The sequence below is a fragment of the Lentibacillus salinarum genome (genome assembly GCF_042679865.1).
GTDB lineage: Bacteria > Bacillota > Bacilli > Bacillales > Amphibacillaceae > Lentibacillus > Lentibacillus salinarum.
This window is the reverse complement of record NZ_JBHTNH010000021.1, coordinates 1-50,868: the sequence shown is the minus strand read 5'-3', so window position 1 is coordinate 50,868 and position 50,868 is coordinate 1. Positions and strand designations below refer to the sequence as shown.

Annotated in this window: 56 protein-coding genes and 1 pseudogene; 18 read left to right on the top strand and 39 right to left on the bottom strand. The window is 44.5% G+C overall.

What is annotated here, in order from left to right:
• Positions 1–175 precede the first annotated feature (175 nt).
• The 11 genes and pseudogenes from ACFQ4A_RS10045 to acpS all read right to left on the bottom strand — a co-directional run bounded on the left by ACFQ4A_RS10045 (position 176) and on the right by acpS (position 8,317).
• Positions 176–1,180 (bottom strand): PP2C family protein-serine/threonine phosphatase, encoded by a 1,005-nt coding sequence (locus tag ACFQ4A_RS10045; protein WP_382400134.1) that lies wholly within the window; start codon positions 1,178–1,180, stop codon positions 176–178.
• 79 nt (positions 1,181–1,259) lie between these two features.
• The gene (locus ACFQ4A_RS10040) at positions 1,260–1,661 is read right to left on the bottom strand and encodes an anti-sigma regulatory factor (RefSeq protein ID WP_382400132.1); all 402 of its coding nucleotides are present in this window, start codon (positions 1,659–1,661) and stop codon (positions 1,260–1,262) included.
• A 2-nt stretch (positions 1,662–1,663) separates the two neighbouring features.
• Positions 1,664–2,020: an STAS domain-containing protein gene (locus ACFQ4A_RS10035; RefSeq protein ID WP_382400130.1), complete on the bottom strand. Its 357-nt coding sequence runs from the start codon at positions 2,018–2,020 to the stop codon at positions 1,664–1,666.
• A gap of 4 nt (positions 2,021–2,024) precedes the next feature.
• Positions 2,025–2,894, bottom strand: a complete 870-nt coding sequence (locus ACFQ4A_RS10030) for an RsbT co-antagonist protein RsbRA (protein ID WP_382400128.1) — start codon at positions 2,892–2,894, stop codon at positions 2,025–2,027.
• Positions 2,895–3,110: 216 nt separating this feature from the next.
• Complete coding sequence (locus ACFQ4A_RS10025; protein ID WP_382400126.1) at positions 3,111–3,470, bottom strand: type II toxin-antitoxin system PemK/MazF family toxin; 360 nt, start codon at positions 3,468–3,470, stop codon at positions 3,111–3,113.
• A gap of 5 nt (positions 3,471–3,475) precedes the next feature.
• Positions 3,476–3,763, bottom strand: coding sequence for a CopG family ribbon-helix-helix protein (locus tag ACFQ4A_RS10020; RefSeq protein ID WP_382400124.1), 288 nt, complete (start codon positions 3,761–3,763; stop codon positions 3,476–3,478).
• A gap of 266 nt (positions 3,764–4,029) precedes the next feature.
• Positions 4,030–5,160: an alanine racemase gene (gene alr / locus ACFQ4A_RS10015; protein WP_382400122.1), complete on the bottom strand. Its 1,131-nt coding sequence runs from the start codon at positions 5,158–5,160 to the stop codon at positions 4,030–4,032.
• Positions 5,161–5,263: 103 nt separating this feature from the next.
• Entirely contained in the window at positions 5,264–6,289 is a 1,026-nt protein-coding gene (locus ACFQ4A_RS10010) for a LolA family protein (RefSeq protein WP_382400120.1), read from the bottom strand.
• A gap of 68 nt (positions 6,290–6,357) precedes the next feature.
• On the bottom strand, positions 6,358–7,188 hold the full coding sequence (locus tag ACFQ4A_RS10005; RefSeq protein WP_382400144.1) for an NAD(P)H-hydrate dehydratase: 831 nt from the start codon (positions 7,186–7,188) through the stop codon (positions 6,358–6,360).
• Between the two features lie 192 nt (positions 7,189–7,380).
• Positions 7,381–7,781: pseudogene (locus tag ACFQ4A_RS10000) on the bottom strand (NAD(P)H-hydrate epimerase); the annotation flags it as partial.
• A gap of 173 nt (positions 7,782–7,954) precedes the next feature.
• Complete coding sequence (gene acpS / locus ACFQ4A_RS09995; protein WP_382400118.1) at positions 7,955–8,317, bottom strand: holo-ACP synthase; 363 nt, start codon at positions 8,315–8,317, stop codon at positions 7,955–7,957.
• 202 nt (positions 8,318–8,519) lie between these two features.
• Between acpS and ACFQ4A_RS09990 the strand changes: the two genes are divergently transcribed.
• Positions 8,520–9,278: a rhomboid family intramembrane serine protease gene (locus ACFQ4A_RS09990; protein ID WP_382400116.1), complete on the top strand. Its 759-nt coding sequence runs from the start codon at positions 8,520–8,522 to the stop codon at positions 9,276–9,278.
• Positions 9,279–9,372: 94 nt separating this feature from the next.
• Here the strand turns inward: ACFQ4A_RS09990 and ACFQ4A_RS09985 are convergent, their stop codons facing one another.
• The 3 genes from ACFQ4A_RS09985 to ACFQ4A_RS09975 form a co-directional block, all read right to left on the bottom strand.
• Positions 9,373–10,809 (bottom strand): PH domain-containing protein, encoded by a 1,437-nt coding sequence (locus ACFQ4A_RS09985; RefSeq protein ID WP_382400114.1) that lies wholly within the window; start codon positions 10,807–10,809, stop codon positions 9,373–9,375.
• Positions 10,802–11,281 carry a PH domain-containing protein gene (locus ACFQ4A_RS09980; protein WP_382400112.1) on the bottom strand — a complete coding sequence of 160 codons (480 nt, stop codon included), beginning with the start codon at positions 11,279–11,281 and terminating at the stop codon, positions 10,802–10,804. Before ACFQ4A_RS09980 ends, ACFQ4A_RS09985 begins: the two co-directional genes overlap by 8 nt.
• A 216-nt stretch (positions 11,282–11,497) precedes the next feature.
• Positions 11,498–12,985 (bottom strand): DEAD/DEAH box helicase, encoded by a 1,488-nt coding sequence (locus ACFQ4A_RS09975; protein ID WP_382400110.1) that lies wholly within the window; start codon positions 12,983–12,985, stop codon positions 11,498–11,500.
• Positions 12,986–13,311: 326 nt separating this feature from the next.
• Between ACFQ4A_RS09975 and ACFQ4A_RS09970 the strand changes: the two genes are divergently transcribed.
• Positions 13,312–14,217, top strand: coding sequence for a DMT family transporter (locus ACFQ4A_RS09970; protein ID WP_382400108.1), 906 nt, complete (start codon positions 13,312–13,314; stop codon positions 14,215–14,217).
• Positions 14,218–14,341: 124 nt separating this feature from the next.
• Positions 14,342–15,196: a DegV family protein gene (locus ACFQ4A_RS09965; protein ID WP_382400142.1), complete on the top strand. Its 855-nt coding sequence runs from the start codon at positions 14,342–14,344 to the stop codon at positions 15,194–15,196.
• A gap of 44 nt (positions 15,197–15,240) precedes the next feature.
• On the opposite strand, the gene ACFQ4A_RS09960 is transcribed toward ACFQ4A_RS09965, so the two are convergent.
• The 6 genes from ACFQ4A_RS09960 to ACFQ4A_RS09935 all read right to left on the bottom strand — a co-directional run bounded on the left by ACFQ4A_RS09960 (position 15,241) and on the right by ACFQ4A_RS09935 (position 19,767).
• A complete protein-coding gene (locus tag ACFQ4A_RS09960; RefSeq protein WP_382400106.1) occupies positions 15,241–15,927 on the bottom strand; it encodes an alpha/beta hydrolase in 687 nt (228 codons plus the stop codon).
• Positions 15,928–16,017: 90 nt separating this feature from the next.
• Positions 16,018–16,368 (bottom strand): YppG family protein, encoded by a 351-nt coding sequence (locus tag ACFQ4A_RS09955; protein ID WP_382400104.1) that lies wholly within the window; start codon positions 16,366–16,368, stop codon positions 16,018–16,020.
• A 98-nt stretch (positions 16,369–16,466) separates the two neighbouring features.
• The gene (locus ACFQ4A_RS09950; protein ID WP_382400102.1) at positions 16,467–16,751 is read right to left on the bottom strand and encodes a glutaredoxin family protein; all 285 of its coding nucleotides are present in this window, start codon (positions 16,749–16,751) and stop codon (positions 16,467–16,469) included.
• A gap of 211 nt (positions 16,752–16,962) precedes the next feature.
• Positions 16,963–17,640, bottom strand: a complete 678-nt coding sequence (locus tag ACFQ4A_RS09945; protein ID WP_382400100.1) for a PepSY domain-containing protein — start codon at positions 17,638–17,640, stop codon at positions 16,963–16,965.
• Positions 17,641–17,731: 91 nt separating this feature from the next.
• On the bottom strand, positions 17,732–19,078 hold the full coding sequence (locus ACFQ4A_RS09940; protein ID WP_382400098.1) for an ATP-binding protein: 1,347 nt from the start codon (positions 19,076–19,078) through the stop codon (positions 17,732–17,734).
• The gene (locus ACFQ4A_RS09935) at positions 19,078–19,767 is read right to left on the bottom strand and encodes a response regulator transcription factor (protein WP_382400096.1); all 690 of its coding nucleotides are present in this window, start codon (positions 19,765–19,767) and stop codon (positions 19,078–19,080) included. Before ACFQ4A_RS09935 ends, ACFQ4A_RS09940 begins: the two co-directional genes overlap by 1 nt.
• 305 nt (positions 19,768–20,072) lie before the next feature.
• Here ACFQ4A_RS09935 and ACFQ4A_RS09930 point away from each other — a divergent pair, with 305 nt between their 5' ends.
• The 3 genes from ACFQ4A_RS09930 to ACFQ4A_RS09920 all read left to right on the top strand — a co-directional run bounded on the left by ACFQ4A_RS09930 (position 20,073) and on the right by ACFQ4A_RS09920 (position 23,338).
• Positions 20,073–20,699, top strand: coding sequence for a VOC family protein (locus ACFQ4A_RS09930; protein WP_382400094.1), 627 nt, complete (start codon positions 20,073–20,075; stop codon positions 20,697–20,699).
• Between the two features lie 214 nt (positions 20,700–20,913).
• Entirely contained in the window at positions 20,914–21,279 is a 366-nt protein-coding gene (locus ACFQ4A_RS09925) for an ArsR/SmtB family transcription factor (RefSeq protein WP_382400092.1), read from the top strand.
• Positions 21,269–23,338 carry a heavy metal translocating P-type ATPase gene (locus ACFQ4A_RS09920; RefSeq protein ID WP_382400090.1) on the top strand — a complete coding sequence of 690 codons (2,070 nt, stop codon included), beginning with the start codon at positions 21,269–21,271 and terminating at the stop codon, positions 23,336–23,338. Before ACFQ4A_RS09925 ends, ACFQ4A_RS09920 begins: the two co-directional genes overlap by 11 nt.
• 194 nt (positions 23,339–23,532) lie before the next feature.
• On the opposite strand, the gene ACFQ4A_RS09915 is transcribed toward ACFQ4A_RS09920, so the two are convergent.
• The 3 genes from ACFQ4A_RS09915 to ACFQ4A_RS09905 all read right to left on the bottom strand — a co-directional run bounded on the left by ACFQ4A_RS09915 (position 23,533) and on the right by ACFQ4A_RS09905 (position 25,291).
• Entirely contained in the window at positions 23,533–23,613 is an 81-nt protein-coding gene (locus ACFQ4A_RS09915) for a putative holin-like toxin (RefSeq protein WP_382400140.1), read from the bottom strand.
• Between the two features lie 469 nt (positions 23,614–24,082).
• Positions 24,083–24,403 (bottom strand): thioredoxin family protein, encoded by a 321-nt coding sequence (locus tag ACFQ4A_RS09910; RefSeq protein ID WP_382400088.1) that lies wholly within the window; start codon positions 24,401–24,403, stop codon positions 24,083–24,085.
• 72 nt (positions 24,404–24,475) lie between these two features.
• Positions 24,476–25,291, bottom strand: coding sequence for a DUF368 domain-containing protein (locus tag ACFQ4A_RS09905; protein ID WP_382400086.1), 816 nt, complete (start codon positions 25,289–25,291; stop codon positions 24,476–24,478).
• A 167-nt stretch (positions 25,292–25,458) separates the two neighbouring features.
• On the opposite strand from ACFQ4A_RS09905, the gene ACFQ4A_RS09900 reads away from it, so the two are divergent.
• The gene (locus ACFQ4A_RS09900) at positions 25,459–25,794 is read left to right on the top strand and encodes a PadR family transcriptional regulator (protein ID WP_382400084.1); all 336 of its coding nucleotides are present in this window, start codon (positions 25,459–25,461) and stop codon (positions 25,792–25,794) included.
• The gene (locus ACFQ4A_RS09895) at positions 25,791–26,483 is read left to right on the top strand and encodes a DUF1129 family protein (RefSeq protein WP_382400082.1); all 693 of its coding nucleotides are present in this window, start codon (positions 25,791–25,793) and stop codon (positions 26,481–26,483) included. Before ACFQ4A_RS09900 ends, ACFQ4A_RS09895 begins: the two co-directional genes overlap by 4 nt.
• A 77-nt stretch (positions 26,484–26,560) precedes the next feature.
• On the opposite strand, the gene ACFQ4A_RS09890 is transcribed toward ACFQ4A_RS09895, so the two are convergent.
• Together ACFQ4A_RS09890 and ACFQ4A_RS09885 are read right to left on the bottom strand one after the other, a co-directional pair.
• Complete coding sequence (locus ACFQ4A_RS09890; protein ID WP_382400080.1) at positions 26,561–27,733, bottom strand: CapA family protein; 1,173 nt, start codon at positions 27,731–27,733, stop codon at positions 26,561–26,563.
• A 110-nt stretch (positions 27,734–27,843) separates the two neighbouring features.
• Positions 27,844–28,992: a thiolase family protein gene (locus ACFQ4A_RS09885; RefSeq protein ID WP_382400078.1), complete on the bottom strand. Its 1,149-nt coding sequence runs from the start codon at positions 28,990–28,992 to the stop codon at positions 27,844–27,846.
• 261 nt (positions 28,993–29,253) lie between these two features.
• Here ACFQ4A_RS09885 and ACFQ4A_RS09880 point away from each other — a divergent pair, with 261 nt between their 5' ends.
• The 6 genes from ACFQ4A_RS09880 to ACFQ4A_RS09855 all read left to right on the top strand — a co-directional run bounded on the left by ACFQ4A_RS09880 (position 29,254) and on the right by ACFQ4A_RS09855 (position 32,890).
• Entirely contained in the window at positions 29,254–29,412 is a 159-nt protein-coding gene (locus tag ACFQ4A_RS09880; RefSeq protein WP_382400076.1) for a YfhE family protein, read from the top strand.
• Between the two features lie 426 nt (positions 29,413–29,838).
• Positions 29,839–30,411, top strand: coding sequence for a hypothetical protein (locus ACFQ4A_RS09875; RefSeq protein WP_382400074.1), 573 nt, complete (start codon positions 29,839–29,841; stop codon positions 30,409–30,411).
• Between the two features lie 18 nt (positions 30,412–30,429).
• On the top strand, positions 30,430–30,651 hold the full coding sequence (locus tag ACFQ4A_RS09870) for a helix-turn-helix domain-containing protein (protein WP_382400072.1): 222 nt from the start codon (positions 30,430–30,432) through the stop codon (positions 30,649–30,651).
• A 76-nt stretch (positions 30,652–30,727) separates the two neighbouring features.
• The gene (locus ACFQ4A_RS09865; protein ID WP_382400070.1) at positions 30,728–31,645 is read left to right on the top strand and encodes an ABC transporter ATP-binding protein; all 918 of its coding nucleotides are present in this window, start codon (positions 30,728–30,730) and stop codon (positions 31,643–31,645) included.
• Positions 31,638–32,597 carry an ABC transporter permease gene (locus tag ACFQ4A_RS09860; RefSeq protein ID WP_382400068.1) on the top strand — a complete coding sequence of 320 codons (960 nt, stop codon included), beginning with the start codon at positions 31,638–31,640 and terminating at the stop codon, positions 32,595–32,597. The genes ACFQ4A_RS09865 and ACFQ4A_RS09860 overlap by 8 nt, the downstream gene beginning before the upstream one ends.
• 83 nt (positions 32,598–32,680) lie before the next feature.
• Positions 32,681–32,890, top strand: a complete 210-nt coding sequence (locus tag ACFQ4A_RS09855) for a hypothetical protein (protein WP_382400066.1) — start codon at positions 32,681–32,683, stop codon at positions 32,888–32,890.
• Between the two features lie 334 nt (positions 32,891–33,224).
• On the opposite strand, the gene ACFQ4A_RS09850 is transcribed toward ACFQ4A_RS09855, so the two are convergent.
• The 4 genes from ACFQ4A_RS09850 to ACFQ4A_RS09835 all read right to left on the bottom strand — a co-directional run bounded on the left by ACFQ4A_RS09850 (position 33,225) and on the right by ACFQ4A_RS09835 (position 38,155).
• Positions 33,225–33,500 (bottom strand): YkvA family protein, encoded by a 276-nt coding sequence (locus ACFQ4A_RS09850; protein WP_382400064.1) that lies wholly within the window; start codon positions 33,498–33,500, stop codon positions 33,225–33,227.
• Between the two features lie 756 nt (positions 33,501–34,256).
• Positions 34,257–36,086: a translational GTPase TypA gene (typA, locus tag ACFQ4A_RS09845; protein WP_382400062.1), complete on the bottom strand. Its 1,830-nt coding sequence runs from the start codon at positions 36,084–36,086 to the stop codon at positions 34,257–34,259.
• A 45-nt stretch (positions 36,087–36,131) separates the two neighbouring features.
• On the bottom strand, positions 36,132–37,466 hold the full coding sequence (locus ACFQ4A_RS09840) for a sensor histidine kinase (protein WP_382400060.1): 1,335 nt from the start codon (positions 37,464–37,466) through the stop codon (positions 36,132–36,134).
• Positions 37,463–38,155 carry a response regulator transcription factor gene (locus ACFQ4A_RS09835; RefSeq protein ID WP_382400058.1) on the bottom strand — a complete coding sequence of 231 codons (693 nt, stop codon included), beginning with the start codon at positions 38,153–38,155 and terminating at the stop codon, positions 37,463–37,465. The genes ACFQ4A_RS09840 and ACFQ4A_RS09835 overlap by 4 nt, the downstream gene beginning before the upstream one ends.
• Positions 38,156–38,327: 172 nt before the next feature.
• Between ACFQ4A_RS09835 and ACFQ4A_RS09830 the strand changes: the two genes are divergently transcribed.
• On the top strand, positions 38,328–39,629 hold the full coding sequence (locus tag ACFQ4A_RS09830; RefSeq protein ID WP_382400056.1) for a S1C family serine protease: 1,302 nt from the start codon (positions 38,328–38,330) through the stop codon (positions 39,627–39,629).
• A 237-nt stretch (positions 39,630–39,866) separates the two neighbouring features.
• Here the strand turns inward: ACFQ4A_RS09830 and ACFQ4A_RS09825 are convergent, their stop codons facing one another.
• From ACFQ4A_RS09825 to ACFQ4A_RS09810, 4 genes are all read right to left on the bottom strand, one after another.
• Positions 39,867–40,076 carry a zinc ribbon domain-containing protein gene (locus tag ACFQ4A_RS09825; protein ID WP_382400054.1) on the bottom strand — a complete coding sequence of 70 codons (210 nt, stop codon included), beginning with the start codon at positions 40,074–40,076 and terminating at the stop codon, positions 39,867–39,869.
• Positions 40,077–40,166: 90 nt separating this feature from the next.
• On the bottom strand, positions 40,167–40,832 hold the full coding sequence (locus ACFQ4A_RS09820) for a TraR/DksA C4-type zinc finger protein (protein ID WP_382400052.1): 666 nt from the start codon (positions 40,830–40,832) through the stop codon (positions 40,167–40,169).
• 257 nt (positions 40,833–41,089) lie between these two features.
• A complete protein-coding gene (locus ACFQ4A_RS09815) occupies positions 41,090–41,992 on the bottom strand; it encodes an endonuclease I family protein (protein WP_382400050.1) in 903 nt (300 codons plus the stop codon).
• A gap of 150 nt (positions 41,993–42,142) precedes the next feature.
• On the bottom strand, positions 42,143–43,420 hold the full coding sequence (locus tag ACFQ4A_RS09810; protein ID WP_382400048.1) for a S8 family peptidase: 1,278 nt from the start codon (positions 43,418–43,420) through the stop codon (positions 42,143–42,145).
• An 884-nt stretch (positions 43,421–44,304) separates the two neighbouring features.
• On the opposite strand from ACFQ4A_RS09810, the gene ACFQ4A_RS09805 reads away from it, so the two are divergent.
• Positions 44,305–45,591 (top strand): S8 family peptidase, encoded by a 1,287-nt coding sequence (locus tag ACFQ4A_RS09805; protein ID WP_382400046.1) that lies wholly within the window; start codon positions 44,305–44,307, stop codon positions 45,589–45,591.
• 241 nt (positions 45,592–45,832) lie between these two features.
• On the opposite strand, the gene ACFQ4A_RS09800 is transcribed toward ACFQ4A_RS09805, so the two are convergent.
• The 4 genes from ACFQ4A_RS09800 to ACFQ4A_RS09785 form a co-directional block, all read right to left on the bottom strand.
• Positions 45,833–46,282, bottom strand: coding sequence for a GNAT family N-acetyltransferase (locus ACFQ4A_RS09800; protein ID WP_382400044.1), 450 nt, complete (start codon positions 46,280–46,282; stop codon positions 45,833–45,835).
• Between the two features lie 121 nt (positions 46,283–46,403).
• The gene (locus ACFQ4A_RS09795; RefSeq protein WP_382400042.1) at positions 46,404–46,715 is read right to left on the bottom strand and encodes a hypothetical protein; all 312 of its coding nucleotides are present in this window, start codon (positions 46,713–46,715) and stop codon (positions 46,404–46,406) included.
• 1 nt (position 46,716) lies between these two features.
• The gene (locus tag ACFQ4A_RS09790; protein WP_382400040.1) at positions 46,717–47,406 is read right to left on the bottom strand and encodes a class I SAM-dependent methyltransferase; all 690 of its coding nucleotides are present in this window, start codon (positions 47,404–47,406) and stop codon (positions 46,717–46,719) included.
• Positions 47,407–47,502: 96 nt separating this feature from the next.
• Positions 47,503–47,700 (bottom strand): cold shock domain-containing protein, encoded by a 198-nt coding sequence (locus tag ACFQ4A_RS09785; protein WP_382400138.1) that lies wholly within the window; start codon positions 47,698–47,700, stop codon positions 47,503–47,505.
• A 395-nt stretch (positions 47,701–48,095) separates the two neighbouring features.
• Between ACFQ4A_RS09785 and trhO the strand changes: the two genes are divergently transcribed.
• Positions 48,096–49,079: an oxygen-dependent tRNA uridine(34) hydroxylase TrhO gene (gene trhO / locus ACFQ4A_RS09780; RefSeq protein WP_382400038.1), complete on the top strand. Its 984-nt coding sequence runs from the start codon at positions 48,096–48,098 to the stop codon at positions 49,077–49,079.
• A gap of 362 nt (positions 49,080–49,441) precedes the next feature.
• A complete protein-coding gene (locus tag ACFQ4A_RS09775; protein ID WP_382400136.1) occupies positions 49,442–49,921 on the top strand; it encodes a glutathione peroxidase in 480 nt (159 codons plus the stop codon).
• 172 nt (positions 49,922–50,093) lie between these two features.
• On the opposite strand, the gene ACFQ4A_RS09770 is transcribed toward ACFQ4A_RS09775, so the two are convergent.
• The gene (locus ACFQ4A_RS09770; protein ID WP_382400036.1) at positions 50,094–50,432 is read right to left on the bottom strand and encodes a hypothetical protein; all 339 of its coding nucleotides are present in this window, start codon (positions 50,430–50,432) and stop codon (positions 50,094–50,096) included.
• Positions 50,433–50,476: 44 nt separating this feature from the next.
• On the bottom strand, positions 50,477–50,767 hold the full coding sequence (locus ACFQ4A_RS09765) for a hypothetical protein (protein ID WP_382400034.1): 291 nt from the start codon (positions 50,765–50,767) through the stop codon (positions 50,477–50,479).
• Positions 50,768–50,868: the final 101 nt, after the last annotated feature.

Genomic DNA, 50,868 nt, shown 5'->3' with positions numbered 1-50,868 from the left:
CGCATGACCACTTTTTCGATATCCGTCCATACTTTCACCTCATAATTTAGTATGGACAAAAAAGATAGGGCTAAAAGCTGATACCGTCTAAAGACGGTGGAGTTAGACCACGCATTTGTAAGTTAAACACGTAGAAAGGTTATTCCCAAATCAGTGTGTTACGAAACCTATTTTCCTATCTCCGTAAGACGATCAGGGTAAAATCATCACGTAACTGGAAATCCTGCAGTCGTTCAAAATGCTTATACACTTTATGAACCATTTCTTGGACTGGTAAATCAATATATTGCTCGATAACCTCGAGGACTTCATCCACTTCAATAAAACGGTCACCCTGCCTGCATTCGGTAACACCATCTGTCAGCAGGATAACCATATCCCCTCTATCAATCGTTCGTTCATATTGCCGGTAATCGACGTCCGGCATGACCCCAAGTACAAGCCCTTTTGTTTCAATTTCTTCAAATGTTTTCGTTTTGGCATTATAATAAAAACCTGGTTCATGACCGGCGGATGAATAGCGGATTGTGCTTTCCTCGGGAAGGAATTGGGCGTAGAACATAGTGACAAACATGCTTGAATCAACATTTCGCTCCACGACACGATTTAAATTTTTCAAAATCGTCTGTGGGCTCATCGTTGCCTCGGGCAAACTGTCCATCGAATATTTAATCATCGACATGCATAGGGCTGCAGGGATTCCTTTACCGATCACATCGGCAACAGCGATTCCCAGAGAGCCATCCTTACCGGTCAGAAAATGATAGTAATCGCCGCTCATCTGTTGTGCCGGAACACTAATGACCCCAATATCCAGATCTTCGGTATCGGGTTTGGTAGTAGCCAACAGTGTATCCTGCATATTGGCGGCAACGGCGATTTCTGATTTAAGCTCTGATTGCACTTCTCGCAATGAATGATATTCCTGATGGGCAATTCCGTAAGCAATCATAATCTCTAGTAAAAAATTCATCGAATGCCGGAAAGAGTCGGGTAGATCGGGGTATAACTCTGACATGGCCCGAATATGAAGGTTAATGATCTCTTCAGGCGGAACATTGTTCTTAATGAATGCTTTACTGATTTGCTCGGCACCATAAAGGGATTGTTCATCCTGTATGTCAATGTAGTGTTTCAGTAAATGACGATAATTGCTGATATCCGTATCCAGGGTTGTCATTTTATTCGCTCCCCCTTATTATAAAACAGCAAAAGGGGGACCTTTACCAACACACGTTCCCCCCTTGCTGCTCTTCGTATTATCTTAGCCATTTCATAACTCTGATTTCAGTGCCCCTGCCCTCCTCAGATTGGATGTCGAATTGATCAACTAAACGCTTCACACCGGGAAGCCCGGCTCCGAGGCCACCGGATGTCGAATACCCATCCTCCATGGCTTCACTGATATTGGCAATCCCTGGGCCCATGTCCTGAGAAAGGATCGTGATGCCGATTTGATTCAATTCATCAGCGACTTCAAAACATATCTTCCCATTCTCTGCGTATAAGTAAATGTTGCGGGCAAGCTCGGATATCGCAGTAGCAATGCGTGCCTGGTCAACCGTACCAAACCCAATGTCGCGTGCTATGTCCCTGCCAAGCTGACGCGCTTTCACGATATCCCATTCCTTTTCGATTGTCACACAGGATTGGGTATCCATCCTCATTCCCCCAATTCCTGGTGCAGTTTAATCAGTCCTCGCTCTAAGTCTAGTGCGGTTGGTACGTTCTGTAAATGCACGCCTAAATCAATTAATGTGACAGCAACTGCTGGCTGTATTCCGGTTAAAACGACCTTCGCCCCCATCAGATCCGACATCGTCACAACCTCACCTAAAACCTTTGCAATAAATGAGTCAATAATCTCCACCGAGGTCAAATCAATCACAACGCCCGTGGCTCCGGTCGTATGGATTTTATCCAATAAATCTTCTTGAAATTGGATCGCCGTCTTATCATCGATTTCTGTCTGAATCGAAATCAATAAATAATCGTGCAGTTTTAAAATAGGAATCCGCATGTTATCACTCTCCACCAAGTGAATCAACCAGCTGTTCAACCGCATCGTCTTCATCCCCGACATTGACGACTTTCCGGTTGGTCAGTTCGAGTGCTTTAATAAACCCTTTGCGTAATGAGCTTTTGGTCGGGAATTTGCCCAAGTCAATTCCCAAATTGACAATCGTCTGGGCAATCTCCGGCCGTATGCCGACAAGGATACATGTCGCGCCCACCAGACGAACGGCTTCCGCTGCCTGGACAATATGGTGCGCAACCATCGTATCAACAACCGGGACTCCTGTTATATCAATTAACACGACCTCGGAATTATGCTGGATAACCCCGTTAAGCAGATTCTCCATAATCAGTTTCGCACGCTCTGTATCAATAGTGCCGACAAGCGGCATAACCGTGATATTATCCATAACCGGGATAAGCGGAGCAGACAACTCCTGCAAGGCCCTGCGCTGCAGCGATAAAATGTTTTCCCAGTTGCCCGAGTACTCATTAACCAGCTGTCTGATCACCGGTTCAACCCACTTATCAACACTTTGCAGCAACTCAGAAATATAACGCGTATCAATCTGATCGGATTGACTGAGAATAAAATCAATGGTCACCCGTCTGAAAACCTGCAAACCGTCTGTTATGTAGCTGACCTGCCAGCCAAGATTGATCAGTTTTTCGGCAAACGCCTTTATCTGCTGTGTCTCCCCTTCGTTTTTGATGCTGCTGAATATAATATTTACAAATTCCTGATTGGTGCTTTCCAATAATTCATCCGTAACGCTGGATGAATAGTTGGAGTTTTTCAGTGAATTAATCTCGTCCATCCACTTTTCGACAATTATATCACTGTTATCAAGTACAATTTTTTTAAACTTCCTATCCATTTTGTCCTCCCACTTTCACCCTATTATTTCATCCAACATTTACCAAAAAATTATAGCTTGCTACATTTAGTTACACCATATCATAAAATATGTTAATTTTCGATGAATAGCCATTAAAAAAAACAGGCTTCATCAGAGTTTAAGCCCGTTTTTTTCAATTTAAATTTATGAGATTATAAAAAATACCCCTATTTCTGAATCGAAAGGGGGCATCACTTATTGATCATACATTTCTTTCAGTCCCAGACTGATTTCTAAAGCTTTGTCAATCTTCTCCATCATATGATTATCCAGCTTTGTGATTTTATCGGTCAACCGCTGCTTATCCAACGTTCTGATTTGTTCCAGCAATATAACCGAGTTACGGTCAAATCCATACCGTTTCGCGTTAATCTCAACGTGCGTCGGGAGTTTAGCCTTCTGAATCTGAGCAGTTATAGCAGCAACAATAACCGTTGGACTGAACCGGTTTCCAATATCATTTTGCAGGATCAATACCGGGCGGATGCCTCCCTGTTCTGATCCCACGACCGGGGATAAATCGGCGAAATAAACTTCGCCTCGTTGAACGATCACGCGCGCTACACCCCGATCACTGTGCGCTGTAAGTTGTTTTTCTCAGCTTCTTCTTCAGCCTGAAAAGCTTCTGAAGCGATGGTCAAATTAATATTGGCCATTTCCATGTAGCCTTGCTGCATTGATTTGCGGAATTGCTGGATATGCTCTTCTTTTTTGTGTTCCAGATAGTTTCTCGTTGCCTGACAAATGAAATCACTCAGATCACTATTTTCATACTTCATAAGTCCATCCACCTCGTTTAACAGGTTCTTTGGTAAACGTACTGAGATTTCCTGTAAGCTCTCCGACAAAACCATGCACCTCCGACAACTTGTAAACGATCATCATCAAATTCTTGTTCAATAATATCATTGTATGACAGAGTTTGCAAAGGCTTATCGGAATATTTTTGGAAACCTGGTTCATTCCTCCTTTTCATGGTCGTTTCCAACAGGACAAACCGTTAACCTGTGATTCCGGCTATCCTGTTCGGAACGATCACGTGACTGGAAATGGGCTCCTGCTATTTATATTATGGCTAAACAGTCATTTTATGCCAAGGAAATTCATGAAAACGTTAGGTGTCACCCCGTTTATACTGCCTTGGGACACGTTCTGAGATCATACAGGGTATTTCGTAATTAATGGTGTCCAGTTTTGCTGCGATTTCATCGGCTTCAATACTTTCGCTGCCCTGTTGACCAATCAACGTTACTTTTGTCCCTGTCGCGTAATGTTGATCCAATTTAATCATCGTCTGATCCATTGTGATTCTTCCGACAATTGGCATCCTTTTACCATTAACCAGAACATCCATGCCTTGCAGTTTGCGGATCAAGCCATCAGCATAGCCAATCGGTATGGTACCGATATAGTCATCATCTGCCGCCGTATAAGTCGCCCCATAACTAATTGACTCACCCGGTTCAATCCGTTTTACATGAATGAGTCTGCTATGCAATGAAAAGGCCGGCTGCAAATCAATCGCCTGTTCCGCTTTCAAAACATCTGACGGGTAGAGGCCGTACATCGAGATCCCAAACCGCATGTAATCATACATCCGTTCAGGAAAACGAATCGCAGCGGCACTGTTCCCGATATGGATACTGACAGGCTTATCCCAAATGCTTTTAAACGTTTGCCACAACTGTTTAAACCGGTCCTGCTGCAGCTCAAAGTATTCCAAATCCGCCTCATCGGCTGTAGCAAAATGGGTATAAATTCCCGTTAGATTGATTGACTTACTTGCACGCAATGCTTCGGTGATGTCATTTAATTCTTCTTTTGTCCGAAGTCCAACGCGTCCCATTCCGGTATCCCATTTCATATGCACCTTTACCGGTGATGGAAGCGAAAGCTGGTTCACATCACGGATCCACTCGGTTTGAAAACACGTCAATGTCAAATCATGCCGGGCAGCAACCGGAACATCCTGTGGCGCGACGCTTCCAAATACGAGAATCGGTGCTACAATGCCAGCTCCACGTAATGTCAATGCTTCTTCCAATAAGGCGACCGCCAGCATATCAGCACCTGACTGCAATGCCGTTTCGGCCACTTCAACTGCCCCATGACCATAAGCATTGGCTTTGACCACCGCGATGACGTTACAGTGCCCGGGTAGCTTGCCTGCCATTTGGCTGATGTTGTGCGCGATCGCTGCAAGGTCTACTTCAGCCCATGTAGGCCGGTAAATCGTATTGTTCACAGACTTCCCCCCTTATGTGCCTTCCATTCATACATCTATTTTATCGAAAAAAATACAAAAATAAAAAGCAGACCCCCTCTCTGATGAGTCTGCTATATTGCATTTACTTCACTTCTTGACCCTGTACAGATTGTGCCACTTCAATTAATTCGTTTCTTGTTAATTCATCACTTGCCAGGACAAAGCTCATCCCGTTATGCGTCCACTCAATTGTGTTATCAGACAGTGCGCCGATCGAGTGACCTAAATTTACAATCTCACCCTCCACCATCTGTGGGGTGGACATGGTTGGCACGACCTCCTGCTGTTCCTCAACCAGCGTAAAGTCTTTTTCACCGGAAAATGTCATGATAACGCGTTCACCACTTTCGGTGTCAACCTGTGTTTCTTCCACGAGCTCCGACCCTGCCATGTGTTGTGGATAAAGGACGGAAAATGTTCCTGTTTCTGCTTCCTCTTCACCATCACCGGAAACAGAGGCATCAGCCGCTTCGTTTGTCATATTTTTATCCATCGTAAAGTCACCGTCTTCAAACGTGGGGTCTGTATTAAATTCAGAGAAATTCACTTGTACCAAAGCGTTACGATCTTTGTCCATCACTTTCACCATCACCGGCGTGTAAGACTTTTTATCGAACTGAACCTCTTGGTAAGGCAAATTATTGTTGCTTTGGTAATTGGTCTTCGTCTCAAAAGTATAACGGTCTTCACTCGCCTCGAATTCAGCTTCACTATCTTTCAGAATATCGTTGACAAGTGACTGGTAAAGATATGGCTGGCTGCCGTTTTGCGGCCATTCTTCCTGAAACTTAAAGCTTTTGTTCAGTTCAGGTGAGAGCACAAATACACCATCTTCATTTTTCAAAATAACCTGATTTCCCTCTTCACTCTGATCGTTGCTTAGTTCCACACGGTAAAAACCTTCTTTTTTATGCCAAATGTCTATATGATACTTCTGGTCCTCCTGCCCGGTGTTCATCGTCATCTCGGCTTTTGCTTTATACCCCTCCATCGACTCGAGGGTCGATTCCAGTTTTTCGGCAACATCCTCTTGGGATTGCTCACCACAAGCAGCAAGTATAAAGATGAAACCAAAGACGATGACAACCATACCAAACATTTTCTTCATGGACATGTCTCCCTTGTCGCGTTTCACACAATTTGCGAGCTGTCGTATTGACGAAGGGAAAAGCACTGTCACGGTTGTGTGGCAAATGTACGATAAACATCTGTAATGCCGGCGATGACATCCGACGCCATCAGGTCATAAACAGAATGCGTTTTTTCGACTAGCAGGTCGGCCGCTTTGCCATGGACAAAACAGGCATTACATAACGCGTCGGTAAGTGATTGCTGCTGCATGACCATGGCTAACGTGATGCCGGATAACACATCACCACTTCCGCCTTTAGCCAGACCTTGATTCCCGGCCGTGCTCACCAACTGCCTACCATCTGGCGTCGTGATAATCGTTACCATCCCTTTGAGGATGACGTATGCCTGGTAGCTTGCAGCGAACGTTTTTGTAAAGGAAAATGGCGATTGCAGCAATTCCCGGACGGAAATATCCAAAAGCATGGCCATTTCACCCGGATGTGGTGTCAGAATAACAGGATGTGTGCGGTCCTTAAGCTTGTTCAGCAATGGTTTTACATGGTATAAACCATCCGCATCCACAATCAGCGGACACGTCGTCTCATTCACCGCCCGCTCCACCAGCTTCCCGGTTTCCGGCCGGCGTCCCATGCCCATGCCAAGCACCACGGCATCATACTGATCAAATGGTATGGACGTTCGATCATTTAGAAATCCCTTGGTATCATCCAGTGTCACATACGTTGCTTCCATACAATGTGAAGCAATAACCGGGATGACGTCTTTTGTGGTGGCTGCGGTAACCAGGCCGGCACCCGTCCGTAAAGCAGCACTAGCGGTCATAGCGACGGAACCGGGCATTTCAGCATGCCCGCCGATAACCAATCCGCGTCCATGGTTGCCTTTATGAGCATGGCGTTTCCGTTCCGGCATACGCGCCTGAAAGTCTTCTGCCGTCCAGACACGCCGCTGTTCACAATCTGCCGTGACAGCTGTCGGGAGTCCAAACGTAACCGTCGTCCACTTTCCGTAATAAGCTGCTGTCGATTCCAGAAAAGCGCTCATTTTTGGGAACCCCGCGACAACGGTTTCATGAGCTTGTACCGTCTGAAAATCTTCCACCCCTTCATTTGCCGGGAGTCCTGAAGGAATATCAACGGAAATGACATACACATCTGCCTGATTGATTAGTATTACAATCTGATCGATCGGTTCGCGCAGCATTCCCTGTACGCCTGTCCCGAGCATGGCATCAACAATCACATCTGCTTCTTCGATTACCCAGTCGATTTCAATCATATCACTTGTTACCTGAACCGTCCCGCCGCATTCTGCAAAAATGCTTTTATGAACAAGCGCATCCCCGGAAATCTTCGCATTCGGAACCATTTGACAACAGATACATCGTAGCCGTTATCCAGCAGTGTCCTGGCAATCACGAATCCATCACCGCCATTATTCCCGCTCCCTGCAAAAACACGGATACAATCCGTTTTGCTCACCGTCGTTTCAATCCTACCTGACATGGCCCTTCCTGCATTCTCCATTAGCATTCTGCCATCAATACCTATGTCATGAATGGCTTCATGCTCCATACCGTACATTTCTTCCGCGGTGACAATATACACGCTTTTTCCTCCTGCCCGCACTAGAATATATGAGACAACCATATCGATTATGCCCAACCGCACGTCAAAGGTTATGCCTTCTCCTCTATCACAACCTGTGCCACGGCATAATCTCTGCTATGTGAAATTGAGATAAAAATACGTTCGTGTTCATAACCGGCAGCACTCATTTCCGGTGCGCCATATGTATCTGTGGTCACTTCCATATGTTTAAAGCTTAATTTTCCGATGCCGTGGCCGACAGCCTTTGAAAAGGCTTCTTTGGCGGCAAATCGGCCTGCCAGATATTCGGTCTTCCGTCGCTCGTTCGTCAGGGTGTCAAAAAACGTCCTTTCCTTATGTGTCAAAATTCGGTCAGCAAATCGCTCATGTTGCTGCATACTATAATGAATACGATCCAATTCGATGACATCAATTCCAATTCCTTTTATCATAATAATCGCTTTCCTCTCTACGGCAAATGGCGTATCATGAGACTGGTAACGTGATTCCAGTCAGATTATAATGGCTTATACGATAGCATATCATACGTTAATGATATGCCCCTGAAATCTCCGGACATTAAACCGGATCCGAGTATCAGCTTATGATACCCGCAATCTTCTATTACTTTCCATTAAGAAAGGAGGGGAATACATGTTCATCCGAAATGAGCGGAGCATTAAAGAATTCATGCAGCTCTATCCGGTTGTGGCCTGGCTGATCATTATTCAGCTTGCCGTCTGGTTCTTGACCAATTTTTTGCAGACCCCGATCGGGACACTGATTGAAAATTGGGGAACGGGCGTCAACTTCTATATCAGCCAGGGTGAATACTGGCGGCTGGTGACGGCCATTTTTCTTCATGCAGGTCTCATGCATGTCTTATTTAATTCGTTTGCGCTTGTCTTATTCGGCCCAGCGCTGGAGCAGATGCTAGGCAAACTGAAATTCCTAGTCACTTATCTCGGGACCGGATTGATTGGCAACCTGGCCACGTTTTTGCTTGGGCCTGCCCTTTATTCCCATGTTGGCGCATCCGGGGCCATTTACGGGCTATTTGGTATCTATGTTTTCATGGTGGCTTTTCGAAAACAGCTGATCGACCAATCAAGCTCCCAGATTATCACGGTTATTGCAGTGATCGGACTGCTCATGACCTTCATCCGGCCAGGCATCAATGTGTATGCCCATGTGTTTGGATTTATTGGCGGTTTTGCGATTGCCCCAATGATCCTGGCCAATGTGCGGCCATACAACCCGTGGGTGAGACGGCAGCATGTTGATGATGGATCCATCGGGTTCGACCCGAATCGCTGGCAAAAAAAGCAGCGCAACAAACAGCTTTTGAAAAAAGGTCTCTGGATCTTCCTGGGTATCCTCGTTGTGCTCGGATTATTCAGCAGGATATTTTAAGAAAAAACACTGACGCGTCTTTTCAGATGCCAGAGGTCAGAAGTCGGATTGGAGGAAATCGGTGAGCGTTCCGATTCCTTCTAATCCGACCTTTCTAGCGTCTGTATGAATACCAATCCGACAGCTCATCAGTCTGTGTGACGTCCAAGTCCTTAATTGTGAAATGTTTACCTGCGCCCATTGTTCCGACAATCGAAAAGCTAGTGGTTGCCAGATTCTGCAGCTTCTGCAGTTTGTGCTGTTTTTTCTCAAATGCCTGGATCCGTTTATGATACATGATAATCGTATTTCGGCTTAACATACGATACCGGATCGTCAAACGCATCCCTTCCAGTTGAAAGCCGCCATCTCTGTGACGCAGCCAGCCAAGTCCCAGTCCACCGGCGAGCAGCAATATTAGAGGGATCCAAGTAAATGATGGGATAAATATCCCGACAGCCACTAGGAGCAACAAAAACGGCGGTGTGGCACGCAAAACGTAAAATTTACGTGCCCGTTTCGGTAATGGCGTTAAGTCCTGCTGCAGCCCTGCATAATCCGGCAGAAATGTTGCCAGAAAGTCATCCACTTCATCCCGTTTCATAATCGGGAATAAAATGGAGGAAAAATCCTCGCCTTTATCCATTGATCCGCCGGCAATTTCCGCAAACACGGTAACATAGCCGAGCGGCTGCCGGATGATACTTTCCTGAATACCGACTGCCTGAATACGTTTTAACGGAATCGTCACTTGTTTTTGTTCCAGCAGGCCACGAGTAATAAACAATTCATGTTCATTTCGAGTAATCGTAAACTTCCCGTACTTGATGATCGTGCCGGCTATACCAAACAGCCATAACAGCAATAAAACCAATATCGTCATGACAGCGATAATGATAATACTGAGCCCGATGATCCATTGCATGGTACTTTCGTAGAACCGCTCGGGGATAAACTGCTCCACCTGTGAAAAGGCGGTCGCGGCCAGCGCCATAATGACACCAATACTGCCGGATGTTGTGCCGGCAATGAATAACCGTTTGAAACGGATGGTGCTGGATGGGGATCGCTGTTCTGCTGCGTCATCAGTTGAATCGTCATCCACTAACGGCTCCGCCCCGCGCGACTTCAATTCCTGCCGCAATGCTTCCCCTTCAGCCAGTTTGACTGCACTGAGCGACGCTTCCGCATCCGTACCGGTCCCTGCTGTTTCGATTTGCACCTTTGTCAGGTTTAACAACCGGTGAATAACCCCTGATGTCAAATCGATTGATTGAATACGGTTTTTGGAAATATACCGTTTTTTCCGGATGAAAACACCATATTCAATACGCAACTCATCATCCGCTATCCGGTATGTAAAACGATACCATATCACCACACTGATCACTGTGAATATGACGAGCAAACCGGCCAAAATCAGCACAAAATAGAAAAGTGATTCATTCCGGAATGTAATAAAACCAAGGATAATGGCAAATAAAAATTGACGCACCGTTGTTATCAAATTAAAAATAATCGCTGCCGGGTGTAATCGTTTTGCTTCAGACATCGTCTTCATCCACCCTTGCCAACGCCGAAATCCTGTCCCGCAGTTCCGAAGCATCTTCCTCAAGCAACGCCGGAATCTCATGGGTTGTGGCTGCCGTTGAAATTTCCACACTTGCCAGATCATACTTTTTCAAAATCGGTCCCTGCTTTGTATCAACGTGCTGTACCCGGATCATCGGTACAAGCGTCCGTGATACAATCAAAATGCCATGCTGGATATAGATCTCCTGATCAAACACTTCATAACGCCATCTTCGCCAGCGCAGTTTCGGCAGCAAAAACACGGTGAAAAAGGTGCTGACCCCGCTGATTAAAGCGGCCCCTGCCCCGTACCAATAGGTGAACTCAAATATAAAAGCCAATACAAAGAGGGCAATCGTGATTACCCAGAGCACGCCTTCAGCAATGGCCGCCGTAATTTTCCATGCTTTGACGGCATCCCGGGCAATCCGGTTAACCGGTGGCTGTCGCATAATCGTCACTTCCTTCTTGATTGGACTAAAAGACCTGTTATGATATACGCATTCATCCTACCAAAGTTTCGACAATTTTAATAGACACATAACCCATTAGAAACACGCCAGGCCATATTCAAGCTGCTCCGGCCCATGTTAGAAGGGCTCTGGCCTATGGCATGGAGAGTGGCACTTATGCAAATTAAAAAGCCCCTCATCCAAGGAGCTTTTTTCTCAGCTGTTTGGTTTGCTGTGGTTGCGGCGCTTTTGGTAGTTGCCTTGACGATTGCGTCCGCCCTGATTGCGGCCTCCATGGTTACGTCCGCTTTGCCCGCGTTTTCCGTAAAATTTCTTGTTTTGTGACCGGCCTTTTTTGTTTTTGCTTTGCTGGGCTTTTTTCACGCTGATCGGCTGAGTGGACGAAATGCTGACCGGGATATTGCGACGCTCTTTTGTCATCATCTTCAGTGCAGCCGCCACAACCGTTATCGAATCATGATCCTGCAGCAAGTCGCTGGCGGTCTCATAATAATCCTGCAGCTCCTGCTTTTCAATCTTTTTCCGCAGTTTATCGGCTGCCGCCTGCTGCTGACCGTGTTTGGCTTCCTGAAAGGTCGGTGGTGCCATTCGCTTCATTTTGCTTTTCGTCACTTTTTCAATTAAATTCAAATGGGCCATTTCCCTTGGTGTAATAAACGATATCGCTTCCCCGGTACGGCCTGCTCGTCCTGTACGTCCGATACGATGGACATAACCTTCCGGGTCCTGCGGGATATCAAAGTTGTAAACATGGGTTACACCGGAGATGTCGAGACCGCGAGCCGCGACATCTGTCGCCACCAACACGTCGACACGGCTGTTTTTAAATTTGTTTAACACAGACATCCGTTTTCCCTGTGTCAGATCACCGTGAATCCCCTCTGCACGGAATCCTCGTGTTTGCAGCCCGTCGGTAATCTCATCGACCCGTTTTTTGGTTCGGCTGAAGACGATGGCGAGTGCAGGGGCATAATAATCCAAATGATTGGTCAGCGTATCGAATTTTTGTTTTTCCGGAATTTCGATAAAATACTGATCAATATTTTCAACTGTCATTTCCTTTGCTTTCACTTTGACTTCTTTAGGGCTGTTCATCAGATTGGTGGCGATATCCCGGATTTCTTTTGGCATGGTTGCCGAAAATAGCAATGTCTGCCGATCTTCCGGAATATTTTTCAGGATATCGCGGATATCATCGATGAAGCCCATATTCAGCATTTCATCAGCTTCATCCAAAACGGTTGTCTTCACATCTGCTGTGCGGATTGTTTTGCGTCGCATGTGGTCCAGCAGCCTTCCCGGCGTGGCAACGACAATGCTTGGGCCATCTTTCAAAGCACGGATTTGCCGTTCCATATGCTGACCGCCATAGACGGACATCGACCGGACGCCTTTTGATTTTCCGAGACGATTCAGTTCCTCAGCTACCTGAACGGCCAATTCCCTTGTAGGTGCAACGACCAGCCCCTGGATTTTTCGCTGCTCAGGATCGATTTTTTCGATCATCGGGATGCCGAATGCGGCGGTTTTTCCTGTTCCTGTCTGTGCCTGTCCAATGACATCATTCTCCTCCATTGCGAGTGGAATGGTCTCTGCTTGAATCGGTGTTGCTTCTTCAAAGCCCATTTTTTGCAATGCTTTCATAATGGACTGTGATATATTTAGTTCATTAAATGTGGTCACCTTATAACTCTACTCCTTTTTGTTCAATGTTATGATCTGACGTTTGATGGCTGCTGGAAAAACGCGGCATTCGCCTCGCCTTATATCAAATGCCAATGTTTTTCTTATAAGGTCAACTATCATCAAAGATACTGACGTGTAAAAAAAGGCTTCTCCCCAGTCATGGAAAAAGGCCCCCTCAGTGAAATCTCATCCATAAAATAACAGTCATTTTATAATAACACAGCCGATCGGGAAATATCCACTACTTCCTATGTGATTTTTTACTTTTAGCATGGTAAAATATACAGGATTCTATAATAGAACAAGTCAAAAGGAGGCTGCTCATGCGAATCCCTCCGTTCAATCCATATATTGCGGTGGTCATTGGTGTGGTTTCCGTTTCAACATCTGCCGTGCTGGTCAAACTCGCCGATCAGGCACCTGCCGCCATTATTGCCAATTACCGTCTGCTTCTGGCTGTCATGATTATGGCACCATATGTTCTGATAAAAAACCGGAGCGAATTTCAGTTTATTCAAAAAAGGGACTGGCTTCTATCAGCTCTTGCCGGCATCTTCCTAGCGTTTCATTTTATTGTCTGGTTCGAGTCTTTAAACTATACATCTGTCGCCAGCTCTGTTGTCCTCGTGACACTACAACCAATATTTGCCTTTTTGGGCACTTATCTGTTTTTTCAGGAACGATTTTCCTACGGGGCCATCATTAGTATGGTCATCGCCCTGTTGGGCAGTTTAATCATCAGCTGGGGCGATTTTCAAATCAGCGGTATAGCCTTGTTTGGTGACATGCTCGCACTGCTTGGTGCCGTGTTGGTAACAGCTTATTTTCTGATGGGGCAGCGGGTCAGAAAGCGTCTTTCATTGATGACGTATACCTTTATCGTTTACGGCATCAGTTCGCTCACGCTTATTTTGTATAATTTGATTGGGGGAAACCCCTTTTTCGGGTACCCGGTCGATCACTGGCTCGTGTTCCTTGGCCTGGCTATCTTACCGACATTCTTTGGTCACACCTTGTTTAACTGGGCATTGAAATGGGTGAGCACGGCTTCAATTTCGATGGGGATTGTGTTTGAGCCCGTCGGTGCATCCATCCTGGCCTACTTCATATTAGGCGAAACGATTACATGGTCGCAGTGGCTTGGTGGTTCAATCGTTCTATTCGGGTTGTTCCTGTTCATCATGAGCACAACCAAAAAACGGAATGTTACGATATCCGAGCGCAACTGAATGACAGTATCGGTGGCATGAGAAGGCGAAACGTACTAAACGGCATACTGTTTCTGTTTTTCCCTTTTCGCCACCATAAAAACTGATATAATAAAGATACGTCAAAATGGAATTGGGTGAAATCATGCATATTCAATTAATGACCGATGGCGGAGCGGATATACCAAAGCGTCTCAGTGATGAAGCGGCCGTCCGGACAGTCCCGCTTTACTTGTATTTTGGAGATCAGGAATACAGAACCGGTACGACCATTGATCTGGAAACCTTCTACCGGAAAATGGCTTCATCTGACAAGCTGCCGCAATCATCCGCGCCAAACCCGCACGACTTTTATCAAGCCTATAAACACGTTGAACCGGAAACGCCGATTATTATGCTGAGCTTGTCAAACGGCTTAAGTGTTACGTATGAAAATGCCGTCCGTGGCAAACAGATGCTGCTTGAAGAGGAACCGGACAGACAAATCGAAGTCATCAATTCCAAAACCGCTTCATGCGGGCTGGCTCTATTACTGCATGAAGCAAAGACAAAAGTAAACGAACAGTATACGTATGAACAGCTGGTCCAACATCTGCGTGATCGCGTTGAACAAACCAGCACATTATTCGTGCTGAAAACGCTGGAAAATTTGATTCTGGGTGGGCGTCTTGATCGTGTAAAAGGAACCATCGCCAAAACACTCAACATTAAGCCTCTGATGCGTGGAAGTGATGAAGGAACCATTGAAGTAACCGAGAAAGTACGCGGTGACAAAAAGTCCATCAGACGTTTTATCGAACAGATTGGCGCGTATACGAAGGACTTTGAGGGTAAAGTGCTTGCCATGTCCCATTGCAATGCCGAAAGCCGGGCTAAAAAGGTGCTGGAAGAAATCAAACAACACTATCCGTTCAAAGATACCTATTTAACCGAGATGGGGCCCCTGATTGCCACGTATGCCGGTGAGGGCGGCTTAGTCATTTCATTTTTCAACGACTGAGATGATAAAGGCGACGAATGCCTGTATGATAGCATTCGCCGCCTTTACGTGGTCAAAAATTCATAGACCATCTTGTTTAGTGTGGCATTGTCATCACCCAGACAAATCAGATGTCTGGACTGCTCAAAAAAGACAACTTCCTTTTGCTCCGAGGTAATTGCCTTATCCAGATAATAGCCCGTTTTATAAGGAACCATCATGTCTTGCTGTCCATGTGCTATCAAGACAGGCGACGTTACTTTGTTTAAGTATTGGCGGGTGAACCTGACCAGCTTAAGAAATTCGATATTCGCTTTAAACGGGACTGTCCCCCACTTTCGTTTATAGTGCAGATAAAGATTATTTTGTCCGATCTTACCCTTCAGCCCGTCAGCCACCACCCCTTTGAAATCTTTCGCCATTTGCCGGAATGATAAATATTTTCCGGAAGGTGCCAGCAAAACCAATTTGTCAATATTATGCTTGGAAGCCAGGTAAGCCGCAATCATTCCGCCCATGGAAAACCCGATCAGATAGACGGTATCAGCCTTTTCCTTCAATTGCTTCAAGGCATCCTCAGCCGCCGTCAGCCAATTCTTATGTGTCACGTTTTCCAGTGCCAATTCACTACCGTGCCCCGGCAATGTCGGTACGTCCACATGCCAATCAGTATGTTCCCGTAAATAATCAGCCAAAGGCCCGACCTCGTACGGGCTCCCGGTATAACCATGTATGATTAAGCATCCGGTCATATTCATTCTTCTCCTTATTATACGATATACCTTTGTTTACCCTAGGATCCGCCCGGTCATTCGCAGAAAAAACAAATTGTCATTGGTAATTTATTTGAACTGTTTCATAAAATCGCCAACCTGTTTGACCATGGGCGAAATCTGTTGAACCGTGTTCGCCACTTGACCAGCCGTTGATAGCATTTTATCAATGTCCAGTCCACCGTTTTCATCTTGAAATTGATACAACAGGTTGTTAGGTTGCGGCGCCTGATAAGACTCACCAGCGGATTGGGGATAGGCTTGCCAGTTCATGGGCTGTTTCGGTTTCGAAAACACTTCAAATGGTGTCGGGTAATGGCCAGTCGTATAATAAGTGTTCGTGGGATATGCTGTATAGGGGTTGAAGTAGGGTGACTGGGTACCTTCGTATGGTGGATAAGGATAGGGTCTTCGTATCATTAACACACACCTCACTTTGCATTTTTACGATATCCTATGCAAAATGGGTGATTATGTGTCCTTTCCACAGGATGTCTTGAACAACCTTTCCTCAGACATCAATAACGCTCTTTTTTGTCAAAAAACCGGTATGACTGGTAACGATCTAACATACCTAATTTACTTTTGATTTTGTTAAGTTGATTCCCCAATATAGCCTGATCGTTCACAAATGTGGCTGGTGTTCCGAAAATACCCCATTCATGCAGCTGTTCCAGATATTCAGGATACTCGGTTACATTTTTCGTCTTATAATCAATATCTGATTCGTATAATTTATTGACTAGATTATGGCAATGTGAACTGTTTTCACTTATATAAACAATAACTTCTTGTTCACTCATCCTGTCGTCCCCCCTAGTTCGTTCGACTATACAGGTTTTTGTTTACCCGCCATGTAACAAATTAAACATTATCTTTACAAAAACGTTACAAGAAATTAAAAAAGAAGCAAGTCCTCGCTAAAAGATTTGCTTCTTTTCGTTATAAAGAAGCAGAGACATCCGCCTCTGTCCCAAGGATAACGCAGGAGACGCCATTTGGCTACGATAGCTTTCACATATCATCAATTTCCATGACCAAAATCTCACCGGTATAGGCATCAATTTCAATTTCAGCTTCTTTATTTTTGCCTTCTATTTCAATTTCATAATATAAACGATCGTCGTCTTCATCCAATTCCATTTCAACGATGTTTCCGGAAAATTCACTGAGTGCTATGTCTTCCACTTCTGCCATGCTGATAACAGCAGTATTGCTTTTTCCTTCACTGTTTCCGTTATAGCTTAATTCCACTCGATCTTTACCGTCCTTGTCGGAACTATTTTTATCACCGTTATCAGCATCATCGTCGCGTGCTTTTTTATCATCGTTATTTTGTCCACTATTTGTTTTGTCGGATTTGTCTTCACTGTTTTTCGAGCTGTTTTGTTCATGGTTATCTTTGGTAGCAAACTTTTTATCCAGTTCTAAAACGTTACCCGTATTCCCATCCAGTTTAATCTCATATTCTGTTCCATCATCCTGTATCTCGGCTTCATATACAGTCTGGTTACCCTTTTGTTCCATTTCCAGCTCAGTTATTTTTCCGGGATACTGTGATGTGATTAAATCTTTGATTTCCTGCTGATCCAATTTGGGTGATGCCTCAGACGCACTGGATTGCAACATGCCCAGACCGAGTGCGGAAAGACCCAGTATGACAGCTAACACAACACCTATTTTCTTTTTCATTTTAATGCCTCCCATTTGTTTTCTGACTACATCATATCCCCTGCAAATGAAAGAACACTGAGCAGCACATTAGAATTTGATGAGAAAGCCATTAACTTTCCTGAGAAACCGGAAGCTTTACCGTGAATGTTGACCCTTTTCCGGTTGTACTGGATACCGTCAGTTCGCCACCATGAGCTTCTATTATCGTGCTGGCGATGGATAACCCGAGCCCAGTGCCGCCTGTTTCCCTGCTGCGCGATTTATCAATCCGGTAAAAGCGGTCGAAAATCTTTTCCTGTTCCGCCCCAGGAATTCCCGGGCCATTATCCTGTACATCGACATCAACATGGTGGCCATTTTGCCGGACAGACAACTTGACGGTATCCTGACTATATTTGACGGCATTGTCCATCAAACTATAGACAACCTGCTGCAGTTGGTCGTAACTGCCTTTCACGTGGATGATTTCCGAGGCAGTTTCAAACAAAAATACGCGGTCATAAGCGCCCTTAAACGTCTCTATTGTTGACCGGCATAGTTCAACAATGTTAAATGATTCGTACACGTCCTTGTCCTTGTTTTTGGCAAGCAGCAGCATTTGTTCAACAAGTTTCTGCATCCGGTCTGCCTGCGATTCAATGGCTTCGGTTGACTCCTGCAGTAAATCCGGATTGTCAGCTCCGCGGCGTTTCATCAGTTGGGAATAGCTTTTGACAATGGATATCGGTGTTTTTAGTTCATGGGAAGCATCGGAAACAAACATTTGCTGTTTTTCAAAGTTTTCCTTCAAATAATCGATCATCCGATTAAACGTTATTTTCATTTCATACAGTTCATCTTTTGATTGATCCGACGCATTGATTGTTTTCCAGTTACCATAGGTGGTGTTTTCCCTCATGGCAGCGGTCAGCTCCTGGATAGGCCTTGTCATAAATCGGGCCAAAAAGAACCCGGCCACAACAGTTGGAATCAGCATGATCAATGAGGCGACAACCAGAACATAAAACAATGTCCCCATAGCTGATGCATGGCCTGTCAACTGTTTATAAACCTGTAATGTGACAACATCACCGTTTTCCCAAATGATTGGTTTGGTAACGGTCGCAAAATCGGGCTGGTTGCTCATGGAAATAACGGAACTGGTTTCCCCCGTCACATAATCTGCCGGAAGCCCGGTATAATCAGCCTTCATCACCTGAATAATATTGGCGCCATGTTCATCAATGACCCGGATCATGCCTTCAGTCGGCAAAAAGGCCTCAAGCATGTCACGTTTCGGAATATCAGGGTTACGATTCAGCGTTTCCACGATTTCATTCGTGTGGGCAGTTAGATCGTCAAGTTCCCTGTCGAGTGAGATCGTATGAAACAAATAATATATGGACGCGTTGACAAGCAGAATCACCACCAGCATAAACAAACTGGAAAACAGGCGTATTTTCACTGAAAGTTTCATCAGGCATGTTCCTTTATCGTATAACCGACACCGCGGACGGTCTGAATATAGGGATGCTCAAAAGGTTTATCGATTTTCTGCCGTAAATACCGGATATACACGTCGACAACATTGGTATCCCCAAAATAGTCAAACCCCCAGACATGTTCAATCAGCTGATCTCTAGTAAGCACGACGTTTTTATTTTGCAATAGATACACCAGCAAGTCGAATTCCCGCGGCGTCAGATCAATCGACTGGCCGGCACGATGGACTTCCCGGGCATTGACGTCAACGACCAAATCACCAACCCTCAGTTCTTCATGCTGAGCCGTGGCCCTACGCGGTTGCCGAAGATGAACCCGGATCCGTGCGAGTAGCTCTTCAATTTGAAAGGGCTTCGTTATATAGTCATTGGCCCCCTGATCCAGCCCGTTCACTTTGTCATAAACTTCATCCCGTGCTGTCAGCAGGATAATCGGTGTCACGTCATCAAACCGCCGTACCCTGCGCAGCACTTCCATTCCACTCAGTTCCGGCAACATAATATCCAGGAGCACCAGATCCCACGTCTGATCCGTCAAACGTTTCAGTGCTGTTTTGCCATTATCGGCCACTGTCGTCTGGTAATTTTCATAGTCTAGCTCAAGCTGCAGAACCCGGCTCAGTTTTTGCTCATCCTCGACTATCAGGATGTTCGGCTTCGTCATCTGCACTCACCCGCTTCCATAAGCTCTCTTGGCGTTACTATACCAAAGATTGCTGTAAAAGTGGATACCCCGGCGTTCTCCTCCTGAAAATGTGAACTTCGGGATTTACGTTGTGAACATCGGGGAATTGCGTGTGAACTTCGGGATTTTTGAGATGAACATCGGGTTATTCCAGATTAGCCGCACCCGAATTTGTAATAACTTGAGCCGATTTTGTGACACCTTCAGCCAATTCGCTGCCAAACAAGTGGAAATGCTTCCATAACAGCTGTTTTAGAAGTAAGATGACGGTAGGAGGGGATCATATGCTTGCTATTGACCATATTGTCATTGCTGCCAAAGATCCGGAACAGGCAGCAAAGGATTTTGGACAGAAACATGGTGCCACCGTTACTGAAGGTGGCCAGCACGCCAACTGGGGTACATACAACAACCTGGCCTATTTCCGCAATGACTGCTATATTGAGTGGCTCGGCATTTTTGACGAGGCAAACGCAGCCAGGTCGGATAATCCACTCATTCATCTGCTTTTCCGGAAACTTGCAGAAGGTCAGGAAGGTCCGATCCAATTGGCACTACGAACGGGGCAAATGGATGAGGTTGTTGCAAACCTGGATAAACGTTCTGCCCCATATACAGGCCCCATTCCCGGCAGCCGCGAACGCCCGGACGGAAGCCTTTTCCAATGGCGGATGCTTTTTCCACAAGCAAAAGGGGAAGTGCTGCCTTTTTTGATTGAATGGGGCGAGACAAAAAACACACCACACGATCCCAAACTGATCAATGACCAGGCCATCAACTCACTCTCAGCGCGTATCCAAGATCCTGACATGTTCTCATCAATCTATCAGGTGGACTTTTCAGGGCGAACTGCCCGGCTGGAAAATGCCGAATTGACGCTCGCCGATGAATTACGATTTTCGATTGAATAAGGTTAAGACCAACTCGTGCAAGGGTTGGTCAAACTTGTGCGAGAGCCACCCTAATTGTTGCGAGAACCACTCTGACTCGTGCGACACTGCACCCCATCCAATTTCCGGCATCCACCCTAGCAACAAATGAGGCGGATGTCGTATCTTATTGACATTCAAACGAATATTTGAATATAATATAATCAAATATTCGTTTGAATGAGGTGTATCCACGGTGAATGATATTTGTGATGTAACCTGTATTAACGAAGAAAAAGTCAATCATGTCAAACAGGCATTAAATAGCCAGCCAATTGACAAAGTCATCAGCTTATATAAACTTTTGGCCGACCGGAACAGGCTGCAGATAGCGCATGCCCTGTTAATCGAACAAGAACTTTGCGTCTGTGATCTTGCCAATATCATCGGGGCAACCACCGCCACAACCTCCCACCATTTGCGGAAACTGTACAAAGCCGGTATTGCCACGTTCCGCAAAGAGGGAAAGCTTGCCTACTATGCCTTGTCTGATGACCATATGAAACAGATCATCACACAAGGCTTCCTCCATGGAAAGGAGGAGACCGCCCATGTCGTCTGAACAGCACACATACCGGCTTAACGGGATCTCATGTGCCAACTGTGCCCAGACATTTGAAAACAATGTGAAAGAGATTGATGGTGTAAAAGATGCCAATGTCCATTTTGCCACAGCAAAAATTGATGTTGTCGGGGAAGCATCGATTGCCGACATTGAAAAAGCTGGATCTTTTGAAAAGATTAAAGTCATCCGGGAGAATATTGAGCCTGAAAAAAAGCCATTCTGGATGCGGCATGATACCGTTCTGCTCGCTGCATTACTAGTTATTTTTGGTTTCATCGCCCATGCTACTTTCGGCAGTTCCCATTACCTGCCGAATGTCCTTTACGGTTTGTCAGCACTGATTGGTGGCTTGTCCCTATTTAAGGCCGGACTGATCAACCTGACAAAACGCCACTTCGATATGAAAACATTGATGACGGTTGCCGTGATTGGCGCTGTCATCATCGGTGAATGGCGTGAGGCCGCTATCGTCGTTATTTTATTTGCGATCAGTGAAGCACTAGAATCCTATTCGATGGAAAAAGCACGTTCTTCTATCCGCTCATTGATCAACATAACACCGAACAAAGCGCGCATCAGACGTAACGGCACGGAGCAGACAATCGATATTGCTGATGTTGCGGTAGGTGATGTCATGCTTGTTAAGCCAGGAGAACGGATCGCGATGGATGGCAAAATTCTGGAGGGAGATTCTTCTATCAACCAATCGTCCATTACAGGGGAATCCATTCCAGCAGAGAAAACACAAGGTGATGAGGTTTTCGCCGGGACGATTAATCAGGATGGTTTTCTCGAAATCGAAGTCACCAAAAAAGCCGAAGACACGACCATTGCCAAGATTATTCATATGGTTGAGGAAGCCCAGGAAGAACGAGCGCCGGCACAGCAATTTGTTGATCGGTTTGCCGCCTACTATACACCGGCCATTATTGCCATTTCTGCATTAGTCGCTATCATCCCGCCTCTGTTAGGTGGTGCGTGGAGTACGTGGGTCTATCAGGGGCTTGCCGTACTGGTTGTCGGCTGTCCGTGTGCGCTTGTTGTATCAACACCGGTCGCCATCACTACCGCAATTGGCAATGCGGCACGCAACGGTGTTTTGATCAAAGGTGGTATCCATCTTGAACAAATCGGCACAATCAAAAAGATGGCGTTTGATAAAACCGGAACATTGACTGAAGGTAGACCTAAGGTAACAGACATCCACTTTTTCACGGACGAACACGCCAAAGCACTCGGTTATCTGAAAGGTTTGGAAATCAGATCAAACCACCCGCTGGCGCAGGCGGTTACAAACTATATAAGCGATGAACAACCAGACATTGCAGCAGCTGATGTACAGTCCTTTACGACAATTCACGGAAAAGGCATTCAGGGTGAAATTAACGGGCAAACGGTTTACGCCGGATCGCCGAATTTCTTTATAAATGTGCCAGCCGTTCACATCAATCATTACCAAGATGCCGGTAAAACGGTCATGCTTTGTGGTACAAACGATGAATTGTTGTTAGCTGTGGCACTGCGCGATGAACCACGTACCGAAAGCCGATCTGTCATTCAAAACCTGCATGACCTTGGCATCAGGCAGACGTACATGCTGACTGGCGATCATGAGCAAACAGCCACTGCATTAAAAGACGATCTCGCGTTAACCGACATGAAAGCTAATCTGCTGCCGGAAGATAAATTGCAATTCATCAAAGCGCAGGAAAACGGCAATATCGCCATGATCGGTGACGGCATCAATGACACACCGGCACTAGCGGCTTCCAAAGTTGGCATCGCTATGGGCTCTGCCGGAACAGACAGCGCACTGGAAACAGCCGATGTTGCCTTAATGGGAGACGACTTAAAGAAACTGCCGTATACTGTCAAGTTAAGCCGCAAAGCTCTGGGCATCATCAAACAAAACATCAGCTTTGCTATCGGTATTAAAATCCTTGCTCTCTTACTCGTCATTCCCGGGTGGCTGACATTATGGATCGCTATTTTTGCCGATATGGGAGCGACACTGCTGGTGACATTGAATGCATTGCGGCTGATGAAGATAACATGAGAGCGTATTCCAAAGCAGTGTGTGTACAATACGGATTTTTGTGGTATAATAAGCATAGAAAAGGGAAAATTTCCATATAATAAGAAAGACCGCCGATCAATATCGACGGTCAACAATAGACCGTACCCCATCAAAGGGGGCGGCTCTTAGAAGGTGTGTGACCTCCCACGATGAGCGACCAACTCAGGGGAGGTTTATTTCTTGCTTGAATAGGCAAGAATCGCAACCAACATTCCAAATGAAATCATTAAAGACAACACCTGAAAAGTGGTCATAAGGCATCACCCCCTTTCTATCGGGGGACTAGCCACCCTCCCATGAGAAGTCGGTCTATTGTTTCTTTATTTTATCACATTTACCTACTTTTTGCTTTCAGTTCAACAATTCATTAATAATGTCACATTATTAATGACAAGCACCTTATCATTCTTTTGAGGGAAGTTCCCCCGCCGTCCCTTCTATCGCCCGCACCTGACCTTTAATCAAACGTTTGATTAACCGTTTTAAAGCTTGATGAACCATCATCTCGAACGGGCCAACACCGGTAGTCGACAAGTTATTTTTCTGTTTCAGCGTATACGTCATCGCTTTAACAGAACCAAGCCAATCTCAAGCACATGGTCTCATGTTTCTGAATATCCAAAAAATCTATGGCGGCCATGAACTATCCGACCAGACAGCCTTGTTTCCCCCCGATAAAGACAAAAAATAATCACCCTCAGGATTAAGGGTGATTAACTATCCCTAAGCCAATTGCTGGTGCAAAAACGCACTGACCGATTCCGGTGTTTTCGTATCAGCGCTGTGCTGATGGGCAAGCTTTTCACCGTCTTTAAAAATCAAAATACTCGGAATACCCATCACTTCATACTTCCCGGCAATGCCTTCCACTTCATCACTGTTGATTTCATACCAGTCATAGTTATTGAATTCATCCATAACATCACCGATGAACATATCCATGCGTTTGCAGTCCGGGCACCAGTCTGCAAAAAATTTCACAATCACCGGTTTATCCGACTGAATGATGTCGTTAAATTGATCTTCTGTGTTAATATGTTTCATTTTTAGAACCCCCTCATATACATTTCTATTTATATTGTACCTATTTTGAATTCGTGTGTCTTTTAGTTTGTTTTACACCTCGTATTCAACTTTTCCGAGCAGATAAGCTGCAGCCAGTCCTGATGCAAACGTAACAATACTCATTAACACCAGCAACCCCTCTGACGGCCAGCCCGGGAACACAACGAAAACCGAACCGATTACCATCCCGATAATAACGGCAAATGTTCCGGTATAATAGTTATTTAAAAAGAAATTAACAAGTTTACTCATGAAAACAATCCCAATCACAATACCTGCACCGGTGACGGCAATAATATCAAGCTGTAAATTGCTGATCGCGGTAATGACCGTTGTATGCATACCCAAAATCACAAGCAATAACGAGCCGCTGATACCTGGCAGAACCAGTGCACTGCTGGCAATAAATCCGGAAAAAAATAGCAGGATATAAGTGGAAGTGGTCATATTTTCAACAACGGGCCCCTCATTGGCCTGCAGGAATGCCAAGGATCCCACAATCACCGCACCCAATAAAAGCAACATAATATGTTTGCCCTGAAACTTATTTTTCGCATCCGCTTTATGAAATAAATAGGGCAACACACCCAAAATCAGTCCCAAAAAGAAAAATTTTGTTGGCCCAGGATAATGCTCAAACAGCCATTTAATGGCGTTACTAAGTAAAAATATAGCCGTTACAATCCCGATCCCAAGCGGAACCAAAAAGCCTAATTGTTTTTTCCACTCCTTGCTTAAAAACCCATTAATAGCCGCAATCAAACGGTCATAAATTCCGAGCACGACGGCAATCGTTCCCCCACTCACACCAGGGATGACATCGCTCGCCCCCATTAGAATACCGCGATAAATATTTTTCCATTCCATTATCCTAAGTCTCCCTTTTTCAGCGTCCTTATCAAAATCATAAGCTCATCATACCAAATTATGCTTGCAAATTACACGAAAAGTTTATATAATGCAGTTAAGCTATTTTGTTATACAAGATAGCTATTATAAGCATTGGTATCTTGCATGACAAGGTAGGTTAAATAATGACACTGCGAAGTCAACTATTAAAAGGTATTCTCGAAGGCTGCATTTTATCCATCATCGGCCAGCAGCCAACATACGGGTACGAGCTTTCCGTAAAACTGCAGGCATTCGGGCTGGATGATGTCAGCGAAGGCTCCATCTACCCGATCTTGCTGCGTCTGCAAAAAGAAGATTTGATTCAGGGAGAAATGAAAAAGTCAGAATCAGGACCAAAACGAAAATATTATGCGTTAACCGATAAAGGTCACGCATCATTGAAGCAATTCATCCATCATTGGCAAACAATTAAGCAACCGGTAGACATGATTATCGGAAAAGGAGGCAACCGACCATGAACACAAAAGATCTTATTCAGCTCAACAATGAAAAACGAGAACAGTTGACTGAAGAGAATAAGGAATATTATGGCGATATGCTTGTATATATACGCACGAATTTCAACAAATCCGAGCGCTATACCGAGGAAGTGCTGCTGGAATTACTTGATCACCTATTGCAGGCACAGGCAGATGGTAGAACGGCCAAAGAAGTCTTTGGGGACGATCCCCAAGCATACTGTAACGACATCATCGGGGAAATTCCCGCTGAGAAAAAAACCAATCGTCTCTCATTTGTTTTATACATTATACTCAGACTGGCCGGAGTCGTCAGTCTGACTGCCGGTGTTGTTGGCCTAATACTGCACTATGTTTTCAACCTTGGCAGTGGAATTATAGACATCCCACTTGGATCCGGCATACTGATTACCCTGATCGACCTGCTACTCCTGCTTGGATTGATTATTTTTATTTTCAAATGGATAAAAGATTCGACATTTAAGGAAAAACAACCTAAAAAATGGGTGGAATTTCTGCAGTTATGGTTACTATTTTTCCTGTTCATTGGCCTGACAGCGCTTTTACCGCGGTTCATGCCTGATATTGGGGTTGTCATGCATATTCCATTCCCGGCATTCCTGTTGTTTGGTGCTGTTCTATATAGCGTTTCGTTTATCATGAACAAAAAGATGCGGCTAATAAATTGAAAATAACCGTCCTGTTCTACTTACAGGGCGATTATTTTTTACAGACACGGGACAAGGAACCTCTCCCCATGCCCCGCTCATTCCTCGATAAACGCCAGTTCCGGCACCCATTGCGCCATATGATCCTGAATCTCCTGATAATGTTCCCCGGCATTTGCGAGTTCATCGTCCGTTAACTGGTACATCGGAGCAACCTCATAATTCGCCTCGTTCTGGAATTTCACAAATGTCGGCATAAATTGCGGTGCCTTCACGTCAATGGTTTCCTTTTCACCCTTAACCGTTTTCTCAATCGCAAATTTAAAAACCCCTCCGATCCGACGGTAAAATTCATCCTGACCGGATAAAAAATTCCCCAGTGAATAGGCAACAAGTGTCGCGTGTCCATCGTCGCCCTCAACCCAGTCAACCGGCTGCAAAACATGCGGATGATGGCCTAAGACAACGTGTACGCCTTTATCCGCAGCAAATTGGATAAGGTCTTTCTGTTCCGCACTCGGCATCCGCTCATACTCATTCCCGTAATGCAGACTTAAGATGACAGCATCTGCCTGCTGTTTTGCTTCCTGAATCCGGTCAGCCATAACATCTTTATCAATCAAATTCACTAAATGATCTTTCCCATCCGGGACCGGGATGCCATTTGTGCCGTACGTATACGCCAAAAATGCCACCGAAATGCCCTCGTCTGTATGATAAACCCGTAGCTCGTCACTGTCAGCCTCGTGTTGATAGGCGCCTGTATACATCATATCGATCTTTTCCCAATGGTCAATCGCGTTCATGATCGCTTCTTCCCCGCCATCCAATGTGTGATTGTTGGCCAGTGAAACGACATCAACGCCGGCCTCTTTTAAAGCATCCCCTACTGCGTGGGGGCTGTTGAATGTTGGATAAGATGATAATCCTAGCACTTCACCACCGATCATCGTTTCCTGATTGGCAAATGTAATGGTGGTATCATTTAAATAAGGTCTTACCTGCTCCAGCATTGGTCTGAAATCAAACGTGCCGTCAGCCTTACGCGCATCTTCATACACGGTACCATGGATCAAAATATCACCAATTGCAGAAAGCGTTATTTCCTGTACTTCTGGTTCCTGTGATTCGTCTCGTTCAGATTTTGGTGTTTCCTGTTGATTTGCTTCATCGCCCGGTTGCGGCTGTTCAGGTTCATCATTCGTACATGCTGCCAGAAGGACAATCATGAATAATGCCAATATTGTTCGGACGAATTGACCCCACTTCATACATCTTGCTCCTTCGTCATTTTGTCATTATCATATCATGACTGAAAACAAAAAACGAAATATTTCACCAAAAAATGCTGCCCTAAGTCACCTCATATTCAGGGAATGCCTTATAACCGTTCAATCACGGTTGCATTGGCCATTCCCATTCCTTCACAAATCGCCAGCAAACCATATTTGTTTTCAGAGCGTTTCAATTCGTTGACCAACGAGACAAGTAGTTTCGTGCCGGTTGCACCCAATGGATGACCGAGCGCAATGGCACCCCCATTGACATTCAGCTTTTCAGCATCCGCATTTGTTTCATTCAGCCAGGCTAACGGTACCGGGGCAAAGGCTTCGTTCACTTCATACCGACCGATGTGGTCAATCGTGAGACCGGACTTTTTCAAAACCTTTCGTGTTGCTTCAATCGGCCCTGTCAGCATAAGCGTCGGATCGGAGCCAACCACCGACCGCGCAACAATCCTCGCTTTCGGCTGCAATCCTAGTGCTTCTGCCTTTTCCCGTGACATCAGCAAAACAGCACTTGCCCCGTCACTCATCTGGCTTGCGTTGCCAGCGGTTATATTGCCATCTTCCTGAAAAACCGGCTTCAGGCCACCTAGAGCATCCATCGTTGTATCGGCACGCGGCCCTTCATCTGTTTCAGCTGTTTGTGAATGACCATTTTCATCCCAAGTCTCAGCCGGGACAATTTCCTGTTTAAAATGGCCTTTTTCAATGGCTGCCAAGGCCTTCTGATGACTTTCATAAGCGAAAACATCCAATTCTTTGCGTGTAAAGCCCCACTTAGCCGCCATTTTTTCGGCGGAAATTCCCTGGTTGACAATGTCATATTTGGATGTGAGTTTGTCACTCGGCTTCACTTCCTGCATATTCGAAAACATCGGTGCACGCGTCATGTTCTCCACCCCACCGGCAACGACGATATCCATATCACCTGCTGCAATCGCTTGTGCCCCGAAATGCACCGCCTGCTGGCTGGATCCGCATTGCCGGTCAATCGTCACACCAGGCACATGGGACGGAAACCCGGCAATTAGCGCCGCTGTCCGGGCAATATTGCCGCCTTGTTCATTTACTTGCGTCACACAGCCTAAAATTACATCTTCAACAACATCCTTATTGATTTTCGACCGATCCACCAGTTCATCCAGGACCACAGCCGCCAATTCATCCGACCGGTAATCCGCAAACATTCCCTTTCGCCGGCCAACCGCTGTCCGGCAGCCATCCACAATGACAACCTCTCGCATATTGGCTTGCACCCCTTTTTTCTCAAAATACTGAAACCATTATATCTGATTTTTCGTGAAATCGAAATCATCCCCTTTATCAGTACAATCGAAACCAACGTCCAAAATGGGGGCATTGAAAAATTTTTAAATTTAAATGCCCCCATTTTCAAACGCCATACGATAGTAGTTATGAAGGGGATTGGAATGATAGTCTATGTTTTACACAGTTTAAACCGGGAACAGTCTAATAGACTCTATGAATAGAAAGGACGTTTTATTATGCGAAAAGCACAATATCAGCCATCACAGAATAAACAATTGTCAGACGCTCAGGAAGTGCATTTCACAAGGGAATTTAAGCAGGCAGACATAGCGGGTGGGTTTCGCAGACCAAACGTCAGAGAAGCTAAACGGGAAAATCCTGATTTGAAAAAATAGGTTTTAAGATCGAGGCACAGCTAAAAACGCTGACGCGTCTTGACAGATGCCAGAGGTCAGAAGTCGGGCAGGAGCAAAACGAGAATTAGCCGATTTCAGTATTGAAAACGTCGTCCAAAATTTTATATTTACTAAAATGCCGCTAGTGCTGAAACACTAACGGTATTCAAATAGTAGTCCCTTTAAGGGGGTCAGCGTATCGGAGAAAATAATCCACCATGGCTGTTAACGTCAAGGGTGGATTATTATTTTTTTGGTTAAACAACAGAACTGCAGCGTAAAACAAAGAAAGAATCCTTTTCAATATTATTTTAATGAAAAACGATAAATTTATTGCTTAAAACGAAATGAATATGGTATTATTTTATTTGACTTACATGATTACATACATGTAGGTTTTTATTCTATCCTATAAGGAGAGAACCAATGAGGCTCAATGTCATATTTAAAATGTCATCAATACTATGTCTTATCTTATTCTGGCTTGTTCTTTTGACAGGGGTATTTGCCATCACATCAAATGCTTCATATATCTGGTGGCCTGACAGTTCCTTCACAACGACTTTGGGACAATTTGAACCATTATATCTCTATATGACCCTTGACTTTGACCAGCAGCCTGAGCTTTATACAGACAAATCTTTTATGGTGCTAACGTTACTTTTCAATGTTGTCTTATTTCTATTTGTCCTCTCGTTCTTATGGCTCATGTACAAATTTCTGAAAAATGTTTATGCAGATAGTCTATTTATGTATGGAAACGTCTCAGTACTTTTCAGGATGGGTCTGACGTTTGCTGTTCTAGGATCGGCTACCACTTATATGGATGGTCTGTTATTTTCAAAGGCACTTACTGCATTGGATATTTCGAATGCCTCCATTGCCTTTTCAAATATCGCCTATGTTGATTTCATCATTGCCGGGATCGTGTTTATAGTTATCGCTTCAGCTTTAAGAACGGCTGTTAACGCGGTTGAGGAAAATAAGAAAACGATATGATGAACCAGGAGGACCGGAATGATCAGAATAAATCTTGATGTCATGATGGCTAAGCGTAAAATGTCACTGAATAAACTCTCTGAATTAGTTGATATTACACCCGCCAATTTGTCCATCCTTAAAAACGAAAAAGGCAAAGCTATCCGCTTCACAACACTTGATGCATTGTGTAAAGCGTTAGATTGCCAACCCGGCGACTTAATGGAATATACAGATGAAGAAGATCAGGAATCGACATAATGGACCAAGATAGGTGAAACGTTTCTGTGATTTTTTCGTATTAACAAATGAGTTACACAAAATGGGGGATTTTTACATGACCGAAACAGCAATGGAATTAATCGATGTCAAAAAAACAATTGGCAGCAAAGAAGTTATTAAAGGATTATCATTCGAAATTCATAAGGGAGAAGTATTCGGGTTTATCGGTCCCAATGGTGCCGGCAAAACGACAACCATCCGCATGATGGTCGGACTGATGGGACTGTCAGGTGGTGATGTGCGTATATTGGGAAACAGCATCAAGTCGAACTTTAAAAAGGCCATACGGGAAGTCGGCGCGATTGTTGAAAACCCCGAAATGTACCCGTTCATGACAGGAAAACAAAATTTAATACATTATGCCCGAATGATGCATGGGGTTACCAAGGAACGTATCGATGAAGTCATCAAGTTGGTCGGACTGGAAAAGCCTATTAACGAAAAAGCGAGGAAATATTCTCTCGGAATGCGCCAGCGTCTGGGGATTGCTCAAGCCTTACTGCATAAACCATCCGTACTAATTCTGGACGAGCCTACGAACGGGTTGGACCCGGCCGGCATTCGCGAAATCCGTCAGTACATCAGAAGACTGGCTGAAGAGGAAAATGTCGCTGTTATCATTTCCAGTCATTTATTATCAGAAATCGAGCAAATGTGTGACCGGATCGGGCTGATCAAAAATGGTGAAATGGTTGCGATACAAGATGTCAATGCAGCAACCGAACAGACAACTGCCGTTGAGATACAAATGGACGTGACACCCATAAAGCAAGCGGTTAACATCTTACGGGATGATTTTGATATCAATGCAACAGCCAATGACACATTAACGATTCAGGCTGAGCGGGAAATGATACCAAACATAATTGAAACATTTGTGCATCATAATCTCCGGGTATACCAGGTGACGATCACGCCATCAACACTGGAGGATAAATTCTTTGATTTGATTGGGGAGAATACGATTGCGTAACTTTTTTCAGCTGCTGATCAATGAACAAATTAAATTATACATACGCAAATCAACATGGATCATGTATATTCTTATAGCCGCACTGATCCTGGGGCTGGCTCTCCTTGCCAATTTTGGTGTCGAAAATAGTGGGACATACCAGGCATCACAGGATGATAATTGGCGACAGGCACTGCAGGACGAAAACGCGGAGATGCAGAAAGAAATGGAACAGGACGAGATGATGCAGGGCATCCATACAAGCCAAATTGAAAAAAACAATTATTATCTTGAAAACGACATCCAGCCAGCACCATACGATGCATGGCAGTTTGTCATGGAAAATAAATTTCTGCTTTCATTCGTAAGCTTGCTGACGATTATCGTCGCTGCAGGGATCGTCGCAAATGAATTTAAATGGGGAACCATAAAGCTGTTACTGATACGCCCGATTACTCGCACTAAAATCCTGGCTTCCAAATATGTATCTGTATTATTATTTGCGTTGTTTACCCTCCTGTTTGTACTGATTTTGTCATGGATTATTGGGGCGTTATTTTTCGGTGTGAACGGAATAAACCCGCATATTGTTCTCAATCAAAATGAAGGTTATGCCTATGTTTCCGTTATCGAACAAATCATTGAGGGCTACGGAATAAAGCTTGTTACACTTGTGATGATGGCGACGTTTGCTTTCATGATTTCGGCCATTTTCCGGCAAAGCTCCCTGGCTATCGGGATCGCCATTTTCCTTATGCTTTCCGGCAATGCGATTATTGGCTTCTTCTCTGACTATGACTGGGCAAAATACATCCTGTTTGCCAATACGAACATGGATCAATATATGAATGGCTCGCCAATGTTTGAAGGCATGAGCCTAGGGTTTTCCATCACGGTATTAGCTGTTTATTATGTGATTTTCCTTGTCGTAACGTGGGTGTTTTTCACTAAGCGAGATGTTGCCGGACACTAAAGAGATTTTATCGGCATATTTATGTCGTAACGCCATGCAGTCATACAGGCGTAACTTTTATCAAAAAATCCGAGGTGTGGAACATGAAACGTTATTTATCAGGTATTTTTATCATGATAAGCGGCATTGTGTTGGTTATTGGCCTGGGCATCGATCGTTATTGGAGCGGGATTGCGGCCTGGGGCATCGCATTCATTTGTTTAATTTTTGCCGTTTATTTCACGAAATATATTCCGGATGATAATAAAAACAAGAAGAAAATAAACAAAAACGGGATGCATGGGGAAAAATGACATCCCGTTTTTAGCTATTAAACGGTTTGTAAATCCAATGTTGTCCCCCCTCTATGCTTCCTTAACAGTGATTTGTGTTTTTGACTGAATTCACTTTTTCGAGTAAGCCACGATGAATTGGTATGCGTTCAAGGATGTGTTCCACCAACGGGAAAAAATCCGTATCACGGTTGAAACGATAATAAACCCACTGTCCCCGCCGCCCTTGCATTACAATCTTAACATCGCGTAACCGGTGCAGCCTCTTCCACAGATATACCCATTTTCTCCATAAGATCCTCCACTACATTATTATATAGTTATATGCTTATATAAGCATATAGTTCCTTGCAATTCATTTTAATTGATATTTTTCCTTCAGTGATTCCGGCGCAACTTTTACCATCCGCTGCAAAAGGATTGTGGCAACGGTTAGATCATCGATTAGCCCGATCACATAAAGAAAATCCGGAATAAGGTCAAACGGTAATGCCATATAGCCGATGATCAGCACAACATATAAAATTTTCGTTGTCCCTTTCACCTGTCTCGAACGGAAAAAATCCATTATGAAGGGAATCGATTTATGAAATTTGAACAGGAATCCGAGTCGTTTTAACAACCTGTTCATGTGTCGACACCTACCTTTTATCAAAAAACCTGGCTGTTCGTTCTGTTTTATTCTAACTGATTATTGACGATGACGATATGGCCGCTGATATAATGCACGGACGGGGTCATCCCATCTTCTGTTGATATAGTGGCTTCTTCTGCTGATATTTCCACTCTTCTGTCGATACTTCCGCCCTTCTGTTGATACTTCCGCCCTTCTGTCGATATTTCCGCTCTTCTGTTGATACTTCCGCCCTTCTGTTGATACTTCCGCCCTTCTGCTGATACTTCCGTCCTTCTGTTGATACTCCCGCTCTTCTGTTGATACTTCCGCCCTTCTGTTGATACTTCCGCCCTTCTGTTGATACTTCCGCTCTTCTGTTGATACTTCCGCCCTTCTGTTGATACTTCCGCCCTTCTGTTGATACTTCCGCCCTTCTGTTGATACTTCCGCCCTTCTGTTGATACTTCCGCCCTTCTGTTGATACTTCCGCCCTTCTGTTGATACTTCCGCCCTTCTGTTGATACTTCCGCCCTTCTGTTGATACTTCCGCCCTTCTGTTGATACTTCCGCCCTTCTGTTGATACTTCCGCTCTTCTGCAGATAATTCCCTTCTTCTGTTGATACGCCCTGGCCTTCTGTTGATAATTCCCTTCTTCTATTGATTCTGTTCCGCTTCAGCAGTTAACGCGCTCATTCAGGAAAAATTTTAAACGGCACATATCATTAAAAAACCGGCAACAGCATCTTCCTGCCATTGCCGGCTCAAGCATTTTATCCCAACCTCGACTTTTTCGCCGCTTTTTCACGTTCATTGTTATTCAATATTTTTTTACGGAGACGAATGGATTCAGGCGTTACTTCACAATACTCATCGTCATCAATATACTCGATGGCCTCTTCCAGCGACAGATCACGGGTTTTCCGGATCGTTGCTGTCTGGTCTTTCGTTGCTGAGCGAACATTGGTTAAATGCTTTTCTTTCGTAATGTTGACCGTCAGATCATTTTCCCGGTTATGCTCGCCAACGACCATGCCTGCATATATTTCGGTTCCCGGTTCGACAAAAATCACGCCACGATCTTCCAGCTGCATGATGCCATAAGTCGATGCTTTGCCGTTTTCCAGTGAGACGAGCACTCCTTCGCGGCGTTCGCCGACCTGGCCTTTGATAACCGGCTCATAGGTATCAAAAGAATGGTTGAGAATGCCATAACCCCGTGTCAGCGACATAAACTCAGTGGCATAGCCAATCAAACCGCGGGACGGCACTTTAAATTCAATGCGCACCTGACCATTGCCCTGATTAACCATATCAAGCATTTCGCCTTTCCGCTCCCCCAGGGATTCCATCACCGGGCCAGTATAATCTTCGGGAACATCGACTTGGACATGTTCAACCGGTTCACATTTGACACCATCGATCTCTTTAATGATGACCTGTGGTTTCGACAGTTGCAGTTCATAACCTTCACGGCGCATATTTTCAATCAAAATAGACAGGTGAAGTTCCCCGCGTCCTGAGACAGTCCAGGCATCAGGTGTCTCGGTTGGCTCAACACGTAGACTGACATCGGTTTCCAGCTGTTTCATTAAGCGTTCTTCGATTTGTCTGGACGTAATATACTTTCCTTCACGTCCGGCAAACGGGCTGTTATTAGTCACGAATGTCATCTGCAATGTCGGCTCATCAATACGTAGCCACGGCAGGCCTTCCGGGTAGTCCGACGAACAGATGGTTTCCCCGATATTAATATCGTCCATACCGGCAATCGCGACAATATCGCCTGCTTTTGCTTCCTTTATTTCCATCCGCTTCAAGCCGATAAAGCCGAACAATTTACTGATACGGAACGACTTTTCCGTGCCGTCTTTTTTCAGCACAACAACCTGTTTCCCGACACTGATGGTTCCACGGACAACACGCCCAATGCCAATCCGGCCGACATAGTCATTATAGTCCAGCAGGGTCACCTGGAACTGCAGCGGGTCATCCTGCGTATCAGCCGGAGCCGGGATATGATCCAAAATCGTTGTGAAAACCGGATCCATTGTTTCCGCCTGTTCTTCCGGCTCGTTGCCTGATGTACCATTCAATGCAGACGCATAGATAACCGGAAATTCCAGCTGGTCATCATCGGCGCCCAACTCAATAAACAAATCCAGCACTTCGTCGATGACCTCATCAGGTCGGGCATTCGGCCGGTCAATTTTGTTTAAAACGACGATCGGTGTCAGTTTTTGTTCCAATGCTTTTTTCAGCACAAAACGGGTTTGCGGCATACAGCCTTCATAGGCATCAACTACCAGTAATACACCGTCCACCATTTTCATGATCCGTTCGACTTCCCCGCCAAAATCGGCATGGCCGGGTGTGTCCAGAATATTAATGGTTGTATCGTCATGTTTTATCGCTGTGTTTTTTGATAAAATGGTAATTCCACGTTCGCGCTCAATATCGTTCGTGTCCATGGCGCGCTCATCCACCTGTTCATGTTCCCGAAATGTCCCCGAGTATTTCAGCATCTGATCAACAAGTGTTGTCTTGCCATGGTCAACGTGAGCGATAATGGCGATGTTGCGAAGATCTTCTCGTAATTGCATAAACGTACGCTCCTCTAATGTTACAGCTGATTCAAAACTATCCAATTATATCATAGAATTCGGCTCAGGAAAAGTGATGGTGAATTTCGCGCCGCCAAGCCCGGACTCACCGACTGTTATGCTGCCGCCCGACTGTTCCACGATCGCCCGCGCAATGGCCAGTCCAAGTCCTGTTTCGCCGGTTTTTCCTTTAACAAACCTATGGAAAATATGCGGCATAAGCTCCTTAGGTATACCTTCCCCGTCATCTTCAACAATAATCATCTGATTTTTTGCGGTGATTGTCACGTGTGAACGGGCATGGCGAATGGCGTTAAACGTGATATTGACCAAGGCACGCAGCAGTTTTTCTTGATCAGCCAAAAAAACGCTCTTATGATCCACACTGTGCGTTAATTGAATCCCGTTTTCACTGACTAATGGCAGCGCCCGATCGAGCACCTGATCGACCAGCTCAGCAGCTTCAATCCGCTCAGACTCATATGTCGCCTGCTCACTGTCCAGTTTCGCGAGCAGAATCATTTCATTAATGATGGTCTTCAGGCGGCTAACCTCGGTAACCATCATTTCCAGACCTTTTTCTTGATCCTTCTTATCAAATACGCCGTCCCGGATTCCCTCTGCATAGCCCTGTATTGTCATAAGTGGCGTTTTCAATTCATGACTCGCATTCTGGAAAAAGGCTTGCTGTGATGTCATATAGCGTTCAAGCTCTGTTGCCATATCATAGACACTTTGTTCAACCTCTTTAATCTCACCGGTTGCTTTAACACGTTCGACGTCATCAAATTTACGTTTTTCGATTTTTTTCAGTTCTCTTTTTAATTTAGTTAGCGGCGTCACTAGCTTATTCGTCAACATATAACTGAGCAGCACCGCAGCGATGGTACCAACGATGAATACGATGACAAGCCGCCTGAAAAAATCCTGCTGTATGATCTGCAAATCGGTCAGCGGGGTCAATAAAATCAGTTCCAGTGTGGTTCGATCCGGATAAATCAGGATACGGGACGTGACAAATTTACTGTTCCCTGCTTCCCACAATTCTTCCCGATCATTGGCAAAATAATGATTCGCCGAAAACCCTCTGACATATTGCTGCGGCATTGTCGACAGCAATACCTGATCTTGGCTGCGGTCGTAGAGAAATAACTGCAAATCCTGCTCCTCAAGAAAATTGCTGAAGTCCTCAATACCACCCTGTGACTGATAACGTTCATTCAGTATCTGAACAAGTAATTGGCCTTTTTGTTCTAGTTCCGTTCGTTCATTGTCGATCAGCACCCCCAAAATCATCGAATAAATCACATACCCGGTGACAGCCAGGATGACCAACAGTAAAGTAGTAAAAGCCCAATTTAACTGGGACTGCAGTTTCATGATGGTTCCTCTTCAATGCGCAGCCGATACCCATAACCCCAGACAGTTTCCAATGGCACACTGACCAGTTTTTTCCGGATGCGTTTCACCAGGTCATCAACGGCCCGGTCACTGCCAAAATAGTCTTCCCCCCAGATTTTAACCAACAATTCCTCCCGGGAAAACGCTCTATTCGGATGCTTTGCCAATAACAGAAGCATAGCAAATTCTTTTGTGGTGACATCCTCCTCCAGGCCATGCCAAAAAATCCGGTGATCATGTTCATAAATTAATAAATCGCCAGCCTTGACCCGGTCATCCGGTGTATGATTCGTTTCCGTTAACGGACTGGTGCGCTTGAACAGACGTTTGACCCGGGCCACTAACTCCCTAGGGCTGAACGGTTTGGTCAAATAATCATCGCCGCCCAGTTCCAGCCCGATAATTTTATCAATCTCCTCATCTTTGGCTGAAATGATAACAATCGGCACGTCACTTTCCTGTCTGATTTTTTTACAGAATTCGTAGCCGTCCATACCAGGCAGCATGATGTCCAAAATCCACATATCCGGCTGTCGGGTTTCCCACAGTTCCCACGCGGATTCAGCAGTTTCCATAACCGTGACAGGAAATCCTTCTTTTTTTAAATAGGCGGCCACAATATTTTGGATGTTTGCATCATCTTCCACAATACCGATATGATGATTCATAGACGGTTCCTCCATCTTTGATTTTTTAATGATTGTCCTAGTCTAAAAATGGGAATATCATGATTAGACTTGTCATTTTACACACTTTTGCCATAATCTTACCAAAAAACGGCCAAACGTTGTGGCTATAATGGGAATTGTCATCATCATAACGTAACGAGGTGAGATCGTCATGGATTACAATCATAATCATCACAATGACAGCGACAATACGGAAAATAATTCGCAGCAGCATCCGGAGCCGGAAGACAGCAGTGGTAGTGACCAAACAGCCGGACAGAATGCCCAAGTCAATCAATCAGGAAAACCAAAGCGCAATAAACCCGGCCATCTGCTGAGCGGGTTGATTGGCGGTCTGATTTCAGCCATTGTCGTTGCGCTATTATTTACCACCAATATTATACCAAATAATGATGGCGGCAATCATTCAGGCAACGCCAATACAGAAACCGATCAACCATCTGAATCACCTGAAGTAACCGAAACCATTGCCTCCGATAATGCGGCTGTCGCTTCAGACATGGATGAAGCAGCCAATGCAGTCGTCGGCGTCACCCGTATGCAGCAGACAAATATTTGGGAGCAAAGTCAGGAATCCGGGACCGGCTCAGGCATTATTTATAAAAACGAAGACGGTAACGCCTATGTGGTCACCAACCATCATGTTGTCTCCGGTGCTCAGGAGGTGGAAGTCGCCCTTAATAATGACAAACGCATTCAGGCAGAAGTGCTGGGCTCAGATGAGTTGAGTGATTTGGCCGTCCTGAAGGTTGACGGCGATAAAATCGATACCGTTGCCAACCTCGGGTCATCGGATGACATGGACGTAGGCGAAACGGTCATCGCAATTGGCAATCCGCTTGGGATGGAATTTGCCAACACATTGACAAGAGGAATCGTCAGTGGCCTGGATCGTTCCGTCAATATGGATACGAACGGTGATGGCCAGCCGGACTGGGTAACTGAAGTCATTCAGACAGATGCTGCCATTAATCCGGGCAATAGCGGTGGTGCTCTGGTCAATGCTGACGGTAAGGTCATTGGTATTAATTCGATGAAAATCGCCCAAACCGCTGTGGAAGGCATTGGATTTGCTATTCCCATAGACGCTGCCATGCCAATTATTGAACAGCTTGAAACGGATGGTAACGTCGCCAGGCCATACATCGGGATCAGCTCTGCCTCCCTTAATCAGGTTCCGCCACAATATCGCGAGCAAATTCAGCTTCCACAGGATATTGAAGGTGGCATGGTCGTTGCCCAGGTCGAGACAGGTTCACCTGCAGACGCCGCAAACCTACAGCAGTTTGATGTTATTACGAAAATCAACGGCAATGACGTGACGTCCTTAGTTGATTTACGGAACTATTTATACAATGAAGCGGAAATCGGGGACACAATTGAAATTGAGTTTTACCGAAACGGTGAAGCACAAACGGCATCGCTGGAACTCGTGAAACGTCAGGAGGAATGATCCTCTCTTTTTAAAACTTGCAGCTTGTTCGGGCTGCAAGTTTTTTTAATTATTGGATGAAACGACTGCTACCCATTATATTTAGAGTGAAGTAGGGAGTGTTTTTTAACATCCTTTATGTTGGGCAAAAAAGAGTGAGCTTATGTGCTGTCCTTCAGACACCGATCGTCGGCTATTTACTGGAATCCATTCTCCATGGCTACTGAAAGTAAAAAAGCTCCTATGCAGGGAGCTCTTTTAACCACCGAAGAAAAAATCAAATATGTTGCTGCCAGCGGAACTTTTCTTGTTATAAAATTCGGAGTACCCACAGTTTTTACATGAAACGACTACGAACTGATTGTTTTGGACATCGAACATTTTGGAGAGGCCTGTCCCGGTCATAGCAACGTCTTTCTGTTCAGCATCCGTACTGCCACATTTGATGCAGCCGCGATTGTCTTCCATTTTCATCATCTCCTTATGATGCTGTACGGATTCGCAGCGCCAAATGTTTCAGATTCCGCAAAATTCATGGCGTGACTTGACCATCTGCCCCTATTCTTCATACTTGTTATGATTCGGCGTCACACCTGTGAAATGTCCGTCCTGGTCGGCTGCCAAAAAGCTTTCCTCATCGGTTACACTGCCGACCCGTTCATCACTGTTCGGATACATCTCATCGTAATGGTCACGGTCGCCATAAAAATCCGATGCTGTCTCCGATGTGCCATAGCGGCTTACTTCCTGCCACGCATCTTCCGCATCGTAGCCTGTTTGTTCCTCTTCAGTCACTTCATTGGGGTTGATATTCGGGCTGAAAACCCCTTCTTCAATCGGCCGGTCATCCTTAGCATGATTATCCAAATCCTCAGCATGTTCAAAACAGCGGTCTGCGGTCGGCATGGCCTCCAGCCGCTCAAAGGGTATATCAGTACCGCATTCCCGGCAAATACCATATGTCCCATCTTCAATCGCATGAAGCGCCGCATTAATATCCTGCAGTTCCTGTTCCGCATGTTCATTTAAGGCGATATCTTTTTCGCGTTCAAACATTTCTGTTCCCATATCACCGGGATGGTTATCATAATTGGATAATTCGTCCATTGACTGTTTCGTTAATTCAAGCGAGGTGCCAAAGTGATCCTGGACCTGACTAATTAGAGCATCCTGCCGCTCTAGCAGTGTATTTTTGCATTGTTTAAGCTGATCATTGGTCATCATAGCTGTCAGCCTCCATTCACATAAAATGAATCGCTAACCATACTATGTGTCGATTCGAATGAATGATACGTTATTTTCGCTGCCAGATCATGTCAATTTGACACGCGACTTTTTCGGGATTGATTCCGATTATTTTTGTGCAAACTATAAGCGACTTTTATATATTTTCGTCTGAATTTGTTACGTGTATTTTTTTATTCGTTACATTTTTTGTGACAATGAAAGCTGTCATGTGTATATTTATACCATTAGCAACCTTAAAAAAGTCGAAGCATCTCTTCAGGATAATCGATGAACGGATTACGATTTCCCTGTAATTCATAAATAGCTTGGTTACGGTGCTTTTCATAAAGATCAGGCGAAAACTGTTGATGCCATTCCAACAGCAAATCCCTATCAATTGTCTCTTTATGGGATTGCTCAATTTCACCCGGATACCTCAGCAAAAAATATAACATGGCCCGAGCGACAGTACCTTTTCCATATTCCGGCTCAAACCGCCCATCTTCCGCCTTACCACATGCATCTTCCACCCGTTTGCTTCCGATCGCTTGAGGCTTATAGTCAGCAAAATCATGATAAGGATAATTGCTTCTAAGTGAATTGCAATCAGGATCACAAGTAAATAAATGGTGAACATCTCCGCGCATCGGCATCCGCTCATTGAACCATGATTGCGGTATGACATGCTCACAGTTATATGGAAATTCGTCTGCAATCCTTACAATTTGATCCCATCCGTCATTCTGAGTCAGCTTTTCGGCCATCTCTTTTCTTTTTAGCGAGGATTCAAAATCTACTTTAATCACATCCTCAGCTTGCCGGTTCGCACCAGAATAAATGCTCTTAAGCTCCCCGTTTGGACGAAGATCAACCCACGGGTAAACATATTCGGAAGGGTCATATGGCACTTGATCGGTATGCGTCTCCTTCAGAAGCTCCTCAAGTAACGAAATTACCTCATCACCATTATTGTCAAAATCAATATTACGATAGTAGTGCTCCCGTGCCTGCGTATCTTGTTCCTCATCATAATAGTCCTTTTCGTCCTTCTGAATTTTCTCCTTTATCTCGTAGTGCCTGTTAAGAATCGACTGTAGGTGATCATGATTGGTTGGTACCGGAAGAAGACTTTCCTTTTGACCCGGGGTTAAAATCATTGCATTACTCCTCCTTGGAAATAGTTGTATGAACTTTTCAAATTAGGAATGCTTTATATACAATACGGCTATTGTGTCAAGTATTGTGGGGCTGTAACCAAAAAATCTTTAGTTACAGCCTTTATCAGTTTTACCGATCCACTACGTTAATCATTGTCTATCACATTCATCTGAGTTTCCCACAGCATCCAGTGATCCCTTACCTTGAGTATTTGCTTCAAGACCCATGTCTCTCGCTCTCTCAAGTACTTGATTTTTAACTTCATCAGGCTCCAAATCACCATTTAATTCTAACATTTGCGCACATACTCCTGCACAAATGGGGGTGGCCATTGACGTCCCGGACATCTGGATATAGTGATCACCCAACTGATCATTCTTTAACATTTCATCACGATATGCATTAGACGCACTTAGTGAAACAATATTCACTCCTGGAGCAAGAATATCGGGTTTCGTGTGTCCATCAATGGTTGGCCCCCGACTTGAAAACTCCGCGACATGATCATCCGATCGGTCAGACGTATCTTTTTCATCCAAAGCCCCTACGGTGATAACCTTCTGACTAATGCCTGGTGACGAAATCGTTTTTTCACCCGGTCCCTCATTCCCAGCAGCGGCACATACAACAAACCCCTCATCCCAAGCATGATTAACCGCTTGGACCATCGGATCATCCCCCTCAGGTTCGGTGCCTGGACTACCTAACGATAATGATAAAATACGGATGTTGTATTCATCCTTATTTTCAATACACCAATCCACACCATTAATAATGTCGGATAAAGAACCAGACCCCATCGAGTCAAGAACTTTAACACCTGCAATATTTGCTTCAGGAGCAGGCCCGGCATATTTCCCATCAGATTGATGTCCATTACTTGCTACATCTCCGGCACAGTGAGTACCATGTCCATTATCATCATAGGGATCCTCACGATCATTGACAAAATCCTTAAATCCAACAATTCTTTCTTCAGGTTCCATCAAATCAGAGCTGGGGTGTACACCGGTATCGATAACGGCTATCGTCACCCCTTTACCTGTCGCATCGACCGTTTTCTGAAGCTCGCTTGCCCGTGTCGTGTCTGTTGCAGTATCAAGTAAAGCGTTAACTTCGCGATCAAGATAGACTTTTTCTACATCTCCACAGTTCGTACAAAGATCTTCAAGCGCTTCAGCTGAAAGTTTTCCACTTTGTAAAGAAAAGCGAGATAACGACCGTTTCACTTCACAATGTGAATATTTTTTTACGATGTTTTGCAAGCTTTTCATACCCTTCTGATAAGAATCATCCCCCTTTTTGAATTTAACTAGAACAGGGAAAGCCTTCGATTGCGATCTATTATTTGGCCCAGCCAATTCACTTCTTAAAAACTCATCGATCAAAGGAGATCGTGAAACATTACTGGCAGAATAATTAAACATTGATTTTTGCTCCTTTCACTTACCAGTTTCACGAACATGCTATGACCGGAAAATGATATTTGAAGAGGCATCTATTCATGGAATCGCAAAAATAGTCGTTTAACTATAGATTGCTAACATAAGATCATGATGCTTTATCCTTACTGGATGAGAATATACGAAATAAGAATTTCTCACATATACCCTTGCAAAAACAACCTTTTAGATAACGTTACCATTTAGGGAAAACGAGAAGATTGTACACGGAGACATACTTTTATTGGTAATTAGACTATCAGCACAGATAATCCGGGGGCGAGCCTCGAGAAGGCGTGTTTGCGCATCTACAGCAATTATTCGCCTGTGCATCTGAGGATTCTTTGCCGGTGGACAAAGTTTATTGAATATCTGTGAAAGAATGATTCATTATAGTATCGAAGACCTGAAAAAAATCCTTAATGATATCAAGGAGGCTGTTCACCAAAATCTACGGTTGACAAATTAGATGTCATTTTGACATAAGCAGTCGCTTCGGAAAAACACTTGGGTGCTCGTCGTGTTGCAAGTTTTTTCGGTGAAGCCTACACTCCTCGCAACTCGCAGCAAATTCGGTGGAGTGTTGGCTCGTCGCTTTCCGTGGGCTTGTCCTCAGCCTCCTCGAAAAAGAAGGTCGCTTTTTCTGCGGGGTCTTCACACTGCGCATTCCCACAGGAGTCTCCGTGTTTTTCCTCCGCTAGCTAGTTTTATTACCATATTCACTCATTCATTTCAACCATAGATTTTGGTGTTGACCCATCAAGGAATAATCTAGTTTCAAGCCTTTTTTCTATTTTTCAAACAGCTGTCCACTCTCTTTTCTAAGTATTTACGTAGCATAACGTAAATCCAAAAAAGGAGGGTAACACATGTTAAACTTTACCATGATTGAATTAATGCGACGAAAGGGGCCAAAGATAGACAAAGAGCTAAAACGGCAATTCATCGACCTTTACCGGCCGTTTCGCTCCGTTCCGTGCTTCTTGCACCGACCACTGGAGAATATCAGAAAAAACATGAAACGGCTGCCTATCATCGTAGAGTTTGAGGATGACCGTTATACGCTTGGTATAAATGATGTCAAGAAAACGAAATGCCGCAAGTTACGTGAATTCCCTTCTATTTCATGTTGCTCCGCTAATCTATCAGTAAAAAATATCGGAAAATTGGTTGATAGTTGTAACCACATCAAAAAAATCCACTATGACAGAGAAGTCACAACGTTGCTCGATACTGCCACACCATCGATAAATGCCGATCAATTACAAGAAAATGGTTTAACAGGGCAAGACGTAACGATCGCGGTTATTGATACTGGCATACACCCACACGAAGATTTGGAGGGACGCATCACAGCATTTAAAGATTTCGTAGGTAATCAAACAGAACCATATGATGATAATGGACACGGTACCCATTGTGCTGGTGACGCGGCTGGTAATGGCGCTGCATCAGATGGGCAATATAAGGGCCCAGCAACTGACGCTAACTTAGTTGGTGTGAAAGTGTTAAACAAAATGGGTTCCGGTTCCCTATCTACAGTAATTGATGGTATCGAGTGGTGCATCCAAAATCAATCAGAGCATGATGTAAACGTTCTTTCCCTATCACTTGGATCAGATGCAACAGAATCTGCAGAGGACGATCCAGTCGTAAAGGCTGTTGATGCTGCCTGGGATGAAGGTATGGTAGTTTGTGTTGCGGCTGGTAATTCAGGTCCTGAAGAACAGACAATTGGAAGTCCCGGCACTAGCCCAAAAATTATTACCGTTGGTGCAACAGATGATCATAATAATACAGACCGTTCAGACGATACTGTGGCTGACTTTTCCAGCCGCGGGCCAACGATTGACGGACTAATAAAACCGGATTTATTAACACCAGGGGTTGAGATTGTTTCGCTAAGATCACCCAATTCATTTCTCGATAAAACCAATAAATCAGCGCGCGTCGATTCAAGCTATGTTTCTTTATCAGGAACTTCGATGGCCACCCCTATATGTGCCGGAGTGGTTGCACAGTTGCTCCAAAGTGACCCGAACCTTACGCCTGACCAGATAAAAGAGCAACTGATGGATGCAAGTGAAGATTTGGGACAACCATCCAATGCACAAGGAAGTGGGTATCTAAACGCTGCTCATTTAATGGACAGCTAATTTATATGCAGGGAGGAGATCTTCCGCTTCATGTGCATCCTCCAGCACCATGAAACTTCAGGCGATGCTCAATATATGATAAAGAAAGACTTTCAAGGAAGATGATATTTTATTAAATCATTGGATTATAAGCTCTGCCTACTGCACGAACAGCATGTTTTATGACATGACTTTCACGTCATTCCTCCCAGGAAACATATGCCCCCTCGATTGACGAAGGGGGCATATCAAAATTTAGCGATTAGGGTTTATTATTCCAAATCATATCTATGTGCGGAATGTCATCATCCAAATAGGGGTCGGATATTTGGATGAATCCGAGATCAGAATAAAACTGTTTCAAATATTTCTGTGCCTGAATTTTAATTTGCTGCTCAGCAAGCACAGTAGTCGTGTAATCAATTGCTTTTCGCATAAGTTCCTTGCCATAGCCATTGCCGCGGAACTTTTCGGCCACGGCCACCCGTCCAATAGATGCTTCGTTGAATTTCGAGCCTGCAGGCAATATCCGGACATTCGCTGCCATTTCGCCAGCGATTTTCAAAAAATAATGTATGGCCTGCTGATCATGACTGTCAAGTTCCGGGTACGGACATTCCTGCTCGACGACAAACACATCCACCCGCAGCTTCATGAGGTCATATAATTCATCGTTCGTCAATTCCTTAAATGTTTTGATGTACCAATCCATCAGCTGCCCGCTCCCTTTGATCTATAAATTTTCATTCTTTTATCAGCGCGTTCGCCATTTCATCAGTGGTTTAGTCGACCTCATCAGCGGTTTTCACACTTTGATCAGCGAATGTCGCAAATCATTCACCGCTTTTCCCTTTTTCATCATCGATTTTTTCCTGTACAACAAACGCCAGATCATCATTGCCGAACAGCTGTAAAATGTTAAGTACCGTCTGATTCGGAATGTCTTCTGATTCCTGTTTGGAGACCGTCAATTCCAGTGCTTCCTTCAAAGCTTGATTATTTTTTTGGCCTGGATAGGCGCGCTCATACAATGCTTCCGGATCAAGATCACGATTAATACACCACTGCGCATAAACGAGAATCATCATTTTTTCATCTTGCTGATAGCTATCAATGACTTTTTGCTCGATGTCATTTCTGTCCATGTTATTCCCCCGCCTTTCGCAACATAAAAACATACATGAATGTCAATGCCTGTTGGAGATCCAGTGCTACATCTTTATAATGACGTTCATTGACGCCTTTTTTATATATTCCAAAACCATCCGCATAGCTAAAGTTATTTTCCGTAGCAAGCTGCTGGAATTCCCACGGCATCATCGTATTGCATATGGCTTTTTCCCCGTGAAGCCTTGGGTAACTGTTCATTCGCGGGCCTGCTGTCGGTCCAAGGATTCCGGCAAATAGCAAGCCACCTTTTTTCACCACGCGGTCAAGCTCCTGTATTGCTTTTTCGGGCGATTCAGTCCATTCCATGACATTAATTGCCATGATGCTATCTAAACTGTTAGCGTCAAACGGCAGGCTGGTAATATCCCCCTTTAAAAAGGAAATACCCGCTTGTTCCGGTTTTTCGCTGGCCAATCTGATCATTTCACCGGAAATATCCATCCCGGTCACGTGATAGCCTGACCGGTGCAGTTTATACGAACCATACCCGTCACCACAGCCAATATCGAGAATGCTGCTTCCTTGTTTCAGATGGCTTTGAATGAACGGGACAATTGCTTTTCGGCTTCCACTATCCCACATATCCATGCTTCGCGCACTCCAGGACTCCGCACGATTGTCCCATTGCCATTGCGCTTCCTGATGCCAGTCAAAATGGTCCGGCATGAAATCCCCCTCCACGTTATTTTAAATTGAATGTTATCCTAAACAAAAAAGGTTTACCTCACGAATGAGATAAACCTTTATTTGAATCGTCATTTACTATTGACGGGTTACGTTCGCTGCTTGTGGACCACGGTTACCTTCCACGATTTCGAACTCGACATTCTCACCGTCTTCAAGTGTTTTGAAGCCTTCTGCATTGATTGCTGAGAAGTGAACGAAAACATCATCGCCATCTTCACGCTCGATGAAACCAAAGCCTTTTTCAGCGTTGAACCATTTTACTGTACCAGTCATCATATTAAACGACCTCCTTATACAAATATGTGCAAAGTCATTGAACGATAAATACTTTTACACCACTTGTTAAAGAGATCGTAAAGTATTACTGATTTCAATTTCTTTTGCTATATCATAGTATACGCCTTTATATACGGAAATGCAAACCCAAATTCATCATTCCCGGAAAATGATTTAAGGTTCTTCTGGTGATTTCGGTTGTTTTCCATCGCAGGTATTGCCATGCACATCGCTTTTAACGGACTACCCGAACCGTCACCATGTTTTTCGTAAAGACAAATTCGATTTGAGTATGTAGCAAAACATTGGTATAATAACCTCCGCAAGATTTAAAATCAAATATCAACCCCGGCATTTATATCTTGCAAATATGAATGGTAGGTGGTATAAAAATGGAAGATAAACAGGAATATCGGGTGCTGCTATATTATAAATTCGTCCCGATTGATGACCCGGTGATCTTTTCGGAAGAGCATCTGGCTTTTTGTCAGGACTTAGGGCTCAAAGGGCGAATTCTTGTTGCTTATGAAGGCCTGAACGGGACGGTATCCGGTACAGTCGAACAGACCGAAAAATATATGGAGGCCATGCATCAAGATCCGCGCTTTGCCGACATGACATTTAAAGTCGACAAACACAGTGGACACGCCTTTAAAAAAATGCATGTGCGACACCGCCCGGAAATCGTCAGCCTGAAGCTGAATGAGAATGAAGATGTCAGCCCGATGGAAAAAACAGCCAAATACCTCTCGCCGAAAGAGTTTTATCAAGCGATGCAGGATGAAGAAACGGTCATTCTGGATGCTCGGAATGATTATGAATATGACCTCGGCCACTTTCGCGGAGCAATCCGACCGGACATTGAGGCATTCCGTGAGTTGCCTGACTGGATTCGCGAAAATAAAGATCAGTTGAAAGATAAAAAAGTGTTAACCTATTGCACCGGCGGCATCCGCTGTGAAAAATTCTCCGGCTGGCTGATGGATGAAGGCATTGAAGACGTCGGTCAACTCGACGGTGGCATCGTCTCGTATGGCAAAGATCCGGAAGTTCAAGGCGAACTCTGGGATGGAAAATGTTACGTGTTTGATGAACGCATTTCTGTTCCGATCAACCAGAACGAGCATGTTGTCGTCGGAAAGGATTATTTTGACGGGGAACCGTGCGAACGCTATGTCAACTGTGCCAACCCGTCATGCAATAAACAAATCATCTGTTCAGAAGAGAACGAGCATAAATATATGCGCGGCTGCACCCATGAATGCCGGGTAAGCCGGGACAATCTGTATGTTCGGGAGCACAACTTATCCCAGGAAGAAATCAACCGCAGACTTGCGGTTATTGCGGAAGAAAACCGAGCGAAACAGGAAGCATAATCTTTAAACTGGAAAAGGTCACCCAATTGCAAGATGCATTGGATGGCCTTTTTTATTGGTTCATAACTTGTCGCGTTTCAGCACCAGCACCAAAATAATAGCTATTAGTCCGCAGATACAAAGGGATAACAGATAAAATTTATCCTCCATTATCTCTCATTACTTCTGATCACATTTTATACTACATTAAAATTGCGCTTCTTACGTTAAGGACATCCCATCATTCTTCAGTTGTGAATCATCGCATCATGCGATTAAACTTATCATACCAGTGTATTAGAAGCTTTAAAATAATCAATGATTCAATTTTTTGACAATATTTGGTGGAATTGTTACAGTTTATTCAAAAAGGGGGGATCATCATCAGTGTTTATCAATTCTCAGCCAATACGATCGATGGAGAAGAAAAGTCAATTGCCAACTATGAAGGAAATGTAATACTGATTGTCAACACCGCCAGCGAATGCGGCTTCACACCGCAATTTGATGGCTTGCAGAAATTATATGATACGCATAAGGATGAAGGATTCGTCATACTGGGATTCCCTTGCAACCAGTTTAACAGCCAGGATCCGGGCTCGAGTGAAGAAATTGCCAGCTTTTGCCGGGGTAACTATAGTGTCACGTTTCCCATGTTCAGCAAAATTGATGTCAATGGGGAAAATGCACACCCGCTGTTCAACTATCTAACAAGCCAGGCTAAAGGTATCGTCACCCGGCAAATCAAATGGAACTTCACCAAATTCCTGGTTGACCGGGATGGAAACGTCCTTAAACGCTACGCACCCCAGACGAAGCCAGAAAATATTGAACAGGATATTGAAGAGGCGCTGCAGACATAGAGAGGCTGTCCCACGATTGACGGGACAGCCTTTACTGTTTCCGTGGGAAATAAAAACGAAACCAATCCTATCAAATGGTTTAAAATCATCTTTCAATTGCCTGCTTAAATCGTTTGGGACAAAGAAACTGACCACCATCACATGATATATTTGGTCAGTTTCGTTTGCTGTATTATTTTTCTAATGCTCTTCTCAATTCTTTAACGTCTTCAAGATCTAATTTTGTTATTTTCATAATCTGCTCATTGGAATAGTCTTCACGTATTAATTCCTGAACAACATGCTTCAGTGTATCTTTCCTGCCTTCTTCCCTTCCCTTTTCCCTGCCTTCCTGCCTTAGCTCAGCAAAAATCTCCTCCAATGTTTGTGAAGGATTCGTTTTTTCAGCCTGCATTTTTTGCACAACCTCCTTCCCCATATACGGGATAATGTCGTCTTTCAATTGCCTGCTTAAATCTTTCGGAACCCGGAGTAAATAATCAATGAAGTAAAATAGTGCAGATAGATACATGCGAGTGTCTTCTTGCTGTGTGGAGAACTTTTGTAAAACCTGAATCATGAGTTTTCGTTTGAAAGTATAGCGTACATCCGCGTCATTTTTGGTTTCACTGGTATGATGGCTGAAATGACGGCGTGTGCAAATGGATTGGATGACGCTTCCAGTTTAGCTATGTTCTGATCCTGAAAGCGATATACATTATAGGTGTAATCAACTTTGGTGTCATAATAGGAATAATGAAAGCCATTGGCGTCTTCTGCTTCATGGTCCGTGATGAGCGCCAGGGCATACACTTTCCGGTTGAATTGATCGTAAATCCTGTAAAAGTGCGTGTTCAAAACCCCCATGTCTTGTCAGACACCGCAATAAATGAAAATGGGGGTTAGCGGTTTAATTGTAAAGAATCCTGTACATTATGTTAATGCAGGTCAGAGGTCGCCTCTTTTTT

Coding starts and splice junctions, on each gene's coding strand:
- ACFQ4A_RS10005 (WP_382400144.1), bottom strand. CDS start 7,188: ATGCCGGAACGGAAACGCCATGCTCATAAAGGCAACCATGGACGCGGA.
- ACFQ4A_RS09795 (WP_382400042.1), bottom strand. CDS start 46,715: ATGGACAGAAATGACATCGAGCAAAAAGTCATTGATAGCTATCAGCAA.
- ACFQ4A_RS09890 (WP_382400080.1), bottom strand. CDS start 27,733: ATGAAGTGGGGTCAATTCGTCCGAACAATATTGGCATTATTCATGATT.
- ACFQ4A_RS09820 (WP_382400052.1), bottom strand. CDS start 40,832: ATGATGACCAATGATCAGCTTAAACAATGCAAAAATACACTGCTAGAG.
- ACFQ4A_RS09855 (WP_382400066.1), top strand. CDS start 32,681: ATGAAACGTTATTTATCAGGTATTTTTATCATGATAAGCGGCATTGTG.
- ACFQ4A_RS10035 (WP_382400130.1), bottom strand. CDS start 2,020: ATGCGGATTCCTATTTTAAAACTGCACGATTATTTATTGATTTCGATT.
- ACFQ4A_RS09800 (WP_382400044.1), bottom strand. CDS start 46,282: ATGGATTGGTACATCAAAACATTTAAGGAATTGACGAACGATGAATTA.
- ACFQ4A_RS09850 (WP_382400064.1), bottom strand. CDS start 33,500: ATGAACAGGTTGTTAAAACGACTCGGATTCCTGTTCAAATTTCATAAA.
- ACFQ4A_RS10030 (WP_382400128.1), bottom strand. CDS start 2,894: ATGGATAGGAAGTTTAAAAAAATTGTACTTGATAACAGTGATATAATT.
- ACFQ4A_RS09835 (WP_382400058.1), bottom strand. CDS start 38,155: ATGAATCATCATATCGGTATTGTGGAAGATGATGCAAACATCCAAAAT.
- ACFQ4A_RS09810 (WP_382400048.1), bottom strand. CDS start 43,420: ATGTTTAATTATTCTGCCAGTAATGTTTCACGATCTCCTTTGATCGAT.
- ACFQ4A_RS09915 (WP_382400140.1), bottom strand. CDS start 23,613: ATGACCACTTTTCAGGTGTTGTCTTTAATGATTTCATTTGGAATGTTG.
- ACFQ4A_RS10010 (WP_382400120.1), bottom strand. CDS start 6,289: ATGAAGAAAATGTTTGGTATGGTTGTCATCGTCTTTGGTTTCATCTTT.
- ACFQ4A_RS09965 (WP_382400142.1), top strand. CDS start 14,342: ATGCATATTCAATTAATGACCGATGGCGGAGCGGATATACCAAAGCGT.
- acpS (WP_382400118.1), bottom strand. CDS start 8,317: ATGATAAAAGGAATTGGAATTGATGTCATCGAATTGGATCGTATTCAT.
- ACFQ4A_RS09920 (WP_382400090.1), top strand. CDS start 21,269: ATGTCGTCTGAACAGCACACATACCGGCTTAACGGGATCTCATGTGCC.
- ACFQ4A_RS09950 (WP_382400102.1), bottom strand. CDS start 16,751: ATGAGTGAACAAGAAGTTATTGTTTATATAAGTGAAAACAGTTCACAT.
- ACFQ4A_RS09785 (WP_382400138.1), bottom strand. CDS start 47,700: ATGACTGGTACAGTAAAATGGTTCAACGCTGAAAAAGGCTTTGGTTTC.
- ACFQ4A_RS09870 (WP_382400072.1), top strand. CDS start 30,430: ATGATCAGAATAAATCTTGATGTCATGATGGCTAAGCGTAAAATGTCA.
- ACFQ4A_RS09990 (WP_382400116.1), top strand. CDS start 8,520: ATGTTCATCCGAAATGAGCGGAGCATTAAAGAATTCATGCAGCTCTAT.
- ACFQ4A_RS09770 (WP_382400036.1), bottom strand. CDS start 50,432: ATGTATCTATCTGCACTATTTTACTTCATTGATTATTTACTCCGGGTT.
- trhO (WP_382400038.1), top strand. CDS start 48,096: ATGGAAGATAAACAGGAATATCGGGTGCTGCTATATTATAAATTCGTC.
- ACFQ4A_RS09905 (WP_382400086.1), bottom strand. CDS start 25,291: ATGGAATGGAAAAATATTTATCGCGGTATTCTAATGGGGGCGAGCGAT.
- ACFQ4A_RS09910 (WP_382400088.1), bottom strand. CDS start 24,403: ATGAAACATATTAACACAGAAGATCAATTTAACGACATCATTCAGTCG.
- ACFQ4A_RS09825 (WP_382400054.1), bottom strand. CDS start 40,076: ATGGAAGACAATCGCGGCTGCATCAAATGTGGCAGTACGGATGCTGAA.
- ACFQ4A_RS09960 (WP_382400106.1), bottom strand. CDS start 15,927: ATGACCGGATGCTTAATCATACATGGTTATACCGGGAGCCCGTACGAG.
- ACFQ4A_RS09805 (WP_382400046.1), top strand. CDS start 44,305: ATGTTAAACTTTACCATGATTGAATTAATGCGACGAAAGGGGCCAAAG.
- ACFQ4A_RS09815 (WP_382400050.1), bottom strand. CDS start 41,992: ATGATTTTAACCCCGGGTCAAAAGGAAAGTCTTCTTCCGGTACCAACC.
- ACFQ4A_RS09790 (WP_382400040.1), bottom strand. CDS start 47,406: ATGCCGGACCATTTTGACTGGCATCAGGAAGCGCAATGGCAATGGGAC.
- ACFQ4A_RS09865 (WP_382400070.1), top strand. CDS start 30,728: ATGACCGAAACAGCAATGGAATTAATCGATGTCAAAAAAACAATTGGC.
- ACFQ4A_RS09840 (WP_382400060.1), bottom strand. CDS start 37,466: ATGAAACTGCAGTCCCAGTTAAATTGGGCTTTTACTACTTTACTGTTG.
- ACFQ4A_RS09980 (WP_382400112.1), bottom strand. CDS start 11,281: ATGCGACAGCCACCGGTTAACCGGATTGCCCGGGATGCCGTCAAAGCA.
- typA (WP_382400062.1), bottom strand. CDS start 36,086: ATGCAATTACGAGAAGATCTTCGCAACATCGCCATTATCGCTCACGTT.
- ACFQ4A_RS09895 (WP_382400082.1), top strand. CDS start 25,791: ATGAACACAAAAGATCTTATTCAGCTCAACAATGAAAAACGAGAACAG.
- ACFQ4A_RS09830 (WP_382400056.1), top strand. CDS start 38,328: ATGGATTACAATCATAATCATCACAATGACAGCGACAATACGGAAAAT.
- ACFQ4A_RS09945 (WP_382400100.1), bottom strand. CDS start 17,640: ATGAAAAAGAAAATAGGTGTTGTGTTAGCTGTCATACTGGGTCTTTCC.
- ACFQ4A_RS09930 (WP_382400094.1), top strand. CDS start 20,073: ATGCTTGCTATTGACCATATTGTCATTGCTGCCAAAGATCCGGAACAG.
- ACFQ4A_RS09940 (WP_382400098.1), bottom strand. CDS start 19,078: ATGAAACTTTCAGTGAAAATACGCCTGTTTTCCAGTTTGTTTATGCTG.
- ACFQ4A_RS09885 (WP_382400078.1), bottom strand. CDS start 28,992: ATGCGAGAGGTTGTCATTGTGGATGGCTGCCGGACAGCGGTTGGCCGG.
- ACFQ4A_RS10045 (WP_382400134.1), bottom strand. CDS start 1,180: ATGACAACCCTGGATACGGATATCAGCAATTATCGTCATTTACTGAAA.
- ACFQ4A_RS09985 (WP_382400114.1), bottom strand. CDS start 10,809: ATGTCTGAAGCAAAACGATTACACCCGGCAGCGATTATTTTTAATTTG.
- ACFQ4A_RS09955 (WP_382400104.1), bottom strand. CDS start 16,368: ATGATACGAAGACCCTATCCTTATCCACCATACGAAGGTACCCAGTCA.
- ACFQ4A_RS09900 (WP_382400084.1), top strand. CDS start 25,459: ATGACACTGCGAAGTCAACTATTAAAAGGTATTCTCGAAGGCTGCATT.
- ACFQ4A_RS10040 (WP_382400132.1), bottom strand. CDS start 1,661: ATGGATACCCAATCCTGTGTGACAATCGAAAAGGAATGGGATATCGTG.
- ACFQ4A_RS09970 (WP_382400108.1), top strand. CDS start 13,312: ATGCGAATCCCTCCGTTCAATCCATATATTGCGGTGGTCATTGGTGTG.
- ACFQ4A_RS09935 (WP_382400096.1), bottom strand. CDS start 19,767: ATGACGAAGCCGAACATCCTGATAGTCGAGGATGAGCAAAAACTGAGC.
- ACFQ4A_RS09875 (WP_382400074.1), top strand. CDS start 29,839: ATGAGGCTCAATGTCATATTTAAAATGTCATCAATACTATGTCTTATC.
- ACFQ4A_RS09880 (WP_382400076.1), top strand. CDS start 29,254: ATGCGAAAAGCACAATATCAGCCATCACAGAATAAACAATTGTCAGAC.
- ACFQ4A_RS09765 (WP_382400034.1), bottom strand. CDS start 50,767: ATGGGGGTTTTGAACACGCACTTTTACAGGATTTACGATCAATTCAAC.